This is a genomic window from Capnocytophaga sp. G1920, assembly GCF_051417515.1.
The window spans coordinates 1-48746 of record NZ_JBPRKH010000022.1 but is presented as its reverse complement, the minus strand read 5'-3'; the positions used below and the strand labels follow the sequence as shown (position 1 = coordinate 48746).

The window sequence follows — 48746 nt, the reverse complement described above, 5'->3', positions numbered from 1 at the left end:
AATAAAATGTAAAAGTCTATGACACTGATAGAAATGTTATCTAGTATAGAGGATACTAGAAAAAGACGCGGTATCCGCCATAAAATGCCTAACTTCCTGATTATGTGCCTAACAGCAATAATGTCAGGTTATACTGGTTATCGAGAAATAGGCCGTTTCCTCAAAGAAAACCAATGGGAGTTTAAAAAGTATCTAACTTTCTGTAAAGTACCTACATATGGCTCTATTAGAAGGATATTTATGGAAATTGATTTTGATGATTTTGCCCAAAAATTCAATCAGTGGACTGCCCAATTTTTACCAATGTGTCAAGGTGAAACACTTGCTGTTGATGGAAAGGCTATTGCAGGAACTATTAAAGACACTCAAAATAACTATCAGAATTTTGTTTCATTGATAAGTGTTTTTGCTTCACAAAGAGGCATTGTATTAGCTTGTGATAAATTAGAGAACAAAAAAGAATCTGAAATTTATACCGTTCAAAGACTCTTACAAGCCTTAGACATTCAAGGTGAAATAATCACTTTAGATGCCTTACATTGTCAAAAAAACTCTTGAAACTATTATAAAGTCAAAAAATGACTACATAGTACAAGTAAAAGGTAATCAAAAAAAGCTTTTTGAGCAAATAAAAGCAAATGTTGCTACAAAAAAGTATTTAATGCACACTTACCAAGAGTGTTCTTTGCTAAGAGGTCGTGATGAATTGCGTATTACCAAAGTTTATAAAAATTTAGAGGGTATTTCTCCTGAATGGTTTGGTATAAAGCGAATTATAGAAACAACACGTTATGTCAAAACAAAGAAAGGTCAGACAATAGAGATAGTTTACCATATTAGCAGTGTAGCTAAGAATAAGGCTGATTTCTTTGCTAATCACATACGTTCTCATTGGGGTATAGAAAATCGTTTGCACTGGGTGAAAGATGTACAAATGAAAGAGGACAAGAGTAAGACTAAATCAGGTAATGCTCCTGAGAATCTTTCAATAATGAGAAATATATCAATTAACCTATTTCGTCTTAATGGAAAAGACTCTATCAAGTCAGCTATGGAATGGAGTATCATTAATTTCAAAGAACTTATGAATTTAATATATTATAAATCAAACATTTGTAACTCTATGTAACAGCCCTGCTTCCGAAGGGAAGGGGGCAAGCCACAAAGACTACTTTTTTATGAGAAAACATCTAATATTTTCTACTATTGTGAAGTTTATTCTCAAGATATATAGGTTGTTGTTTTTAAATGTGAATGTCGTGACAGAGCAACTTAGTATTGATACCTATTAGCTTGATGGACAAAGCTTATTTGAAGGGAGAGCGAAGTTAAAGCGAACCTAAGACGAAGGTAAGACGAACAATGAATGTACAAAAGATAGAGATAGCCTGAAGCTAAGAAGAAACTTTTATGTGGCAAAAGAAGTTATTTGAGATCAGAAATTGATAAATGACCTTTCATTTAAATTTGTTAATTTACTGAGTTATTTTTATTTTTGTCGTCTTAAATAGGTGCGTTTCTTGGGGCTCGTGCCTAAAAATGCAATGCTTAAAGAAATACAAGCTCTAAAAAAAACGGCTTTCCATACCGCTACAAGAAGCCTCAGCTTTGTTCAAGCAAACTGAAGACAATCTTAAAGGGGCTAATGGCGTAGGGAAATATATAAGATGCTGAAAAATGAACCTGAATAAACTCATAAATTCGCGACTCTTGAACGTTACTATTGATAAAGTGATCAAAGTCAAAGAATATAACCTATTCTTAGGTTTTGTCGTAATAACAATAGCACTTTTTGTTTTCTTTATAGTGGCTATCGTTGTAATGGTAGTAGGGATACCTATTCTTTGGTTAGTGAATTTGTTTAAGAAATAAAATATGTATTGCAAAAGAATCGTAAATTACCAAGGAGAGAAATCTTCTTTGCAAACGATTTTCAAACAAGTAGCTAAAAAATGTTTAATTTGTTGTAATTTGTTCAATTGCTGAGGTGGTTGTCTCATTCATTTTTTACTCAAAAAACAAAGAGCCCGAAACGGGACGCTTCGGGCTCTTCTATATATTATACTATTCTTCTAATCAAGTAGATACGACACGAAGCATTACCTTGCAAAAAGGTAAAACTGATACAATATGTAACTTGACATAGGTCATTTTTCTTCGTGTATATCTTTATTTAGTTAAACAAATGTTTTTGAAATCGGGGGCAAAGGTGTGACTATTTTTTGAATATGCAAGAAATAGACTATTATTTTACCTAAATGAATTCATCGGCTTCTTTATTGGCGACCAAACGGAAGCCTTCGCCGTGAATGTTTAGGATTTCCACTTTGTCGTCCTTTTTCAAGAGTTTACGCAGTTTTGCGATATATACGTCCATACTGCGAGAGGTGAAATAGTTGTCGTCTTTCCATATTTTGGAAAGGGCTAACTCACGTGACATAAAATCATCGGTGTGTAAGGCGAGCAAACGCAAAAGTTCATTTTCCTTAGGGGAGAGTTTTACAGGTTCTTCGTCCTTATATTTGAGAATACGCAATTTGGTATTGAGGAAGAATCTTCCTATTTCGAACTCAAACTTATTGTCGTCTACCATTGTTTCGATGTTTTTACGTTGCAAAATTGAACGTATTTTCATCAATAGGATTTCGGAGTCGAAGGGTTTGTTTAGGTAGTCATCAGCTCCTGAGCGATAGCCTTTTATCACGTCTTCACGCATTGTACGAGCTGTAAGGAAGATAATAGGTATTTTCTCATCTTTCTCACGAATTTCTTTGGCTAAAGTAAAACCGTCTTTATAAGGCATCATCACGTCTAAGATACACATATCGTATGTTGTTTCTTTCTTAAACTTTTCGAAGCCTTCCATACCGTTTTTAGCTAAGGTAACGTCGAAGCCACTCATTACCAAATAGTCTTTTAGTACAGTGCCGAAGTTGGGGTCATCTTCTACTAAGAGAATATGTTTATTGTCCGTAGAAGCATTTGAACTGTAATAGTTTCCGTCTGTATTCATTTTTTTATTGTTTTAGGCAATTATGAATTGAATTGTTAATTTCTTAAATTATATTACCGGCAATTTGATAAAGAAGGTACTACCTTTTCCTTTGTCGCTTTCTACATTGATGCTTCCTTGATGGTATTCTACGATACTTTTCACGTAAGCAAGCCCTAACCCGTGTCCTTTTACGTTGTGTAAATCGCCAGTGTGTTCTCTATAAAACTTGGTAAATACGTGTTTCATAGCCTGTCTGCTCATTCCTTGTCCTCTGTCTTTTACACGTATTAGTATTTTATTCTTTATATTTTCAGTATAAATGTCTATTTCGGGGGCATTAGGTGAGTATTTGATAGCATTTTCAATCACATTCACAAATACATTAGTAAGGTGTGATTTGTTTGCTGATACATCGCCGTTTTCTGCTAAAAAGTGAGTGCGCAGTACGCCTCCACGTTCGTCGAGCATTACTTGTAGGTGCCCTATGGCATTACTTATAAGTTCGTGCACGTCCAAGGGCTCCCGCTCTAAATGCAAGTTTCCTTTTTCGAGACGTGATATTTGTAAAATGTTTTCTACCTGAGCCAGCATTCGCTTGTTTTCCTGTTTGAGTATTTTTACATACCCTTTTATTTTCTCGGGGTCGTGCAGGGCAACAGGTGTTTTGAGACTGTCGAGCACTAAGTTCATAGTGGCAATAGGTGTTTTGAACTCGTGCGTCATATTATTGATGAAATCAGTTTTGATTTCGGAAATACGACGCTGAGTGATGAGCTGGTGGAAGGTAACCACAAACACACCTATAACTATTAGTAAAAAGACTACCGATAGGGTTGCGACCCCTATTACTGATGATAGTACATAGCGCTCTCGCTGAGGGAATACTACTGCTAATTCATATACTGAATCATCGGAGCTATTGCCTCCAAAAAGCAAGGTGCGGTATTCCTTAGTTTCATTAGGGTCAAAGTACTTAGAGTGTATCTTCGATAAGATATTGCGGTTATACACGGCAAACTCGAAAGGTAAATTCAAGCCTCTTTTTTTGAGTTTCTGCTCTAAGAGTGTGTTTATTTGGCTTACAGACACTCGTTCGCTAAGGGTTTGTTGTCTTATGATACTCTTAAAAGATTCTTCTATCATTAAGCGCTCAATCTCGGGTAATTCACTTAGCTTTTCGTAGGCTTTTATGATAGGCAACTGTTTGTTATCTATATTATTACCTCTGTTGATATGCTGAAAACTTTCTCTGTTTGTATAGTTCTTTAAGGTAAAAGAATCGGAGAGTTTCAAATCATCAATGAGTACAGGGTTGCGCAGATTGGTAGCTAAAGCGTAATCTTCCTCTAAAATACCGTGTTTATAAATAAAGGTCTCTTTGCTTAGTTTGTTTTCTTGCACATAGATAAACTCTCGCAGATGACTGTCTTTGAGTTTTAAGGTGCTATCGTTCTCGCGCAAATAGATAATTTGAGCTACGTATTTATCGACTTCATCTTGCTCTATTTGTTTAGCTACATTATTGAGTACCTGCTGAATAGAATAAGTAAAAGCTTCTTCTTTATTGTCGATAGCTGATTTAATCCAATACCCTTGTATGACAATAATTCCTACAAGAGAAAGGCTTATGAGCACTACTGCGAGTATGTATAATCGCTTATTCATCGGGCAAAGTTAAAACAAATATTTTATATAAAAAACAAATTCTCTTAAAAATTTAACAAAAGATTAAGGAGTACCCTTTTTAAGAAGGCTAAAATACTGTGGTTTTTCTTTTATAAATCCTTGTTTTTACTAAGGAAGAGAAGCGACAATGTTAATATAATACCAAAAATGTCAAAAATGCCAAAAATACCGATGAGAAAATTAGGAAATAAGAAAATTAGGAAATAAGAAAATTAGGAAATAAGAAAATTAGGAAATGAGAAAATTAGGAAATTAGCAAATGGGTAGTGATAAAAAAGGTTTTTTGACGGGTCTGACTTGTCGGACAAATCGGACTAGTCTGAGTTATCGGAGAAAAACGAAAAATATAAAAAGTGAGTTAGGAGAGTTTTTGTTGAAAAAAGGGTGTAAGAAGGGTGGGGTTAGCTTATAGGGAGCTTATAGGAAGCTTATACGAATCTTGGACGATTGGTATAGAAAAGGTGTATAAGTGATTGACTCATAGCGTAATACAGCGACATGAAAAATGTTAAAAATAGGGTTTCGAGGCGAAAGAAAAAGAATCCTCTCCCCGACCCTCTCCCAAGGAGAGGGGGAAGGTAGTGACGGAAAAGTGTGAGCTACACAGGCAGGTGCGAACCGTACGGGCAGGTGCAAGTCGCACGGTCAATGAAGAATGAACGAAGAATGAACGAAGAATGAACGAAGAATGAACGAAGATAAGGTAGAGATAAGACGAAGACAAGATAAAGATAAGAATGTTTGAGAAGAGAGGATTGCTCAATGAAAGATGGGGTTTTTGAGGGGATATGATGTGATTATGATAAAAAAGTGAGGTAAAAAGTTTGTATATAAAAATAAAGTTGTATCTTTGCACCTTGAAAAATGAACAATTGATTACTAAACTTGTAGAAAATGAGAAAGTTAAAAGAATACGATATTTCTTTTGCAGGCTTAAAACAGGGGAGACATCAATTTGTTTATGAGATTGACAAAGCGTTTTTGCAACTGTTTAATTTTGACGAGGTGAATGATATTCATCAGCAAGTAATCGTTGATTTAGACAAGAAGAGCAACTTGTTGGAACTGCATTTTCACAACAGGGGTACTGTGAATGTGAATTGTGATGTTTCTAATGAGCCTTTTGACTTGGCAGTAGAAGGAACACTTTTTTTGGTGGTGAAGTTTGGTGAAGAGTATAATGATGACGATGAAGAAATCTTGATACTTCCTCACGGAGAATACCAACTGAATGTGGCACAATATATATATGAACTTATTGTGTTGTCAATCCCTGCTAAGCGTGTACACCCTGATGTTTTGAATGGGACGATGCACTCGGCGGTATTAGATAAATTGGAAGCACTTGCTCCAAGAGAGAACCACAATGCAGTGACTATAGACCCGCGTTGGGAAAGTTTAAAGAATTTAATAACAGATAAATAATATAAAGATTTAAGTAATGGCACATCCTAAGAGACGACAATCAAAAACAAGAAGAGATAAGAGAAGAACCCACGACGTAGCGGTAGTTCCTCAAATAGCAAAAGATCCAACAACTGGTGAAAACCATTTGTATCACCGCGCACACTGGCACGAAGGTAAATTGTACTATCGTGGGCAGGTGCTTGTGGATAGTACAGAAGAAGCAAAATAGCTTTGCTTCATTTGATTTTATAAGATTATAAAAAAAGAGAACAATATTAATATTGTTCTCTTTTTTGTTTTATTTACTAAAAACTTTGACAAAGGTCGTAGCATAACCGTAGCACGACAAGCGATTAAAATTTTGGCAAAGTAATACTGATTGTAAAATGATTGTACTGTGAATTAGCTTTTTTGGGTGTCTTCTTGAGCGTCTTCTTCTAAGAAACCTTTGGCTAATAGAAGGTTGTACCATTGGATTATTTTCTTAATATCGCTGGCATACACACGGTCGCGGTCGTAATTAGGGAGCACTTGAGAGAAATACTCTTCGAGAGTAGCTCCATCGGATTTTGGAGAGATACGCGCTTCTTTTCCTTCTTCAAAGTTCTTCATATTAGTAAAAACTTCGGTGAGAGGCACTTCTTTTTCGAATGTATAAATTGCGATTTCAGATAATAGGCTCACGTTGTTGCGAATGCCTACTGATATACGCTTACCATCGGCTAACGAAGTGGCTAAGAAGCCAGAACGCGTTTGAGTTTCTAAGTGATATAAACCAGGTTTGCCAGAAATGGCTAATACTTTTGTTAGATTCATTGTATTTATTTAAGAGTTAAAAAGTTAAGAGTTAAAAGTTATGAGTGTCACTAATTATAATTGTAAATTAGTGTACTATCTTTTGTTTTTGGCATCAAAGAATTTCATTCGGTAGTCTACTTTTACCTTTCCTTTACTGATATTAGCCAGCTTGCTTTTGATGAGTTGGCGTTTAAAAGAAGAGAGTTTATCGGTGAACAGAATGCCTTCGATATGGTCGTATTCGTGCTGAATGATACGAGCAGCGAGTCCGCCAATGGTAAGTGTTTGCTTATTAAAGTCTTCATCAAAGTACTCGATGGTGATTTGCTTGTGCCTGCTAACATCTTCTCGTACGCCAGGAATACTGAGGCACCCTTCGTTGAAGTTCCAAGTATCGCCTGTTTCTTCTACTATTTTGGCATTGATAAAAGTTTTTTTGAAGCCTTTTAAGAAAGTTTGCTCGTCTTCTGAAAGCTCATCGTCATCGGCGAAAGGAGATGCATCTACTACGAACAAGCGTATAGAGAGACCTACCTGAGGAGCAGCGAGCCCCACGCCATAAGCGGCATTCATAGTGTCGTACATATTAGCAATCAGTGTTTTGAGTTGAGGATAATCGGGGGGGATTTCAGTTCCTACCTTTCTGAGCACTGGGTCGCCATAAGCAATAATAGGTAAAACCATTGTGTTTTAATTTGTTTATCGGGCGCAAAGGTAAGAATAATTTGGAAATTAGCAAATGAGGAAATGAGAGAATGAGAAAATGTGGAAATGAGAAAAGTTTGTTGTATCTTTGCACCAGAAAGAAAAGCTACACAGTTATACCGTGTAGTGTTTTTCCTTTTTTAGGGGAGAATGGAGAGAAAAACTCTTAATAAAACGCTTTTTTATTTAACAGAATACAAAATGCACAACAAGAGAGTGTAAAAGACGCTATCTGTTGATTTGCAATATATTTAATGTGTAAAAAGGTAATTTGTATTGTGTAGCACTATGTTAAATAATGTTAAATATTTGTGTAGTGTGTATTATATAAAATAAATATCTTACTTTTGCGTTTGAAGAGAGAGGTGTAACTATTATACAAAAAGATATATGAGACACCTTTATATATTATATAAAAATAAATTAAGGTTGGGAGAAACCTCCCCCTTGCCCCCTCACAGAGGGGGCAATTGTAGCGGTGGTTACTATGCACGAGCAGTAGGAGGTTTACTTTTTGACATTTGATTTACATATTTAGGATTTCAAGCAACAATATTAATAATTTCACTATTGCTATACTGCAATAGCATAAATACAAACATAACTTCCATATGAAAAAGTTATTACTATTACAATGTTTCTTTTGGGCGACCCTCTCAGTTGCCTTTGGGCAGAATTATATTCCTTTTGGTATTCGTTACCAAGGTACCGTAAAAGGGGATATGATTGTGGTGGGAAATACTATTCTTAGTCCACAGGGCAATCAAGACTATACAGGTACGCACGGTGATAATTCACGCATTGATATGAAGTATATCAATGTGGTGCCTGAGTCGGGGGTGTTTAACTCGAGTTCGGCAACTGTGCTCGACCCTAATCCTGCATCTACCTGTAAAAAGGTAGTGAGAGCTTATTTGTATTGGGCAGCCACTTATACCAAAGAACGACTCAATAATCAAATGAGTCCTCGCTTAGAGAGAAGTAAGTTCAAGAATGTAAAATTTAAAGTAGGTTCGGGGGCTTATCACGATTTGGTGGGAGAACAAGTATATGATGGTTATGATATAGTTAGTACTATTGATAATAATGATTCCAATGCACAACGCGCTTATGTATACCGTTCTGAAGTGACCAATTACCTCAATGGTACTATTGCTAATACCTATACTGTAGGGAATATACAAGCGCCCAAAGGTAATGAAAAAACAGGGGTAGGTTATGCCGCTGGTTGGACGCTTGTAATAGTATATGAGGATTTGACTCGTGAAGCGCGTAATATAACTGTGTTTGACGGTTTTTCAGTAGTGAATAAATATAATAATCCTACTATTGACATTTCAGGGTTTAAAACGGTACCTACAGGACCTGTAAAAGCTAAGATAGGCTTTGCTGCTTTGGAAGGTGAGTTAGGAATTAAAGGAGACCAGCTCACAATGATAAGAAGAGATGGCGTTTATGAAGCTCTTACAGCACCCGGTCGACCTTCTGATAACTTCTTTAATAGTACTCTTACAAATGAAAGTGGCATTAATCCTCATCGTAGACCTGCTTCTACCAACTTATTAGGATTTGATGCAGGGATTTTTGAGTTAGCCAATAGTGGCAAAACTTTTTTAGATAATAATAGTACTTCCACATCTTTTAGACCCTATTCAAACCAAGACGCATACTATCCTTTTATGTTTGCTTTTAACGTGGAAGTGATAGCGCCCCATATTGTAATGGAGAAACGCGTGCTCAGCAGCGCAGGAGCCGATATTACAGGGCAAAATGTGCAAATGGGTCAGTCGTTACGTTATAAAATACGTTTCCGAAACATAGGTAATGACGATGCAAAAGATGTAGAGATTACTGATATACTTCCTGTAAACTTACAAGATTTTGATGCTACAACTGCGAATATCTCTGTACCTTCAGGGGTAACCTATACCTATGTAGCTGCTTCTCGTAAACTTACTTTTAGAATACCTGAAAATTTGGTAAAGAAAGGAAGTGTTGTACAAGAGCTTTCTTTTGGTGTAAAAGTAGTGAACGATTGTAACAAATGGCGTGATGCGTGTTCTAATGTAGTAGAGAATAGAGCCTCAGCAAGTTATAAAGGAGTGTCTAACTCAACATCTACTCCGTTGAAAGCAGGTAGCTTCAATACACAATTTACGGCTTGTAACGGTGGGGTAGAAGGTCCTTCCAATTTTATTGTAAAGCTTGATTTTACTAATTGTATGTTTAAAGCCACTACGGTATTGTGTGAGCGCACAGTTACCTTGGAGGCAGGAGCTAACTTTGACTCTTACAAATGGGAAAAAGTAGGTGGAGGTACTATAGGAGGTAACTCACGCACCTTAGTAGTAACTGAGCCAGGAGTTTACAAAGTAACGAAGACTAAAGCAGGTTGTGCTACAATGTACGAAGAGCATACTGTGAACCCTAATGCTTATGCTAATGCAGTACACCCTATTAAAGATTTGCTTTCGAAAGGGAAACTAAATGGTGAGGTGTACATCTGTGCAGATACAGGGGGTACTGAGTATCCACAAGTGTATTTGTGCGGGGGTAGTACTACAGTGCCTGTAAGTCTTAGAATTACGGGGGCTACTGCTTATCAGTGGCAAAAATTAGGCTCTTGTGGAGCTTTACCACCTACCCTAAGCAAAGAGTGTCCGCCTTCTAACGACAACTACAACTGTAACTGGACAGATATAGGGAATAGTGGAGACATTACTTTGCGAGATGAAGGAGTATACCGTTTGGTAGTTACTTATGGCAACTGTGTGTCGCCTTATTACTATTTCCGTATTACCAAAAACAATGTAGACCCACAATTGGTAGGTCGAGACCTTATTTGTAATAAAAACGGTAGTATTACTGTAAATGGGGTGCCAGCAGGATATGAATACGGTTTGAAGAAAACAGGTTCTACTAGCTGGGTGAAAGACTATCAAAGCAGTAATGTATTTGATATAGCAACTCCAGACAACTATACCGTGTACGTACGCCAAGTGCTTACCACTACCATTACTACAAAACCTTGTATTTTTGAAAAATCAATACAAATAAACAAACGAACTCCTGCGATGACTGCCAGCGTTACACCTATGGCTTGTAGCACTAATAAAGGCGGTATACGCGTACAACTTAGTGGTAACCCTTATCCACCTTTTACTTATACTATTCGCAATAACAACGCTACAGGTGGAGTGGCTTATACTACGGTTACCAATACTACCGACTTAAATATTACTAACCATTTTACTGCTGGTAATTACTATATAGAGGTAACGAGCCCAGATGGTTGTAAATTTACTACTAGTGTGCGCATTGATAAAGTGCCAGACCTTAAAGCTACGGCTTCGGTGTTGCGACACTTGAGTTGTGGTACTGCTATAGTGCGTGTAACTGCGACGGGCGGTAAAACTAACAGACCTAATGGCTATGGCTATAGTAACGATGGAGGAGCTTCCTACCAAAATAACTTTGCAAATAGTTATTACGACTTTACCTTTACCACTGCAGGGGTGAAAAACTTCAAGGTGATAGACGATAATGGCTGTATTGCTGAGGCTTCGGCTACTGTAAATACCTTGCCTACACCTGCTATTACAGCCAGCTATACCGTACAAAACTGTGGAGATAAAGCAAAGATAACTATTAATGAACCTACTAATGCTTCCAGCTATAACGTATTACAATACAGTATAGACGGAGTGAACTTCCAATCAGGGCGTGAGTTTCCGAACTTACAAACAGGCAAGAGCTATACTCCTGTATTGCGCTATGGTAACGGAGGAGCAGGAGCTTTGTGTACAGTTACAGGAGCCACTATTACTATTCCTACTTTTGTGGGAGGTAACCTTATCGCCTCAGCAGGGGTAGAAGAATTGGTAGGTTGTGACACAGGAGTTAATGCCGGTAAAGCCCTTGTTCGTTTCTCGAACGTACAAGGTGGGAAACAACCTTATGAATTTAACTTTGGTGATGGTAACTGGACTACCGATAAGAAAAAATGGATGTCACCAGGCACCTATAATATGGCAGTACGCGATGCAATAGGTTGTACTCGTGAAAACATAAAGGTAACTGTAGCCCCAAGAATTCCAGAACCTACCTTTACTCCTTCGCAAATTACTTACGACTGCCAAGGACGCGGTTCTCTTACGATTACTAATAACAAAAATAATTACAAATATAAATATTACGTAGACGGTCAGCCTACCACTGATAATAACTTTAAGAATCTTACACCAGGCGTACATACTATTACTATTGAGTATGCTGATACGAACCCTCTTACCAAAAACGTACTCTTTTTTGAGGACTTCGGTACAGGACGCAATGGTGGTAATGAATATATTAACAAGAAATACTATCTTGAATTGCAAGATGGTTCAATGCCTAAGAATGGTTATGGACAAACATGGGCTGATGGAACGAACCACGAAGGCTTACGTCTTGCTGATGGTGAGTATATTGTTACTCAAAAGCAAAATCCTAATAATCCTGCTTGGTGGCAACCTAATGACCACACAGGGTTAGCCAATGGTCGTATGTTCTTTGTGAACATCGGTAATGTATTAGGGACTGAGGGAGCTATTTTGTATCAACGTCCTATTAGAGACTTGATAGCAGGTAAAGAAGTAAAATTCTCGGTAGCCTTGATGAATTTATTAGGCTTTAATGACACTCGCTACCCAGGAGGAGCTCCAGATTTGGCCATAGAACTTTATACTGACCAAGCTGCTGTAGATGCCAAGAGCCCTCTTGTTTCAGTGCGTATTGACCCCCGTATTCGTGGTTCTAAAGGTCCTAATATTAATGATTGGACAGTTTTTGAGCGTGCTCTAAACCCGGGAAATCATACTGAGCTTATTGCGGTAATACGTTCTTTCAGTTTGGTAACCGACGGTAACGACTTGGCAATGGACGACATTTACCTTTACCAAGAGCCAAAGGCTTGTGGCTTTACCTATACTACTACTGTAACGATTGCTAACGACAAGGCTTTCGGTTCTGACCCAGCCTCTCAAAAAATTACACAACCTAACTGTAACAATGGTACAGGTAGTTATCAAATAGGCTTGAAAAATGCACCTACTACCTATTACGTACAAAAGGATAACACAGGTAGTTTTGTAGCTACTACAGGTAATCCTTTTAAATGGGATAATATACCTGCTGGTACTCATACTGTAAAAATACGTGCAGAACAAAACAATCCTAATTGTGAGGTAAGCCACACCTTTACAATTAACAATCCTACGGCTCTTACTCTTGCTTATACAGGAGATACCGTATTGGGTTGTAGCCCTGCTGTGGCTACTGCCAAAGTAATCGCCTCAGGAGGTACAGGAACTTATAAGTATACCTTATATAAAGGCGCTACCGTAATTACTACCCAAGTAGCACCACAGTTTAGTATTACCAGCGTGGGAGCTTATCGTATAGAGGTAGAAGACGCTAACGGTTGTAAAAAAGACGTAAACTTTACTATTACAGCTGCCAATGCTATTACCCTTACAGGCACTACCAATCCTGCTAATAATAACTACTGTACAACAGGAGGTATGCCTGCCAAAGTGGAAGTACAAGTGAATGTAGCAGGAGGAGGCAACAATGCTCCTTATACTTTCCAACTCGATGGGGTAACCAAGGCAACCCAAAATACTAATACTTATATCTTTAATAATCTGAGTATAGGAACTCATATTTTTACTGTAATTGATAAATATGGTTGTAAGGCTACATATAGCGTAGAAATTAAAAACCCTATTACTATTATTACTCCTGCTGCTTCAATGGTAACCAAAGATATTTCTTGTCACCCAGGGGCGGCTGCCAATGCCAAAGTAGAGATAAAAGTAAAAGATGGTTATGCGCCTTATACCTTTGTAGTGAAAAAAGCAGGAGGTATTGTACAAAATACTACCTCAATGGCAGGTAATACAGCTACCTATGAAACCGCTACTCCGGGCACTTATACTATTGAAATAAGTGACGCCAAAGGATGCAAGGTGAGTGCTAATGTTACCATAGCTGCCAAAACAAATCCTACGCTTAACGCAGTAGCTACTGCTATAAGTTGTTATGGCACTAACAATGGTACTATTTCGGTAACAGTAACAGGTGGCAAAGCTCCTTACATTATTTTCTTAGATGGTGTAAACAAAGGTACGGGGGCTCAAAAAGTATTTAATAATCTTCCTGCCAAAGCTAACTACGTAGTAAAAGTAGTAGATGCTAATAACTGTGAGGCTACTCAAACCGTAGCCGTTACACAGCCTGATGCCTTAAAAGGTTTCGCTTCGGTAACTCAGTTGATAGGTTGTGAAAACACAGGAACTAATAAAGACAAAGCCCAAGTGCGTATCACCAACGTAACAGGAGGTACACAACCTTATCAATACAAATTTGAAGGTAATTATCAAGGAAATTCAATAGGTTATTTACCTGCTGGTACTCATACTGTATATGTAAAAGATGCTAAAGGTTGTGAATTGGGATTAACTGTAAATGTACCTACAAAAATATCAGAGCCAACATCAGTATATACTATTACCGGCTATGACTGTAACGGTAATGCTACTGTGCGTATTACAAGTACACCCACTACCTATGATTATGAATATGTAATTAATGGTAGAACACTTACAGGTACTACGGCTACTATTACAGGTTTAGCCCCAGGTACTTATACACTTACTGTTAGGTATAAGGATAAAAACTCACCTGCATCAGTAATATTAATGCAAGAAGATTTTGGATTTGGAGATCCAGAACCTTATGAGGGGGTTAATTCAGTATTGTTTACGTTCCACGATCCAAGAACGAGTGTAGTAGGACAACCTACACAATATACAAGAGCTGCTTATAAAGATTTTATTGCTCCTAATACATTCGGAACATCGAGAATGCCATACTATCCTACTAACCCAAATTCAGATTGGAGAGAGCCTGTTCAAGGGACTACTACTGGAGCAAATAACGACCGATTCTTGTATGTAGATATGGCGCTGAATACTTATGGAAAAGTATTCTTAGAAAAGGAAGTAGAGATAGCCCCAGATAATCTTATAGAATTTAACTATCAGATAAGGAGTCACAACGCTCCTGTATCCAATTACGCAGGAGCATTAGTAAAACCTAATATGAGAATCCAAGTAGTGGATATGTCAAACAATGTATTAGGATTTATAGATTCAGGAGCAATTCCTCACGATGGAGCTTGGCATTTAGTTTCTTCTAAAAACTTAGGAACTATTAACCCGGGCGGTGCTGTAACAAGAGTGAAAATTCAATTCTTGAATTCTGAACCAAGTTCTAATGGTAATGACTTTACTATTGATGATATCAATGTATACCAAGTGCCAAAAAGTTGTTATATAGAAATGGCACCTAAACAAGTACTTGTACCACAAGGCAAAGAATTTAGAGCCAGTGTAGTAAGCCAAACCAATGTAGCTTGTCAAGGAGGCAATACTGGTAAAGCTACCTTTAAGATAGAAAACTTGAATGGTGGTACTTATCACGTGCGGTTGAATGGAAGCCCTCACGGTTCTGGTGCAGGTTGGACAACTGATACTAATGCGACTACCTTTGAGATAACCGGCTTGACCGCACGCACACACCTTGTAGAATTTTTCCATAATGGTAATTGTAAAGCTACTCAAACAGTAACTATTACAGAACCTAATAAACTCACTCTTACGGCTACTATCACACAGCCTGCTATGTGTTCTAATAATAGTAAGGCACGTGTGACACTTACAGCAAATGGTGGAGTAGCTCCTTACACTTATGAGTATCTCATAGGCGGTACAGTGAAGGCAGGACCTCAAAGTAGTAATGTGTTTAATAGTGTAGAGACAGGAGCAGCTACTTTCAGAGTAACTGATAAAAATGGTTGTGTTACCAATTTAGGAAGCAACTTGAATATACCTACCCCACAAACCGTAAGCTTTACTCTTTCGGCTACTGATTGCTACGAAGGAGGTAATACTGGTGAGATAACCGTGAAAATAAATGCGGGTAATAGTGGTTATAAAGTGAAATTGAATAACGGTACTCCTGTAACTTTAGCAGCAGGAGTTACTGCTCACACCTTTACAGGACTTACTCAAGGAAACTATAGAGTAACCGTTACTGACCAATACGGTTGTAGTGCGGTACAGAATATTATAATTCGTCCTACTTTGAACACCAGTGTGAAGGTAACTAACGAAAGTTGTGTGCCAGGTAAGATAGAAGTAACTGCAACAGGAGGTGACGGTAATTATACCTATGCTTTTGCAAAAGGTTCAGTAACTACTGTTACAGCAGGAACTTTTGGAACTACCAATACTTACAATGTACCTACTATTACAGGTTCAGTACAGACTTATACCGTGTTTGTGAAGTCTGATCGTTGTGTGAAACGTCACGAAGTAGGGGTACGCAAAGCTCCAGCTATTACCTTCGATACCGAAACAATCACACCTACTTGTCAGGGTTCAGGTAACGGTAAGATAGTAGTGAAGCATATTACTGGTGATGCTAACTTTACCGTACGTTACGGTAATACAGGTACCCCAGTAATTGCTACTTTCACAGGTATTGCAACTAATACTTATACAATTGACAACTTGGTAGCAGGAGCTTACTCTATTACTGTAACCGACCGTTATGGTTGTAGTGCAAGCAAAAATGTTACCTTACAAGATATGCCAGCGCTTACTGCTAGCATCAGCTTAGCAAGTACGGCTACTTGTACAACAGGAAGTAATAAAGCCTTGCCACTTACCATCACCATACCACCAAACGTATGGAATGCTTATACCGCAGGTGGTAACAAAATATATTTCAGCTATGATAATGGTGCTAATTGGCACCCAATGACAACAAATCCATTTGATTTAGCGCCTATTAATGGTGTTACTGAACCTGGTAAGATATTTAACTTGCGTTTGGCTAATCGTCCAGCATTAGGTGGAGCTAATATATGTAGTACGAATGCTACGGCTCACGTAGTACCAAGTCCATTAGGAGGAGTGAGTGTAACTACTGATATCGGTGACTTCCATTTAGGTTGTACTGCCGCAGGTAAGACTTACTTTACTGCTACAGTGACTATTGCTAATGGAACTGGTAAAGCTCCGTTTAAGTTCAGAGTAAATGAGGGAGCTTGGGAAACCCCCACACCTGCTACATCAAGAACTCACGTCTTTACTAATTTGATAGTAGGTAGAACTTATAAGTTTGAGGTAGAGGATGATAATGGCTGTATTGCTGCCTTTACTGGTGATATCTACGGCAATGTAGCTACTCCTGCAATGACGATTACTGTATTACCCAAACCAGCTTGTAATGGTGGTCAGGGTCAAGTAACATTCAGGATTCATCGAGAACCACAATATACTACTGCAGGTACATCACTTACTTGGGTATTATATAAAAGAACACCAGGTGCAGGTTTAGGTACACCAATTGTGAATGGTACTGCTGTAATGCCAGCACCAGGTAATGATGCTACGATTACCCCAGCAGGTCCTTATAACTTAGCACCTAACGAAACTTACTATGTAGTAGTAACCGAAGGTAGTTGTAAGTGGGGTAGTCGTGATGCTCATATTAAAGAGTTAGGCACTCTTACTGCTACCGTATCAGCAAGTACACAAATTACTTGTGATAAGAACGGTATCTTAGAAGTGTTGAACCCATCAGGAGGTGGAGGTACCTATACTTATAAAGTGACTCCTGTAACACCAGGGGTTACCTTTGGAGCACCAATACAAACTGGTAACTCACGTGTTCAAATTATAAGAGATAATATTACAGCACCTGCATTGCCTGTTAATCCAGCTACACCATATTCATTCACTGTGAATTTGACAATGGAAGACCAATATGGTTGTAGTGCAAATCTTGGTAACTATACCTTTACAGTGCCACCAGCACCTAAGATTAACAAAGCTAGCTTAATGGGTTGTGTGAATGGTTCTATCAGTTTGACTATTGAACCACAAGCGAAAGCACCAGCAGGCTCTGGTACTTCGGCTACAGGAACAGAACTCAACGGTTATGAATACTCAATAGATGGTGGTTTGGATTACCAAGCAAGTCCTACTTTTGGCAACTTGGTAGCAGGTAGTTACGACTTGCAAATCCGCGATAAGGCGACAGGCTGTATAGCAACACTTACCTATACCGTTACTGCCAACTTAGAAGCTGAAGCATCACTTACTAAAGCCTTAGGTTGTGGTGCGACAGGAAATGCTGAAATTACTATAAAAGTAGACAGAGGAACCGGTAACTACACTTATGCTATTACAGGTCCTGCAGGTTATACAGTACCTTCTACAGCTATCCCACAAGTGAGTGGTAAATATGAGGCTAAAGTAAATAATATCACTACAGCAGGTGTTTATACCGTAACAGTAACTGATGTTAATGCCTCAGCAGGTTGCAACACCTTTACTAAGACTATAACCGTGTTGCCAGCAGAGTTACCACAAATAGAAACTGCAGTGAAATCAGTAACTTGTAGTGGAGGTAATGATGGTGAGATTTACATCACTGAGAAGAACGCTACTATAGGAACATTTAACTATACGAATGTACCTATTGTAGGTCCTGCTGGTTCTACACCTCTTTGGACAGCTACTACAAGAACTTACAGTAATTTGAAAGCAGGCGTGTACACAATTACAGTAGACGCTAATGGCTGTCAAGCAGTTTATACAGTAACAGTTGCAGAACCTAAACCAGTAACTATTAGCAGTACACAAATTGTGACACAACAGTTTGCTTGTACAGCGAGTGGTACAGCACAGCAAGCTACTATTAGTGTACCTAATGGAGCTATCAGTGGAGGTACCTCACCATATACAGTAGAATTTGTATATACAAGTCCTGCAGGTACTATCACTAGTACAGGCAATACTTTCACGGTGGGAGACATTCGCGGTGGAATAGTAACCATTACGGCTACCGATATGAATGGCTGTGCTACTACTACTACCCAAATGATTAAACCTTTTGAGGCATTAGACCCAGAACAAGTGAGTGTAACCGTACAAGGAACACCAACTTGTAACGCTCCAATACAAGTGAAAGTGGATATAGTAGCTGCACCAGGTATGCCTCCACTTACACAAAGTGAATTGCGTTACTATATGGGAGTTAATCAGCCTACTGTACCACCAAGTGCAGGAGCACCTTGGACAACAAATAATGTGTTCTCTGTAAATCCTAAGCAAACTTATACGTTCTGGATAGGTCACGCAGGTACAGATTGTGTAGTGAAAGCATTGTATGTAGCACCAGATCCAAATACGTTCCGCATTGTGAATCCACAAATCAAGAACGTTACTTGTAAAGGCAATAACGATGGTATAGCTACCTTCACATTGAGTAATACAGTAAGCACACATAACTATACTGTGAACTTAATAGCTTCAGGAGGAGTAACACCACCTACAGTACCAGCTGTATCAGGAGCTAATCCTACCTTTACAATTACAGGTTTGAAATCAGCTACTTATACAATGACAGTAACAAGTAGTGGTACAGGTTGCGTACAGACTTATACCTTTAATATATCAGAAGCTGACGTTGCTCTTACAGCAAGTATTAGTGTTCAGTCTATCACTTGTTTAAGTGCACCAAATTATGATAATGGTGAGATAGAGATTACCAATGCTACAGGCGGTTGGGGTGGATATCAGTACTATGTAAGTACTACACCACCTACTCCAACAAGTGCTGTATGGTCAGACACTAATGTGTTTACAGGCTTAACAGCGGGCACTTATCACGTAGCTATACGCGATAGAGGAGGTTGTATGGTAACGCTTAGCTCGACAGTGGTACTTGCTAATCCTAATAACATTACAGGTACTCTATCTATTACAGCACAAAACTGTACACCTAACTCAGGAGAAATAACTGTACAGAATGTAACAGGTGGTGAAGGACGCAATTATACTTTCCAACTCATTAGAAATGGAGTGTTACAAGGAGATACACAAACAAGTACTGTATTTACAGGCTTAGGAGCAGGTACTTACCAAGTAGCTATCAGTGATACTTGGGGTTGTACCGCTACCCTTACTCAATCGGTGACTTTGTATGACCCAATTGATAGTGCAAGTATAGGAGTAGTATTTATCAAGCAAATTACTTGTAATCCTGCAACAGGAGCTACTTTATCAGTAACTCACCAAGGAGGTTCAACAAACTTGCGTTATACTTTAACTAATAATGCTGGAGGTACTCCACAAGTAAATAATACAGGTATATTTACAAATGTAGGTGCAGGTGTTTATAAAGTATCAATTGCTGACCTTACTACAGGTTGTGCTACCGTAACAGGTGCTGATATAGACGTAACAGACGCTATGCCTGTGAACTTTACTTATACCACTACGGCGGTAACTTGTCACGGTGCAAGCAACGGACGACTTGTGATTACCATACCAGGTACACAAATACAAACCGATTACCAAATTAATATTGCAGGAGCAGGAGGAACTCTCCGCAGTGAAACGGTGAACGTAACACCTAAAGATATTGAATTTGATGCAATGCCAGCAGGTGTATACACAGTAACGCTTACCTCTTCACGTAACTGTACTGCAACTCAGGTAATCACTATTGGTAAACCAGATGAATTGGTAGTAAGCAGTACAACGGTGACTACACACTTCAAATGTGACGCCAATAATAATGCACAACAAGCTATCATTCAAGCAACAGGTCGCGGTGGAACAGGTACTTATACTTTCAACTTTGAAGTGTTTGACGGTACCTCTACTACTACCTCAGGTTGGGTGAACCATACAGGAGTATACAGTGTAACTAGCAATGGTACTCACACTCAAACAGTAATAGTGTATATACGCGATGCGAATGGTTGTCAAGCTGATAACAGTGCGAACCCATTAGTAATACCGCCATTAAAACGCATTACTAGTATTGATGTGAACCGAACAAGCCAAATAAGCTGTAATGCTACCGAAAGTATTACCTTAACTATTAATGGAGGTAATAACAAAGGATATCGTATAGAAGTAACCTCTACAGGAGCTGGAGTGGCTATCCCAAGTACACAAACGCTTACCGCAGGAGTGAACACAGCTAATATAGGCTTTAATACACCTGGTTACTATGAAATGAAAGTAATAGACCTTGAAACAGGTTGTTATGCTACTGCATCGCATACGGTTATAGATTTCAGCGATATAGAAGTAACTGCTGCACAAACCAAACCAGTATCGTGCGTAGGAGGCAATGATGGTGAGATTACCCTTACTGTAAAAGGCTATCAAGGTATTTATAACTATCAAGTGCTTGATGCGACTACCTTAGCTCCAACAGGAATAACAGGAACTGTACAAGCAAATGCGGCTACTGAGAGAAGAGAGGTAATTGCAGGTTTATCGGCAGGAACATATGTGATAAGAGTAGTGGAAACACAATCACCATACTGTACAGTAACCACTACTTCGGTGATGGTATCGGCTCCTACACAAGCTTTGACAGTGAGTCCTACTATTACAAATCGCATCACTTGTGAACCTAATGATAATAAAGGTGCCTTCAGTATAGATGTAACAGGAGGTTGGGGTGATTATCAATACCGCTTGTTAGTGGGAGGAGCTCCTCACGCTACTTATGGTACCTATACCACCACTACCTTATTTGAAGGATTGACTGCCAATACCTATACGGTAGAAGTAACTGACCGCGGAGGTTGTTCAACTACTACTAATGTAGTAATGGCACCACCAGCACCTATTTCGGCAAGCATATCATCAGCAACTACTGTTTTGAATTGCTTCAACGATAGAACAGGGGTAATAACAGTGGTGAGCCCAACAGGAGGAAGTGGTAATTACGCTTACGAATTGTGGAATGTGGGAGGTGCACAAATAGGAGGTGCACAAACTAGCACTACTTTCACTAACCTATATGCAGGTTCATATAACGTGAAGATTATAGATGGTTGGGGTTGTGATGTTACTATTCCAGTAACCATCGATGAACCTCGTGAAATGAAGGTAACTGCCTCAATTGCTAAACCGCTTACTTGCTTGCAACAAGCTACTATTTCAATTACTGTAACAGGTGGTACTCCAGGTTATACTTACTATATGGTAGCCAACGGTACAACTACTACAACACTAGGAAATAGCACTCAAGCAGGAGTAGGAGAGTACGAGTTCTATGTGATAGATAGTCACGGTTGTCAATCGAAGTTGTCTAACAAGATAACGATAGAAGCATTACAACCATTACAATTACACGTAGATACTTCTGAGGCATATGTAAAATGTAATGGAGATAGTACAGCTAAGATTACTTTCTCAGCCACTGGCGCTTTGGGTAATTACCAATACAAATTGTATAAAGGAGGTGTAGCACAAACAGCTACTGCCACCCAAGAAAATGCTACTGATTGGGCATTTGGAGGTTTGTCTTCTGGTACTTACCAAGTGGAAGTAATTAGTGTAGACTGTGTACAAACCAGTACAGTTATAAATATTGGAGAGGCAGGACCACTTTCAGTAGCTACTGCAAGTACTGATATTAGCTGTAATGGTGAAGCCGATGGTACTATTTCGGTAACCGTAACAGGAGGTACAGGAAGAATCCTCTACGCTATTAGTCCACGATTAGACCGATTTGTAGATAGTGGTTACTTCACTAAATTAGCAAGAGGTAACTATATTGTAAGAGCTCAAGATGAAAATGGTTGCTATACTGATACTACCTTTGAAATCAAAGAACCTACTTTATTAGAGGCTTCAATAGACAAGATAACTGATGAGGTATGTAAAGGTGGTAATGATGGTACAGTATCTATCACTATCAAAGGAGGAACTGCTTCTTACAGTACTTCAATAGATAATGTAACTTGGACAGTAGGCAAGACCCTCTATACGGGATTAGCTTCTGGTACTTACACTATCTACGTGAAAGACGCTCGAAGCTGTACTACCGAAGTATCGGTAACAATCAAGGAAGGAGTAGACTTACAAGCTACTGCTACCGTAGAGTACAGTTGTGGTAATAATACCGTAGTGAATACTATTGTAGCTTCTTCTAATTCAAAATATGCAGGATATGTATCATATAGTATAGATGGAGGAGCACCACAAGCTTCAGGACGCTTTATAGTAACACCAGGTACTCACACTGTTACCATAGCACATAATAACGGTTGTACACGTACTATAACGGTAGATGTAGAAGCTTATACAAACCTTACAGTATCGTCTACTAAAACTGATATGAGTTGTTATGGTGTGAATGATGGTACGATTACTTATGCAACCACAGGTGGTACAGGAAGCTATACATTTACTATCTCACCAGAGGCAGGAACTTTTGATGGAACTAATAAGTTCACTAACTTGCCAAAAGGACAGTATATTGTGAAGGTGAAAGACAATGTGATAGGCTGTGAAGTAGAACGCACCTTTACCATTGTAGAACCTGAACAGTTGATAGCTCACGCAAGCACCGTAACAGAAACTTGCTACGGCACTAATGATGGAGCTCTAAGCTTCCGATTCACAGGTGGACGTGCACCATACAACTATACGTTGAAAGACCCATCAGGTAATGTGATAGGAACTTCAAGCAGTGTAGCAACAGGTACAGTAGTATCTAGAACAGGAATAGCACCAGGTAGATACCAATTAGAATATGGTGACTCTGGTATCTGTTCACAAACCTTAGAAATAACAGTAGCTGCTGCACCAAGCATCAATGCTACTTTTGAAAAAGGCTTTAACTGTTCTACTGTTTCTACTACTTGGACGACAGGCTACTTGATGCTAACGTTCAACAATTTGGACGGCGCACTCACACGAAGCAATACAAGCTATGCTATCAATAGTACTGATGCGCGTGATGCGAGACCATTTGAATCGTTTGACGGTAATAGAGCTAAGACAGCACCTATTGAACCAGGAACGAACCAATATATAACTGTATTCTATCGCGGAGCAGGTGTAGCATCTACTTGTCAGGAAACTATTGCACAACGTTTTGATATAGAACGTTACCCAGGATTGGAATTGAAAGACAAGAGCGACCCACGTGAATTGAACCTTATAAAAGTAGAAGCAAGAGGAGGTAATCCTCCATACACTTACTACTTTAACGGAAGTTACGAAAATGGAAGCAATGAGTATACTCTTAAACCTACTGACCCAACCAGCCGTATAGTAAACGGAAGAGTATACAAAGTGGTAACCGCTACTGTACAAGATGCAAATGGTTGTGAAGCCGACTTGCGCATCGAGAAAGAGTTTATGAAGTCAGTACCACCTAACTTCTTTACACCGAATGATGATGGTAGCAACGATGGTTGGGATCCTGATAGATTCCGCAGTTATCCAAACTTGACTGTAGATATCTACGACCGCTACGGACGTTATATCACAACGTTGCGTTCAGGACAAAAATGGGACGGACGTTATGACGGTAAAGAATTACCAGCGGGTGACTACTGGTACATCTTGAAGACTCACGAAGACGGTGAAGATGCACGAGAATATATGGGCCACTTCACATTGTATAGATAGTAAGTAATATCTATAATAAATAAAACCCCTGCGAAGGAAACTTCGCAGGGGTTTTTTATTAAAAGTAATAAATAGTTTAAATTCGTTCAGCAATCCAGCGAGATATGAACGCAGGTTTAGGAGCACCTATTTTTTGTGCGTACAGATAAGTTTCTACCAAGTTATGGGTATCGTCGATGTATTTACCTTTGCTTTTAAATCCTTGCATTTCGTCTCCCATAAAAGTTTCGGATAAGAAATTGATATCATATTCTTTAATAACAAACTCGCGATGGTTGCGCTCTGTCATCATATCGAGTGCCCACTGAGTGTATTTTACATTATTTACGTGTGAATTGACATCTAAATCGCTTACACGCACTTTAAAATCGTTGACCTGATACATACCTTCGGGGAGATTGATACGGTCGGTATGGAAAGAGAGTCCGCCTTCGGTACGAGGAGAGAAGATTTCTTGGCGGTCAGTAAGCTCAATGGGGCGACGTGTTTGAATATCTAAGGTAATCCAAGTACTAGCACATTCACCTATTTTTTGGTCGTTGCAAAAAAGTTCGAATTCGCGAAAAGCATACACTCCTTTTACAGGGAGAGACCACGTTTTGACGGTGATACGTTCATTCCATTGAGGCCAATAGTGCATTTTTAGTTTTTGCTGTATGAGTGCCCAAAAGAATCCTTTTTTTACTAACTCTTCATAGCCGAACCCTAAAAGTGAAGCGTGTTCGGCAGCGATATCTTGCAACATACCTAATACGCCATATAACCCGAGTTGATTGTTAAGGTTTACTTGTGTGCTACGCACTTTATAAGTTTCGGTGAAAATTGTTTTATCTTCCATAATATATTTTTTAATGATAATTTATTTTTGAATATGCAAAGATATAAAACTATTTTCTATTTACTTACTTTTTATGAGACAGAATAGACCAAACGCACAATTTTTTCTTTAAAAAAGAAGTGTACCTGACGGTACAGAAATTAAAATAAAATAGGTGTGTAAGCTATATGAGCGGGAAAAAAAATTGGAAATGAGGAAATGAGAAAATGAGGAAATGAGGAAATGAGTAGTGATAAAAATCGTTTTTGACAGGTCAGACTTGTCGGACAAATCGGACAGATTAGAGAGAGCGGAAGAAAACGAATAAGTTCGGAAGAGGGGAGGGAGGGTTTTTGGTGAAAAAAGGGTGTAATGAGGGTGGGGATAGCTTATAGAGAGCTTATAGGAAGCTTATACGAATCTTGGACGATTGGTATAGAAAAGGTATATAAATAGTTGATTTATAATATAATACAACAGTGCTAAAAATGTTAAAAACAGGGTTTCGAGACGAAAGTAAAAGAAAGAGAAGGCGATTCTCTTTAACTCTTAATTCGTATTAATAATTAACCTGAATTCGAGGTAAGAAAAGTGTAGCTTACGCCACAAAAAAAACCACAAATCTTTACAAATCAAAGAAAAAGGCAACAAGTTGCCTGAAAGTCTCGCACAGATTACACGGATTGCACGGATAACCCAATTGACAATTGATAATTGACAAATGTGATGGGCACGGATTGGCAACTGCGTAGCTGGATTTCACAGATTACAATGTAAACACAGCTGTAAATCAGTATTATATATATCGAACTGACATTTACTAATAGATGGTTACTGATGCAATTCTACTGGGGGACGATAATTAATGCCTTTGTGTAGCAAATATTGTAATTGGAGGTCTAACTTTTGGGTGAATTGTTGCCAATCACGCTTAGGTATCTCTGTCCACCCAGCTTCGGATAAGGCTAAAGCGCGGGGATAGGTCATATAAAAAGCGCGGAATATATCTTTCACACTTTCGCCCCACAAAGTAGCTTCAACCCCTAAAATATATTGCTTTTCTTCTTCGGATGTGAGCGAAAAGGCGGGGTTAAATTCATATACGCGTTGTAGGGTGAGGGTAGGCATCCAATCTACATTAGGCAAATCGTTTTTGGCTTGTGGATAATCGAAGTAGGCGTATTCGCCGGGGGAACAAATCAGTTTGAAATTATCTTTTTTAGCGCGCTCCAATACTTGCGGAGTAGTACGCATTCGCCATAGATACATCACACTATTTTGGGGATAGGAGGGGACTTCTAACTCTAACCAAATAAGAGGGCGCTTGTGGTTTTTCTCTAATGATTGATTTACTCTTTTGAAAAACTCACTCATCAGTTGTTGGTTATTGGTAGTGTGAAGATTCTGTTTGAGTTTGAGGGTAGGGGAGTGCTCAAGCCACTTGTCCATAGGTGCTTCATCACCCCCAATATGAAAATAAGGGCAGGGGAAAATAGCTGATAGTTCGGTAATGACATCATCGATGAAAGTAAAGACTTCTTCTTTGCCTACACACAACAAATTCTTAGAAACACCTGCGGTAGTGCGTACCCCAATGAGGGTATCGTTGCAACTGAGGAAAGGATAAGCAGCTATGGCAGCATCGCTATGACCTGGTACATCGAACTCAGGCACTAACTGTACATTGCGCTGAAGAGCGTATAGTACGAGATCTTTTATCTGCTCTTGGGTATAAAAGCCTTCGTTATTGCGTTTAGAGCCTTCGAAATCGGAACGTTTGCTCCCTATTTCGGTGAGTTTAGGATATTTCTTGATTTCTATACGCCACCCTTGGTCGTCGGTGAGATGCAAATGTAAGTAATTGAACTTGTAATGAGCCATTACATCAATGTATTTTTTAATATCGTCTATCTTCCAGTAATGCCGAGCGGGGTCAATCATTAAGGCACGATAAGCAAAACGAGGCGCATCGGTAATGGTAAGACAAGGCAAAGATTTTTTGTGTGTTACCTCTGCCCCAAAAACAAGTTGGTTGAAGGTTTGTTCGGCATAGAACTTTCCTGCTTCGGTAGCAAACTTGATGATAATTTGGTTAGGTTTGATGATAAGCTGATAGCCTTCGGGATTATTAATGGACTTATCCTGTATATAGCTAATTTTGGTACTTATCGGACAAGTACCCTTATGATAAGTTATCTCATTAGGCTGTGGTACCACATTGATTTGTGCGGAAAGTGGTAAGGCTAAAAATAGTAAGATGTAAAATAGTTTAGACATAATATAAGAAAATGAATGATTATAAAAGTATAAAAGCCTCCCTCTCTCCCCTTAAAGAGGGGGAACTGTAGCGATGCAAAAGAGGCTTTGGTAATATTCTATTAGGGTGCATTAATCAATCTTTACATTCTTGGTGCGTTCTAACTTAAAACGTTCTTTATTCCAATGAAAAGGTTTGAACTCTTGATTTTTGATAATTTTATTATTGCGGTAAATGAGATTTTCTACTGATTTGGCATAGAGAATAGGCTCATCAAAAGTTTCAAACACATTGTTTTCAATAGTAATATTAGAATGGAAATACTTTTGTTGAGCTTCTAAGTTAGGGATTTCGGGATAGATGGAAATGATAGCGTTCGTAAATTGATAATTAGCGGTAAGTGCATTGATGAAGTGGTTGTTTTTGATGATAACATTGTGGCAAGCACCTGTTTCATACCAGCCATTACAATCGCCACAGAGTAAGATAGCAGTGCCGTGAGTATGGTCGAAGGTGTTATTTTCACAGACGACCTTTTTAGGAGTGCTAAACAGTGCTCCACGAGCCCGATTGTTACGCACTATATTGTTTTTGAAAATCACCTCAGGTGTCCAAGTAAGGTTTTCTACCCCACAAGGTGTATCGGGGTTTATTTCGGTAGGTAGTATTTCATCAAAAGTGATTTTGAATATTTTAGCGCCTACTTCGGTAGGTTTATCAACGGCTTTAATGGCTTGAATGCGATAGGTTTTATCACCGATAACGTCCATTGTCTTGGAGGCAATGAACTGCACTTTATCACCTACATTGCCCCAAAGGAATCCCCACGATTGGGGGTGCATATACTGCGCTTTGATAGTGTGATTGTCTTCACGAGCTATTACTTTTAGGTAAGTGCCGTGTACGTTAATAGCATCATCAGCCATACCTTCATAGACTCCGTTTTCAGAGCGTATGAGCCCTTTGCAGGCTGAAAAATGAGTTGCATCGGCTTGGGTAGTGAAATAGCGTTCGGTGCCTTCTTTTAAAGCTACGCGAAAGCGGTTGAGGGTTATATTTTCGGTGAGTTGGGCTAAGAGTCCCATACCTTGGGTGTTATGCACAGTTATATTTTCTAACTTCACGTTTTTGCTTTCAGTAACGAAAATGGCAGGTGTAGGACGTGTGTAGGTGCGCAATACAAAACGCTCTCCTTTTTCCAAATAAGGTTTAGCACCTATGCCTTCGATGCGGAACTCATTAGGGGCTATTTCGGTAATTTTAGTAGGATTAAAATTTACGTCAGCCCGCTTATAAGCCAAACGTTTGTCAGCTCTGAATATCATACCTCCAAAGGGAGTTTCTTCATAATCTTCTCCAGTGAAGAAGAGTTTCCCGTCCTTGATTTTATAGTTTCCTTCGGGGTAGAGTTGGGCTTTTACGGTGTTATTTTTTGCATCTACTTCGGTAATTTGCAACTGACGCAAATGAGGGGTTGCAAAGTCTATCGAAAAGTTTTTAAGAGTGATATTGGTACAGTTTTTCACTACAATAGGCAAGATAGTGCCGTGAAAGAGCCATTCGCTGTTACTGCCGTCAATCACTACATTGTTTAAGTTTTCGAGATAAAGTCCTACTTTTTTGGGATTGGTTTGATCGTGGTTGGAGATGTAGAGTTCTTTATCGGTAGTTTGGTTGAGATAAAAATGATAGGTATCTTTGTTAAGGACGATATGTTTATGGCTACCTACTTCCATTTGAGCGGGTGTAGCAGGGGTAGTAACGGCTGTTTTGCAAGCAACTAAAAGTAGTATCGTAAAGAGTAATATAAAGTTAAAATTTTTCATTGTTTTTGGTAAGTAAATTTATAACAAACTTTGTCAAAGCCCTAAGGCTTTGACAAAGTTTTTGATGTAAAAGAGAGTTTTTAAATGCCCTCTTGTATTATAAAAAATGTACAAATTACCAACCAGGGTTTTGTGTGTATTTTACTAATTGTATCTGGTCGATAGGCAATGGATATAGATATAGTTTATCGTTCCAAGTGTGGTGTCCTGCCGTAATAGAAGGGTAGATAATGAGGTAATTATCACTGTCTACAGGTAAATTACTAACGCCTGAGTTCGCAGGATATTGTGCTTTTAAGGCAGCATTGAGCTTCATTCCACGTATGATTTTAGGATTTTCAATCAGCTTTCCAGCTTTCCAGCGTTTGATATCATCGATACGAAAACCTTCACCAATGAGTTCAACACGGCGTTCACGGCGTATTTCGTATAACAAAGGGGTGACGGTATAACCGTAGTTTATAGCGTGAGTATCAGCTGTTACAGCAGTGGTAAGATGTGGCATTGCTACACGATCGCGCAGTTTGTTGATAGTTTTATCTAAGTCAGCTTGAGAGAGAGAACCTAATTCATATTTAGCTTCGGCAAAATTAAGTAATATTTCGGCATAGCGGAATATAAAAAGGTCTAAATCACTTTGATTAGCAATCCACTGTTCAGGGTCACTAGAACGTCCTTTGATAAGCCAATAACCAGTGCTTGTTTGCCCTGTACCTACAGCAGGTAATGTTACTACTTGGCGTTTAGCAGGGTCAGGGTTTTCAGTCCATACAAAACCTGGAGTAGCGACTGTTTGAGCATAACGAGGATCTCGGTTGGCGGCTTCGCCTGCTGGGGTACTATCGTCATAAGTGAAGGTAGTAGTGCCAATAGGCAATCCATCAGTAAAGAGGTAAGATTCCATAAAATCCTTACTACAACCAGTGCTATTTTCACCTGCTGTACGGGTATAACCGTGAGTACCTGTTCCTTTGATATAGGTACGGTAGAAAATAGCTTCGGAGTTGCGAGATAAATCTTGCTGAATAAACAAATTACGGTAATCTTTATCAGGGTTACCTGTAGTATAAACACTATATCTACCTGAATTAATAAGGCTTTCTGAGGCTTCGACAGCTGCTTGCAACCAAGAACTTTCATCACCCAATGTATGGTATTTGCGATAAGTACCTTCCCATAAGGCAACACGTGATTTTAAAGCTAAAGCAGCATCTTTGTGTAAGCGTCCTGCTTCGGCTTGGGCTTTTTCAGGTAAGTTTTGGATAGCAAAATTCATATCTTCCATAACTTTGTCCATTACTTGTTTGTGAGCTACACGAGGTCCGAAAATAATAGGAGAGGCATCGTTTACTTTGGTAAGAATCAAAGGAACATCGCCAAAAGTCTTTACCTTATTCCAATAGTACAAAGCGCGGAAAAAGCGTACCTCGGCAGCATATTGTTCTTTTTTTGAACCAGTAGAGCGGTTGTAATTATCCAAGAAGAAATTGCAATTGTAAATACCGTTCCAATCGTTAATACTCCAGCCACCTCCTGTAGCAGGTATGGTGTAAGTTCCTGCCAAGAAACTATTCATATTCTTAGGAGCCATATTATCAGAGTCGTTATCATTATAGAAGAACTGTACAGGCAAACCACCATAAAAACGGTTAGCAAAGATCTTTAAGTCTTCATCGCTATTAAAATATCCTTTTTCATTAAAAGCATCAGGAGGATATTTATCTAAGAAGTCATCATTTTTACAGCTTATTTGACTTAGCAAAGCACCTAAAAGGCCTATAAATGTGATATGTTTATATATTCTTTTCATTGTATTACTATTTAAATTATCAATTAGAAACGAGCTTGAACTCCAATCGTAATCACGCGGTTGATAGGATAATTCTGGCTAAGTAGCTCGGGGTCGTATGATTTGATGAGTTTTGTCCATTCGCAGAGGTTTTGCCCTGTGATGAACAAACGCAAGTTTTGCAAACCTATATTACTTAAAACTTCTTTAGGTAAAGTGTAACCTAAGGTTATTTGTTTTAGACGTATGTAAGAAGCATCTTGCATATAGCGAGTTTGAGTTCGTGTATTTCCCCAACCACCGAAGCGCAAACGTGGATAGTAAGCGTTAGGATTTTCGGGTGTCCAGTGGTCTAATTGGTTAGTTGCAGGTACAGACCATTCGTCGGCATTACTAAATCCCCAGAAATACACATCGTTTAACATATAATCGCGTTTGCCAACTCCCTGGAAGAAAACAGTAAAATCAAAGCCTTTATATTCGGCATTTAAGTTCAAACCAAAGGTATAGCGCGCTTGGTTATTACCAATAACTGATAAGTCGCCGTGGTCATCTAAAGTATTTTTACCGTAGTCGATTTTTCCATCGTTGTTTAGGTCTTTATACTTCACATCACCTGCCAACCACTTGTAGCCTGCTAATTTGGTTTTGTCAAGTTTAGCAGCATCTTCATCAGTTTGATAGAGACCTTCTGTAGTATATCCCCAAATTTCACCTATTTCTCTACCTACATAGTAATCTCCTAAGCTACCTGTAGGGTTCAAATCGTATTTAGTAATGAAAGAGCGACTATCCGCTAAGTTAAACGATACGCCATATTTAAAATCTTCACCTATAGCATCGTGCCATCCGAGAGTGAGTTCAAAGCCTTTGGTTTCAAGGTCCGCAGCATTGCGTTGTGGAGCCCCTACGCCTAAAACAGCAGGTAGTGCTAATCCATTTACAAGCATACCCGTAGTGTTGCGGATGTAGTAATCAAAAGAACCAGTTAAGCGATTGTTCAAGAAGCCAAAGTCGACACCAAAGTTACGAGTAGCTACTTCTTCCCAAGTAAAATTATTGCTTACTAAACCAGGAGCTGATACATAAGGCAACTGTTGGGTACCGAAGATATAACCTGTTTGGTTACCATAAGGCATAGTAGGTAAATAAGGATAAAGAGCATTCACTTGTTGGTTAGGCAATTTACCGTATGAGACACGGAATTTCAAATCACTTACTACACTGTTGATAGGCTCAAAGAACTTCTCTTTGGAGATACGCCAACCTAAAGAAGCTGACGGACTAAATACATATCGATTTTCACGACTGAAACGTGAAGAACCATCATATCTACCATTTACTTCTACCAAGTATTTTTGATTGTATACATAGTTTAAGCGGAAGAAAGATCCTATCAGTGCCCAATCGGAAATACCACTACCTACACTTGGTTTATCATCATTATTAAGTTTGAGGAAAGGATAGTCTTGATTCACTAAGTTTTTCACTTGTACACTGAAAGATTCATTATGTTTAGACTCTTGGTTATAACCTACCATTGCTTTAAAGTAGTGTTTTTCAGCAAAAGTATTTTCGTATTGTGCATAAATATTAGCAGCCTTATAGAGGTCGTGGCTATTAGCTTCATACACAGTAGCAGGGTTGTTATGAGGGTAATAACCCAAATCAGTAGCCTTATCGGGGTCATAAATACTTTTACCATCAGTGGGGGCGCCGTATTCTTTGAACATCTTTACGTTGTTTTTGCTATTCATATGATAAGGATTCCAAGTGTAATCACCAACTATTTTAACGTTTTTTATAGGGGTGAGAGTGAAACCAGAGGTTATCCATATATCATCTGATTTATAAGTATCACGTGCGCCAGTAGCAATTACAGCAAAAGGGTTCGTAAAGTTACCTTGCCCAGAGAAGTGTCCGTCAGGGTGATATACAGGCATTAATGGTTTTACATCAGTAGCGAAACGCTCAGCTGAAAATCCACGACCTACATTAGCAGGCTGGTCGTTATCTTTGTGATTGACTGTTGATTTCAAATGGAGAGATAACCACTTTGTAATATCGGTATTGATGTTTAGCGTAATGTTATAACGTTCAAATTTTTGTTTGGCTTTTTTGAACAAGCCATCTTCAGAAAACATACCCACTGAAGCCAAATAAGTAGTTTTATTTGTACCTCCCGAAAGCGATATATTATTCTGAGTTTGAGAAGCCCAACCAGGATACATTTCTTTTATCCAGTTGGTATTACCTACATATCGGTATTTTCGAGCATCGTTAGGGTCGATATATACTGAATTGGCAGGCGTAGGATTGGCTAAGTACTCTTTCGCTTTTTGAAGGTCAGTATCAGTGAAGTTTTGTGAACCAACCCCACTGCCGGTAGCACGACCAGTACGGTCAGCTTCCATATACATTTGCAAGTATTCTACTGAATTTACCAAATCGGGCAAACGAGTAGGACGTGTAATAGAGTAGTCGGAGGAGATGTTTATTTGCATAGGAGTTTCTTTCTTACCTTTTTTGGTAGTAATCAAAACTACCCCAAATGCAGCACGACCTCCATATATAGCTGCTGAAGCGGCATCTTTTAACACAGTAACGTTCTCTACATCGTTAGGATTGATTTGGTTAGGGTCCATTTGAACGCCATCGACAAGTACTAATGGAGAGCCACCGTTGAGAGAAGTATACCCGCGGATGTTAAAAGAAGAACCAGAACCAGGACGACCGTTGCTAGTAGAGATGTTGAGGTTAGGGATAACACCTTGCAAGCCTTGTCCGATAGTAGTAAGGGGGCGACTTTCTAACACCTTAGCATCGACAGTAGCGATAGCTCCCGTAAGGTTTTCTTTCTTTTGAGAACCATAGCCTACAACTACTACTTCACCTAATTCTTGGGCGTCTTCTTTTAGTTTTACATTGATAATCAAGCTATTACCCCCCCCTTTGCCAATGGTTTTTTCTTGGGAGGCATAGCCCATAGAACTGAACAATAGCACGTTGCCTGGAGAGGCTTCAATGCTATATTTACCATCAAAATCAGTAGCTACCCCACGGGTAGTTGATTTGATTTGCACACTCACTCCGGGAAGAGGAGTGCCTTTCTCATCGGTAACAGTACCGGAAATTTGTTTGTTTTGTGCCCATAGCAGAGAGGTAGTACTCCATAGAGCTATGAGTAATAAGAAGATTTTTCGTTTCATACTTCCAAAACTTTTTATTGGTTATTTAATGGCGCAAATATATTAATAAAAAGTTATATAAAGCAAATATTTTCGCAACTTTTTAATTATTTTTTATTACGATGTAAAATATATAAGGAAAAATAAGAAAATAATAATAATGCCAGAAATGAGAAAATGAGAGAATTAGAAAATTAGTAAATGAGTAGTGATAAAAATTGTTTATTGATAGGTGAGACTTGTCGGACAAATCGGATAGGTTAGAGAGGACGAAAGGAAACGGAGGGGTTCGGAAGAGGAGAGAGAGGGTTTTTGATGAAAAAAGGCTGTAAGATGGGTATGGTTAGCTTATAGAGAGCTTATAGGAAGCTTATACGAATCTTGGAAGATTGGTATAGGAAGGGTGTATAAATGGTTGATTAATAATATGATACAACAAGGATAAAAATGTTAAAAAAGGGGTTTCGAGACGAAAGAAAAAGGAAGAATTGACGAATGGTGAATAACGAATAACAGAAGAGGCTGGCTCTTTAAGAGCCAGCCTCCCCTCAATTAAATTTAATTTAACTTACAATGACAACAAATTAAATTTCTATTCTAATATCACCATAAACTCAGCACCTGTGGCGAAATCTTCGCCATAGAAATCACTTAGGGCAGTGAAACGCACATAGCGTGCTTTTGTAACTTTGTCGAGCAACACTTGTTGGGCGCTACTCGCATCTTTAAAAGCTCCTACTTTCACGGGGTCGCCCCAGTTCTTACCGTCGTTGCTCAGTTGTATTTGGTAATCTTTTACCTTTCCGCTCCAGCTATCAGTGCGCTGGGTAAAGCTAAAGCCTTTTACATTAACAACCTTGCCCATATCGAAATCTACCCAATGTGGGTGTTTGGCTACAGTAACTGAATAGGCGGAGTGCCAAATGGTATTGGGGTCGCCATCTACTAAATGTTTGGCGTCACCTACACCCGCTTCTTCACTGCTGGCGAAAATTACTTCCATTGCCGTGCTTTCGGCTTTACCGAAAGTAAGGGTGTACTTTTGAGTTTCATTACCTGCAAACCACGCTTTTACAGTACCTCCGTTAGGCAAATCGAAAGGAAGGGTGTATTTCTGTGCTTTGCTATTATTGATGCTGTAATAGATAGTTGCAAGGGCATTGGCTGTACTGATAGATACTTTCCCTACTTTACTACGAGTAATAGAAAGAGGTTGCTCACCGCTTGCACTTATATTGGTTATGGTTTGCAAATCTTCTTTGGCTGGACGAATGATGAAACCGAAATTATGAGGGGTTGCTAACAAACGGTCACGCAACAATGGACGAGGACCGCAACTATGTCCGCCCAAACCCGTGTTGCCTATGTTCAGTTGCAAGTACACGCCGTCAGATTCTGGTAATTGGTAGGGGTGTCCTGCCAAAGTCATATCGATAGCTTTATAAGGCAAAGCTGCTACCGATAGCGGTTCAGCCCCTACAAATACTGCGCCGGCGCCCTGAGCATTGGTAAGAGCTGCCCAGCGGGTTTCTTGGTGTTGCCCCATATCTTGTGGTTTAGGGAAAGGCACAAATTCATCGGCTACCTTACCGCTGTAGAGACCTACAAAAGCCCCCGATTTGCGGTCGGGATAATTATCTTGTTTACCGCGACCGTAATAGGTGAAATTTTCGTATTGCTTAGGCAGTTTGAGTAAATAGCCCAATTGTGGCAATACCAAAGAGGCATCGTTAGACACCACGCTAGCTTGTAGTTCGATAGAGCCGTCGGGATAGACGGTAAAAATTTGGTTGCTAGTGAACTTAAAGTCGTTTGCACCAAATTTCTGGTGGGTAAGTTCCTCTATCTTATTGCGCCCTGAGCTCGCACCACCTGTTATTTTAGCTGCATTAGGTGCTTGTGATTCCACCGTGAAATAGAAGGTATAACCACCTTTTTTATTAGGTTTCACTGAGGAAGCAATGGCTTTATGACGCAGGTTATGCAATCCTTTTTCAAACCATTGTTCGTATATCCAGTTGTCGTTATTGGTGAAGGCGCGGAAAGCGTTGAGACTTAGGTCGCTGTTGGCAATAATAGTATGCTCACCATAGCGTAGTGTGCCTATCGTACCTTTATCGAAATCAAAAGTTACTGAAAAGTCTTTTCCGGTAATGGTCTTTTTGTCTTTACTAAGAGTGAGTTTTTCTCCTTTGGCTACAGAGGAAAGAGAAGGCTTTTGGGTAGCAGGTTGCATTAAGAATTGTTCGCGAGCTTGCACAAATCCTTTTTTAGCCCAAGGGGTATCTGCTTTAAGGCGGAATTCTACAATACTGTAATATTCTTCATTGCTATCTAAAGTTACAAAGGTAATGGTCACACTTGATTTTTGCTGTGGCATCACAGAAGGCACTTCAAAAGGACGCTCTTCTACAAGTACACCGTTCTTATAGAGTTTCCATATACCCTCATAGTTTGAAAGATCGGTAAAATAGCCTTTATTGAAGATTTCAAAAGTAAAACTATTGAGTTTTTTCACGCCTATATTCTGATACACTTTCTGCACTTCGTAGTACTGTGGTTTTACTGTTCTATCGGCAAAGATAATACCGTTCATCACAAACTGACCATCGTTAGGGAAATCGCCAAAATCACCTCCATAGGCTTGGTAGCGGATGCCGTCTTTGGTATAGTTGTACATCGCTTGGTCTACCCAATCCCAGATAGCACCTCCGCAGATAAAGTTGGAGCTTTCGATAGCCTCCCAATAGTCGGCGAGATTTCCTACGGCATTGCCCATAGAATGCGCGTATTCCGAGATGTGAAACGGATATTTGATGTCGTACTTACCTGTAGCAGCACCCTGTACCCACGCTACGGAAGGATATTGGTTAGAGCCCATATCTACGATGTCGTTATTGCGCTCGTATTGTACAGGGCGAGAAGTATCGAGTGTTTTGAGGTGATTATAAGCCGTTACAAAGTTCTGACCAGGACCTGCTTCATTACCAAGTGACCATATCACAATGGCAGGCGAATTATAGGTAGCCTCTACCATTTCGGTTACGCGGGCTGTGTGAGCCTTTTCCCATTCTTTAGGGTGAGAAAGTGATTCTTTGCCGTAGTAATACTCGTGAGACTCTATATTAGCTTCGTTCTCTAAATAAATGCCATACTTATCGCAGAGGTAAAACCAATAAGGGTCGGGTGGATAGTGAGAGTTGCGCACGTGGTTGATATTGGCTCGCTTCATCATCATCACCTCTTCTTCCATTTGTTGATGTGTGAGCACGTGCCCTTGTGCGGGGTGACTTTCGTGACGGTTTACGCCTTTAAATTTGATAGTCTTACCATTGAGATAATAATACCTTCCTGCCTTTCCGAAAGCATCGTCTTCAGCCTTAGTATCTTTGATTTCTATTTTTCTAAAACCAAAGTAAGACGATACTGTTTCTACCACCTTCCCTTTTTTATCCAAAAGTTGAGCTACGAGCACATAACGATGAGGCTCCTCAGCCGACCATAGTTTAGGATTCTTTACGGCTATTGTACCGCTCACTTTATCGATAGCGTTAGGGGCTACTGTTTTTAGGGGAATGCTTCCTTTGGTAGCAGAGGAGGTAACGTCGTCTTTATACAATGAGACTTCGTATACGTTATAGCGCACTTGATAATCTTTGACTGCTTTTGGGCTGAGGTTGCGCACTTCGGCATTGACTTTTAACTGCCAATCGGTGAGGTTTTGGGTATCTGTAAGAATGTTGAGGTTAAAGATTTGCACCTTAGGAGTACTGCGCAAGGCTACTGTTCTGAATATCCCAGGTAGGCGGAACATATCTTGTGATTCGAGAAAAGAACCATCGGAATTGCGGTATACTTCTACGGCTACTTTATTCTTGCCTTTGTGTAGATATTTGGTAATATCAAAAGAAGCTACATTGCGTGAGTTTTTAGAAAAGCCTACATACTGCCCATTAATCCAAAGGTAGAAGAAAGAGTCTACTCCATCGAAATCGATGAAGATTTCACAACCGTCCCAATCAGTAGGTACTTCAAAATCGCGGATATAAGAGCCCACCTCATTGCGGTACTCATAGGTTGTCCACGTTTTAGGAGGGGTACGCATTACCCCTTTACGCCAATCGTCTACCTTGCGCTCGTGATAGAAAATCACGGGTTGGTTTACATAGATAGGTACTCCATATTTGAGCGTACCGTTTTTCTGTATACCGTAGATATTCCAATTGGAAGGCACAGGAATCAACTCCCAAGCAGAAGCGTTGAAATCGGGTTTATAGAAATCTTTGGGACGCTCTTCAGGAGTTTTGCACCAGTGGAATTGCCATTGTCCATTGAGAGATTTCCAATAGGGAGAATGTTCAGGCAATACTTGGGTAGCCGTCTTTTCGTCTTTAAACGAGAAGAAATAAGCACGAGGATACTCTTTGTTAAGCGAGAGTTCCTCTACTGACTCCCATTCTTTACCAGTAGGGGCTGAGAGAGTGCCATAAGCAAAACCACCCAAAGGCTTGTGTTGGGCTAATAAATAAGGAGAGAGTAGTAAACTTAGCAGGGTACTTACTGTTCTAAAATAGTGTTTCATAAATTATTAGTATTAGTTTCGTCTTTTTGAAGATTGGATAATAAGGGTTCTACCTTGGTGTAATCTTTTACAACTTTGATGCATAAAAAAAAGGAAATGATTAACAAAAGGGTACCAATCACATTTATAATTGAAGTTGTATATGACATCTCGATAGTAGGGTCATCAAGCATAGAGGCTCTAAAAACAAAGTAATTTACTACAGAAGAAATAATTGAAAACGTCCACCAAATGGTTACAAAATTAGTAGGTAGTTTGGGTTGTATGTCTCCCCTTTGTATGAAAAGATTGCGAGTACTATCGTATATTTCTTTCATTATGCGATATGGGAGTACCCAGTTAGCAAAAGGAATGAACCAACTCCCTACTGCCCAACCATCGGTATATGAGAGGTTATTTTTCAGTTGGTGCAAGTTGTAATAAGCGCGCCTGAACCACATCAAAAAAAGAATACTCATTATAATGAATATCACAAGCCACAAAATACCTACTATACCTGAGAAAACATCACTCAGTTCAGCTCTTGCAAACAATTCGTCATCTATTTCACCTACAAGGAACTCTCTAATAACATATAGTTCAAAAATATCTGAAATCAGAAATATGAATAAAAAAGCAAAGGATATCCACAACATTATTATGGCATTCTTAGCACGGGTAGTATTATCTCTTAACATTTTTGTTGGTTTTTATAAGAAAAGGCGTAACCGAAAGTTGATATTAAAAAAGGTTACGCCTTTTCTTGTTGAATATTGAAATCTCTAAATTTATAAATTATTAAACGCCCAACATATTTTTGGGGTCTAAAATCTCATCGAGCTTATCCTTAGAAAGCAAGCCGTGTTCTAATACTAAATTGTACACTGACTTACCTGTTTCAAGGGCTTCTTTGGCTATCTTGGTGCTGTTCTTATACCCTATATGTGGGTTGAGCGCTGTAACGATACCGATACTGTGTTTTACCATATTGAGGCATACTTCGCGATTGGCGGTAATACCTTCGATACACTTGGTGCGCAAGGTGTCGATAGCGCGTTCTAAGAATACGATAGACTCGATAATGCACTGGCAGAGCACCGGTTCCATTACGTTGAGTTGCAACTGACCTGCCTCAGCGGCGAAGGTAACGGTAAGGTCATTACCAATCACTTTGAAGCACACTTGGTTCACTACTTCGGGGATAACAGGGTTTACTTTGCCGGGCATAATAGACGAACCAGGTTGCATTTTAGGCAGGTTGATTTCGTTGAGTCCTGCACGAGGTCCTGAAGAGAGCAAACGCAGGTCGTTACAAATCTTAGAGAGTTTTACAGCCATACGTTTTAATGCAGAGGAATAAATTACATATGAACCGGTATCAGGGGTAGCTTCCACCAAGTTAGAAGCAGTAACGAAGGCTTCGCCTGTGAGCTTAGCTAAGTTTTCGGCACATAGTTTGGCATATCCCTTAGGAGCGTTGAGCCCTGTACCAATGGCGGTACCTCCCATATTGATTTCTAAGAAGAGCTTGGCGTTGCTTTGCAAGCGAGCGATTTCTTCTTCGAGGTTGGCTGCAAAAGCTTCAAATTCTTGACCAAGCGTCATAGGTACAGCATCTTGCAACTGGGTACGACCCATTTTTATCACATCAGCGAACTCTTTACCTTTCTTACGAAAAGCCTCAATGAGCAATGATAGGCGCTTGATGAGCGTTTCGTTCATCTTGATAACAGCTAGCTTTACAGTAGTAGGGTAAGCGTCGTTTGTAGACTGTGATTGATTCACGTGGTCGTTAGGAGAGCAGTGTTGGTAATCACCACGAGGATACCCCATAATTTCCAAGGCGCGATTGGCTATTACTTCATTAGCGTTCATATTCACCGAAGTACCAGCCCCTCCTTGAATCATATCTACAAGGAACTGATGGTTAAACTTCCCTTCGATTACTTCTTTGCAAGCCTCAGAAATAGGTTTGAGCAGTTCGTCGGGGAGTAATCCCAAAGCGTGGTTTGTTTGAGCTGCGGCGAGTTTTACATAACCAATAGCTTTTACAAACTCAGGGTAATCACCCATTTTAGTTCCTGTAATGCGGAAGTTTTCGATGGCGCGTTGTGTTTGTACGCCATAATAAGCATCGGCGGGCACTTGCAAGTCGCCGATAAGGTCGGATTCTGTTCTAAATTTTGTCATAATTTTAAATTTTATATTTTTAGTAACTTTATATATGATACTTACGTTATGCAACGAAAATGTATTGGTTTAAAAAATTTCGGTAAAAGTACGGAAGTTTTTTTTAATAGAAAAGAAAAAAGGAAAATATTTTTTAAGACAACGTAACTTCGATTTAAAGAGGTGAGGTTATGCCTTAGAAATTAAACAAAAATTGGTAGATTAGTAAATTTAGAAATTAGCAAATTGGTAAAAGGAAGAGATGAAAATAGTTATTTGGCAGGTCGAACTTGTAGGACAGACCGGACGTCATACATTTGAGAATTGTCGAAAAAACTCCGAAAAACTCTGAGTTTTCGGGAAGGGTTGGAGAGGAAACAGAGATACTAAGGAGGTATCGGAAAAAAATGAAGGAAATCGGAAGAGGGTTGAGAGAAAAATTGGTGCAAAAAGGCTGTAAGGAGGGTGGGGTTAGCTTATAGAGAGCTTATAGGAAGCTTATACGAATCTTGGACGATTGGTATAGAAAGGGTATATAAATAGTTGATAAATAGCATAATACAGCGATGCAAAAAGTGGTGAAAACGGGGTTTCGAGGCGAAAGAAAGAGAATCCTCACCCCTGCCCTCTCCCAAGGAGAGGGGGAATGTGGTGACGGAAAAAGGGAAGAAAAATTAGAGAATTAGCAAATTAGAAAATTAGTAAAAGGGGAGGTGTGGGGTCTTAGGGCATAGGTATTAGGGTTATGACGGAAAGTGGATAGTCGGATTGGGAAATTAGAGAATTAGCAGATTTGGAAATTAGCAAATGAGGACGGGAGGGACGAGGTAAGATGGATGGGATAGAAGAGACGGGAGATTAAATTAGCAAATTAGTTGGAGTTATATTGAATAAGCGTTGATAATCATTTAATTGCTTAGAAGAATTGCCGGACAAAAAAGGGAGCTAAACTTATAAACAAAAAATATTAGTTCGTAATTCAAAATTATTTTATATCTTTGCATTCTAAAAAATCAAATAACGCTTAGTTTATGGAATATTTAGATTTTGAACAACCTATTAAAGAGCTTGAAGAACAGATGGAAAAGTGTCAGGTCATCGGTAATGAAAGTGATGTGGATATGACTGATGCTTGCAAGAAGATAGAAAAGAAACTCAACCAAGTAAAGAAGGAAGTTTATGGTAATCTTACGGCGTGGCAACGAGTGCAAATCTCTCGCCACTTGGAGAGACCTTATACTCTTGACTATATCAACTCACTTGCAGGAAACACTTTCTTGGAACTTCACGGCGACCGTACAGTGAAAGACGATAAGGCGATGATAGGAGGTTTTGGAAAGATAGATGACCAAAGTTTTTTGTTTATTGGTCAGCAAAAAGGAGTAAATACTAAGATGCGACAATATCGCAATTTTGGTATGGCAAACCCCGAAGGGTATCGCAAAGCCTTGCGATTGATGAAACAAGCTGAAAAGTTTAACATTCCTATAGTGAGTTTTGTAGACACGCCAGGAGCTTTCCCTGGTATTGAAGCTGAAGAACGCGGACAAGGAGAAGCTATTGCTCGCAATATATTGGAGATGTCACGTTTAAAAGTGCCTGTAATAGTGTTTATCATAGGCGAAGGAGCTTCGGGAGGAGCGCTAGGTATCGGTGTAGGTGATAAAGTGTATATGCTTGAAAATACTTGGTATTCGGTAATATCGCCAGAGTCTTGTTCCTCTATATTATGGCGTAGCTGGGAGTACAAAAAAGAAGCTGCTGAAGCACTAAAACTCACCGCTCCTGATATGAAGAAGTTAAAACTGATAGATGAGATTATTAAAGAACCACTCGGGGGGGCACATCGCGATCGCGAAATGATGTTTGCTACTGTTCGCAAAGTGATATTGGACACTTATAAGGATTTGAAGAAGCTTCCCACCGATAAATTGGTTGAAAAACGAATGAACAAGTACCTCGCGATGGGGGTGTTCAGTGAGAAGTAAGAAAATGATAATATCAACAACTTATAAAGGCGCTATTTAAGCGCTTTTTTTATAAAATGAAGATAGTAAACGGTTGCTAAATAGAAGAGTAAAGAAAACTTTTCAGAAGTTATCAACAGACTATTAACAGTGTTTGTGGGTAAAATCATCTACCCCCAATTAAACTATTTCGTATCTTTGCCGTATGAACGAAACAGAAAACACATCAGTACCAGAAATTGTTCCTGCAATACAACCATTCTCGCGAACACAAGTGAGTTTAGAGCGAGGAAAGCTCCCTCCACAAGACCTCAATCTTGAAGAAGCTATCTTGGGAGCTATGCTCATTGACAAGAAAGGCGTTGATGATGTGATAGACATACTCAACCCTGAAGTTTTTTATAAAAAACAACATCAACTTATCTATCAAGCCATCTTTGAACTTTTCAACGAATCGGAAGCTATCGACCTGCTTACGGTGGCAGAACAACTTCGCAAAAATGGCAATTTGGAGGCGGTGGGAGGAGAGTTTTACCTTATTAATCTCACCCAACGAGTATCATCATCTGCTAACGTGGAATTTCACGCACGTATTATTTTACAGAAGTTCATCAAGCGCAAGCTCATTGAAATTTCTTCGGAAATTATAGAAGACGCTTACGACGATACTCGTGATGTGTTTGATTCGTTGGACAGTGCTGAGCAGAAACTCTATGAAGTAACACAAGGTAACCTAAAACGTTCTAGTGAAGCAGCAGGAGATTTGGTGATAAAAGCACTCAAGAAAATACAAGACCTCTCTAATAAAAAAGACGGTTTTAGTGGAGTTCCTTCGGGCTTTACTAAACTCGACCAACTCACCTCAGGTTGGCAAGCGAGCGACCTTATTATCGTAGCGGCACGCCCAGGTATGGGGAAAACAGCCCTCACGCTTTCTATGGCAAGAAATATAGCAGTAGGGCAGGGGATACCAGTAGCGTTTTTCTCGTTGGAAATGTCGTCGGTACAGCTTATTACGCGTTTGATTTCTTCAGAAACAGGTCTGTCGTCAGAGAAATTGCGTACAGGGAAGTTGGAAGAGCACGAGTGGTATGTGTTAAATACTAAGGTGAAAGACCTAGAAAAGGCTCCTCTTTTTATAGATGATACGCCTTCTATATCAATTTTTGACCTCCGAGCTAAAGCGCGCCGACTCTCTACACAGCACGGCATTCAGCTAATTATCATTGATTACTTACAGTTGATGACGGCAGGAGGTAGCAAAGGAGTGGGTAACCGCGAGCAAGAGATTTCTACAATTTCTCGTAACTTAAAAGCTCTCGCTAAGGAGTTGAACATACCCGTAATAGCGCTTTCACAGCTTTCGCGTAATGTGGAATCACGTCCTGGACAGCAAAAGCGTCCGCAGTTATCCGACTTACGTGAATCAGGAGCGATTGAGCAAGATGCCGATATTGTATCGTTTATCTATCGTCCTGAATACTATAAAATTACAGAATGGGACGACGAATCAGGAACACCTACCGCTGGACAAGCTGAGTTTATTGTGGCTAAACACCGCAATGGAGGTTTGGATAGTATCCGATTGAAGTTTGAAGGGCATTTGGGAAGGTTTGCTAACTTAGAGGAATACGATAGTGGAGGCTATTTACCTATGGGGGTACAAGAATTTGTTTCGAAGATGAATGAAAATGTAGCTTTTGAAACTGTGCCTACTGCGAATCCGGAGCAGGCTTTTGGAGCTCCTTCCTCCACCTCAACCGACGACGATATACCTTACTAAAAATACTCTTGGAGTGTGTGAATATCCAAGAATCCTTTTTTGCCATTCTTCTCAATAGCGTAAAACGATGCCGAGAGAGGAATGGCTTTGTTATAAAATTAATACTTATCGTATTGCAAATTAAAAAAAGTAGTATCTTTGCGGAGTCAAACAGACTTCATTATGATTAAATCATATATATCCAAAATATTTGCCTCTATCGTTAAAAAAAAGATAGACCGCTGGGCTAAAGCTCCAATAGACACACAACAAAAAGTATTCCAGTCGCTTATAGCACAAGCTAAAAATACGGCTTTTGGGCGTGACCATCATTTTGAGGAAATCAAAACGTATGAAGATTTTGTTGCTCGCGTACCTATACGCGATTATGAAGCCTTGCGTCCTTATATCGATAGGGTAGTGGAGGGTGAAAAAGATGTGCTATGGAAAGGCAAACCACTTTATTTTGCTAAGACTTCAGGGACTACCAGCGGGGCGAAGTATATCCCTATTACCAAAGCCTCGATGCCCTTCCATATTCAGGCAGCACGTGATGCGATTTTATGTTATATACACGAGACTAAAAAAGCCGATTTTGTAGAAGGAAAGATGATTTTCTTGCAAGGAAGTCCTATTTTAGGGGAAAAAAACGGCATCAAAACAGGGCGACTTTCGGGCATCGTGGCACACTATGTACCTGCTTATTTGCAGCGCAATCGTATGCCTTCGTACAAAACTAATTGTATAGAAGATTGGGAAACCAAAGTAGAAGCAATTGTTACCGAAACTTTCTCTAAAAATATGACTTTGATTAGTGGGATACCTTCGTGGGTGCTGATGTACTTCGAACGGTTGTACACGCGCTCAGGTATCAAGATAGGAAAACTGTTTCCTAACTTTAATCTGTTTATTTATGGAGGGGTGAATTACGAGCCCTATCGCCAACAATTTGAGCACCTCATCGGGCGCAAAGTGGATAGCATAGAACTCTATCCTGCCAGCGAGGGATTCTTTGCCTATCAAGATAGTCAAACGGAGAAAGGAATGCTCTTACTGCTTAATTCGGGTATTTTTTACGAGTTTGTAGAAGCTGATACTTTCTTCAGTGATGCTCCCAAACGAGTGGCTTTGCAGGACGTACAATTGGGGGTGAATTATGTACTCATTATTTCTACCAATGCCGGGCTTTGGGGTTACAACATAGGCGACACTGTCCAATTTACTTCGCTTGCGCCTTACCGCATAGTAGTTACGGGGCGCATCAAGCATTTTATTTCGGCTTTTGGCGAACACGTGATTGGTAAAGAAGTGGAAGAGGCAATGCGCGAGGGGTTAGAGGCTACAGGAGCGCGTATCACAGAATTTACGGTCGCTCCTCAGGTAAATCCGGTAGGGGGTTTGCCTTATCACGAGTGGTTTGTAGAATTTGAGCAAAAACCTACTGATATGAAACGCTTTGCCCAAGTGATAGATGAGGCGTTACAAAAACAGAATATGTACTACTACGACCTCATACAAGGGAAAGTACTCCAACCGCTCAAAATAACCGAAGTCCCCGAAGGCGGTTTTGCCTCTTATATGAAGTCGCAAGGAAAGCTCGGCGGACAGAACAAAATACAGCGATTGGCGAATGATAGAAGTGTTGTGGAGCGATTAGTTAAAAGTTAAGATTAAGACTGATTACTTAAGAAGCGTAAATTATCTCGCATATTCAGTTCTTGAGGACTTTGACTCTACAAATATTTGCAAATCATTTTTGCTTAACAATAATGTAGAATTATTAAATAACGTGAGTTTGACGTAAGAAAAGCGTAGCTTACGCTACAGAAATCTTACAAATCTATACAAATCAAACAAATAGACAACAAGTAGCCTGAAAGTCTCGCACAGATTACACAGATTGCACGGATTTAAACACAAATAGATTTTAATATTATGGAACAAAAATCCACGGATGACTATCTTCGTTATTAGATTTCACAGATTACAGTATAAAAGCTGTAAATCAGTATTATATATATCGAACTGACGTTAAATAAAAAAGCCAATAGTAAAATGCTATTGGCTTTTGTTTTTTAGTTGTTTTGTAATTTGTAGTTGATAGGGTAAGCAAAGGTAACCGGTGTAGGTTTACCACGTTGTTTACCAGGGATAAGTCTAGGAAGTTTCATAATAAGTTTCTTAGCATCATCTTCCAAAATTTTATCGGGACCACGCACTCCTAAAACGGTAATAGTACCATCGGTATTGATGCGGAAGTTTACAAATACTTTTCCTTGAATACCCATTTCGGCGGCAGCTTGTGGATAGCTAAAGTTCTTTACTACGTGTTTGTTCAAGTTTTCTTGAAAACATTTCATTTGTTGATCTTTAGGAACGTTTTTACAAGCTTCGAACATAGGTTTATCTTCGATAATAGTAAAAGGCACATCTACATCAGGAGCTTCTTCTACTACAGTTTGTTTAATTTCTTCTACTTTAGCTATTTGCTCATTTTTAGTAGTTTCAGTAGTACCAATTACTTGTTCTTCGATTTTAGTATCGTTTTCCACTACTTTTACTTCCTCTACCACTGTAGGGGCTGGAGGTGGTGGAGGTGGTGGAGTTTCAGGAGGGGTCTCCATTGTGTAGTTCTCTTGATTTTCGTCAAGAGCCTTATCCACATCTGACGTACGGTTGTCTTGAACGCTTTTGTCATACACTTTTGCTTCGAACCCCCATAAGGTAAGGGCTGATACAAGAGCGAATCCTATGGCAAAGAACAATCCGCTACTTTTTGCCAAATCGGCTTTCGGATTTTTTTTAGGTTGCATAATGATTTTCTTTTAAAAGGTTATTAAATATACTTTTTATCTGAAAAGCTTTTCATACTTTCTCATAAACAGTAGAGCAACAACTGTGCCAAATGTATTGAAGAGCATATCAATATAGTCGGCAGAGCGAGTAGTGGTGAGTAAGCCTTGTAATATTTCCATCGTTGCGCCTAAAAACAAGGCGGTGATTACTGCCCATAATTTACTTCTAAATGCTAATATAAACAGTGCTGTGTAACCGAAATAGAAGCTGAAATGAGCAACTTTGTCTAAATAGGGAATGCGAGGTGCTTTGGGCATTTCGCTGGATGAGATAAGACTTAGAGTGATAATAGCTATCGTCCATATACCCCATAACAAAGTGTATTTGTGTTTTTTAAGCATTTATTAGGGTTTTATAAGCTTCGGCTGAGAGTAGATTATCTAACTGGGTAATATCGCTTATTTTCAGTTGTATTATCCACCCTTTACCATATGGGTCGGTATTTACTTTCTCAGGTTTTTGGTTTAGCGGTTCATTAAACGCGATTACTTCGCCCGTGAGTGGCATAAATAAATCGGATACTGTTTTTACGGCTTCGATACTGCCAAATATTTCATCTTCATTAAGGGTATCGCCTATGGTTTCTACTTCCACATACACAATGTCGCCTAATTGGTGTTGAGCAAAATCGGTAATGCCTGCTGTGGCTATATCACCTTCGATGCGCACCCATATGTGTTCTTTAGTGTATTTTAAATCAGATGGAAAGTTCATTGCCCAATAAATGTCTTAAAAAGCGAGCCAAAGGTACTCTCTTTTTTTGTAACTACCAAATTTTTATTAGAAAAATTTTAACATTTTATTTGAGTTGTGGGATAATGGTCGGTAAATTAGTAGATTAGGTGTGTGCTAAACGAGTGGTTAATGGTTAATGGCTAATGGTGAAATTGGGAGAGGATTATACGAAGCTTATAGGATAATCGGATAATGAGTGGAGTTACAGTGGGTCTACAGTGGGTCTACAGTGGGTCTACAGTGGGTCTACAGTGGGTCTACAGTGGGTCTACAGTGGGTCTACAGTGGGTGTCATATCCTGAAATAGGTTTACACTAAAAACCATAAAAAGATATGACAAAAGGGAGGAAAGAAACAGTTCGGTACAGTGATTGCTTTAAGTTGAGTATCGTAGAAGAGATTGAGAGAAACGGATTGAGTATTGAAAACTGCCGACGCAAGTACGGCATTGGAGGAAGTACAACGATTCAAAAATGGCTCAAAAAGTATGGCAAAGATCACTTATTAAATAAAATAGTACGCGTGGAAACAATTGATGAAATCGGGGAGCTTCAAGCTCTTAAAAAGGAGTTAAAAGCCCTTAAAGAGGCTTTTGCTGAAACGACTTTAGAGAATAAAGTTTATAAGACTTATTTTCAAATTCTTGGTCAGGAAACAGGAATG

General features: G+C 39.3%; 25 protein-coding genes and 1 pseudogene. 11 read left to right on the top strand and 15 right to left on the bottom strand.

Going from position 1 to position 48746, the window contains the following annotated elements:
- The first annotated feature begins 18 nt into the window (after positions 1–18).
- Together ACSQ7D_RS11105 and ACSQ7D_RS11100 are read left to right on the top strand one after the other, a co-directional pair.
- Positions 19–1129: pseudogene (locus ACSQ7D_RS11105) on the top strand (ISAs1 family transposase).
- 548 nt (positions 1130–1677) lie between these two features.
- Positions 1678–1872, top strand: a complete 195-nt coding sequence (locus ACSQ7D_RS11100; protein WP_111972684.1) for a hypothetical protein — start codon at positions 1678–1680, stop codon at positions 1870–1872.
- Between the two features lie 382 nt (positions 1873–2254).
- On the opposite strand, the gene ACSQ7D_RS11095 is transcribed toward ACSQ7D_RS11100, so the two are convergent.
- Together ACSQ7D_RS11095 and ACSQ7D_RS11090 are read right to left on the bottom strand one after the other, a co-directional pair.
- The gene (locus tag ACSQ7D_RS11095) at positions 2255–3013 is read right to left on the bottom strand and encodes a response regulator transcription factor (RefSeq protein WP_437136277.1); all 759 of its coding nucleotides are present in this window, start codon (positions 3011–3013) and stop codon (positions 2255–2257) included.
- A gap of 48 nt (positions 3014–3061) precedes the next feature.
- Complete coding sequence (locus ACSQ7D_RS11090; RefSeq protein ID WP_437136276.1) at positions 3062–4660, bottom strand: sensor histidine kinase; 1599 nt, start codon at positions 4658–4660, stop codon at positions 3062–3064.
- 280 nt (positions 4661–4940) lie between these two features.
- Here ACSQ7D_RS11090 and ACSQ7D_RS11085 point away from each other — a divergent pair, with 280 nt between their 5' ends.
- From ACSQ7D_RS11085 to rpmF, 3 genes are all read left to right on the top strand, one after another.
- The gene (locus ACSQ7D_RS11085; RefSeq protein WP_437136275.1) at positions 4941–5093 is read left to right on the top strand and encodes a glycine cleavage system protein T; all 153 of its coding nucleotides are present in this window, start codon (positions 4941–4943) and stop codon (positions 5091–5093) included.
- Between the two features lie 482 nt (positions 5094–5575).
- On the top strand, positions 5576–6106 hold the full coding sequence (locus ACSQ7D_RS11080) for a YceD family protein (protein WP_437136274.1): 531 nt from the start codon (positions 5576–5578) through the stop codon (positions 6104–6106).
- Positions 6107–6122: 16 nt separating this feature from the next.
- Positions 6123–6317: a 50S ribosomal protein L32 gene (rpmF, locus tag ACSQ7D_RS11075; protein WP_002673108.1), complete on the top strand. Its 195-nt coding sequence runs from the start codon at positions 6123–6125 to the stop codon at positions 6315–6317.
- A gap of 173 nt (positions 6318–6490) precedes the next feature.
- Here the strand turns inward: rpmF and ACSQ7D_RS11070 are convergent, their stop codons facing one another.
- On the bottom strand, positions 6491–6904 hold the full coding sequence (locus ACSQ7D_RS11070) for a DUF5606 family protein (RefSeq protein ID WP_437136273.1): 414 nt from the start codon (positions 6902–6904) through the stop codon (positions 6491–6493).
- A 75-nt stretch (positions 6905–6979) separates the two neighbouring features.
- Positions 6980–7570, bottom strand: a complete 591-nt coding sequence (gene def / locus ACSQ7D_RS11065) for a peptide deformylase (protein ID WP_002673105.1) — start codon at positions 7568–7570, stop codon at positions 6980–6982.
- A gap of 632 nt (positions 7571–8202) precedes the next feature.
- On the opposite strand from def, the gene ACSQ7D_RS11060 reads away from it, so the two are divergent.
- The gene (locus tag ACSQ7D_RS11060) at positions 8203–24156 is read left to right on the top strand and encodes a T9SS type B sorting domain-containing protein (protein ID WP_437136272.1); all 15954 of its coding nucleotides are present in this window, start codon (positions 8203–8205) and stop codon (positions 24154–24156) included.
- Between the two features lie 76 nt (positions 24157–24232).
- Here ACSQ7D_RS11060 and ACSQ7D_RS11055 read toward each other — a convergent pair whose 3' ends face one another.
- From ACSQ7D_RS11055 to aspA, 8 genes are all read right to left on the bottom strand, one after another.
- Positions 24233–24994 (bottom strand): acyl-[acyl-carrier-protein] thioesterase, encoded by a 762-nt coding sequence (locus tag ACSQ7D_RS11055; protein WP_437136271.1) that lies wholly within the window; start codon positions 24992–24994, stop codon positions 24233–24235.
- 810 nt (positions 24995–25804) lie between these two features.
- Entirely contained in the window at positions 25805–27250 is a 1446-nt protein-coding gene (locus ACSQ7D_RS11050) for a beta-N-acetylhexosaminidase (protein WP_437136270.1), read from the bottom strand.
- Positions 27251–27361: 111 nt separating this feature from the next.
- A complete protein-coding gene (locus ACSQ7D_RS11045) occupies positions 27362–29056 on the bottom strand; it encodes a right-handed parallel beta-helix repeat-containing protein (protein ID WP_437136269.1) in 1695 nt (564 codons plus the stop codon).
- Between the two features lie 115 nt (positions 29057–29171).
- On the bottom strand, positions 29172–30866 hold the full coding sequence (locus tag ACSQ7D_RS11040) for a RagB/SusD family nutrient uptake outer membrane protein (protein ID WP_437136268.1): 1695 nt from the start codon (positions 30864–30866) through the stop codon (positions 29172–29174).
- Positions 30867–30889: 23 nt separating this feature from the next.
- On the bottom strand, positions 30890–34054 hold the full coding sequence (locus ACSQ7D_RS11035) for a SusC/RagA family TonB-linked outer membrane protein (RefSeq protein WP_437136267.1): 3165 nt from the start codon (positions 34052–34054) through the stop codon (positions 30890–30892).
- Positions 34055–34625: 571 nt separating this feature from the next.
- On the bottom strand, positions 34626–38615 hold the full coding sequence (locus tag ACSQ7D_RS11030) for a glycoside hydrolase family 2 TIM barrel-domain containing protein (RefSeq protein ID WP_437136266.1): 3990 nt from the start codon (positions 38613–38615) through the stop codon (positions 34626–34628).
- Positions 38612–39292, bottom strand: a complete 681-nt coding sequence (locus ACSQ7D_RS11025; RefSeq protein WP_437136265.1) for a DUF4328 domain-containing protein — start codon at positions 39290–39292, stop codon at positions 38612–38614. Before ACSQ7D_RS11025 ends, ACSQ7D_RS11030 begins: the two co-directional genes overlap by 4 nt.
- Positions 39293–39392: 100 nt before the next feature.
- Entirely contained in the window at positions 39393–40784 is a 1392-nt protein-coding gene (aspA, locus tag ACSQ7D_RS11020; RefSeq protein WP_009410654.1) for an aspartate ammonia-lyase, read from the bottom strand.
- A 1010-nt stretch (positions 40785–41794) separates the two neighbouring features.
- On the opposite strand from aspA, the gene ACSQ7D_RS11015 reads away from it, so the two are divergent.
- From ACSQ7D_RS11015 to ACSQ7D_RS11005, 3 genes are all read left to right on the top strand, one after another.
- Positions 41795–42751: an acetyl-CoA carboxylase carboxyltransferase subunit alpha gene (locus ACSQ7D_RS11015; protein ID WP_002673067.1), complete on the top strand. Its 957-nt coding sequence runs from the start codon at positions 41795–41797 to the stop codon at positions 42749–42751.
- A 184-nt stretch (positions 42752–42935) separates the two neighbouring features.
- Positions 42936–44513 (top strand): replicative DNA helicase, encoded by a 1578-nt coding sequence (gene dnaB / locus ACSQ7D_RS11010; protein WP_437136264.1) that lies wholly within the window; start codon positions 42936–42938, stop codon positions 44511–44513.
- 162 nt (positions 44514–44675) lie between these two features.
- Positions 44676–46160 (top strand): GH3 auxin-responsive promoter family protein, encoded by a 1485-nt coding sequence (locus tag ACSQ7D_RS11005; RefSeq protein WP_437136263.1) that lies wholly within the window; start codon positions 44676–44678, stop codon positions 46158–46160.
- A 407-nt stretch (positions 46161–46567) separates the two neighbouring features.
- Here the strand turns inward: ACSQ7D_RS11005 and ACSQ7D_RS11000 are convergent, their stop codons facing one another.
- The 3 genes from ACSQ7D_RS11000 to gcvH are packed head-to-tail and all read right to left on the bottom strand — an operon-like array spanning position 46568 to position 48062.
- Positions 46568–47305, bottom strand: coding sequence for an energy transducer TonB (locus tag ACSQ7D_RS11000; protein ID WP_437136262.1), 738 nt, complete (start codon positions 47303–47305; stop codon positions 46568–46570).
- A 36-nt stretch (positions 47306–47341) separates the two neighbouring features.
- Complete coding sequence (locus ACSQ7D_RS10995; RefSeq protein ID WP_106095113.1) at positions 47342–47689, bottom strand: VanZ family protein; 348 nt, start codon at positions 47687–47689, stop codon at positions 47342–47344.
- Positions 47682–48062: a glycine cleavage system protein GcvH gene (gene gcvH, locus ACSQ7D_RS10990; RefSeq protein WP_012796958.1), complete on the bottom strand. Its 381-nt coding sequence runs from the start codon at positions 48060–48062 to the stop codon at positions 47682–47684. The genes ACSQ7D_RS10995 and gcvH overlap by 8 nt, the downstream gene beginning before the upstream one ends.
- Positions 48063–48275: 213 nt before the next feature.
- Between gcvH and ACSQ7D_RS10985 the strand changes: the two genes are divergently transcribed.
- Entirely contained in the window at positions 48276–48401 is a 126-nt protein-coding gene (locus ACSQ7D_RS10985; protein ID WP_437136261.1) for a hypothetical protein, read from the top strand.
- Between the two features lie 15 nt (positions 48402–48416).
- Positions 48417–48746 (top strand): transposase (locus ACSQ7D_RS10980; RefSeq protein ID WP_437136260.1); only part of this gene is annotated, 330 nt, incomplete at its 3' end.

Excerpts from the sequence above, each read along its gene's own strand:
- ACSQ7D_RS11100 (WP_111972684.1), top strand. The coding sequence starts at position 1,678 with ATGAACCTGAATAAACTCATAAATTCGCGACTCTTGAACGTTACTATT.
- ACSQ7D_RS11095 (WP_437136277.1), bottom strand. The coding sequence starts at position 3,013 with ATGAATACAGACGGAAACTATTACAGTTCAAATGCTTCTACGGACAAT.
- ACSQ7D_RS11090 (WP_437136276.1), bottom strand. The coding sequence starts at position 4,660 with ATGAATAAGCGATTATACATACTCGCAGTAGTGCTCATAAGCCTTTCT.
- ACSQ7D_RS11085 (WP_437136275.1), top strand. The coding sequence starts at position 4,941 with ATGGGTAGTGATAAAAAAGGTTTTTTGACGGGTCTGACTTGTCGGACA.
- ACSQ7D_RS11080 (WP_437136274.1), top strand. The coding sequence starts at position 5,576 with ATGAGAAAGTTAAAAGAATACGATATTTCTTTTGCAGGCTTAAAACAG.
- rpmF (WP_002673108.1), top strand. The coding sequence starts at position 6,123 with ATGGCACATCCTAAGAGACGACAATCAAAAACAAGAAGAGATAAGAGA.
- ACSQ7D_RS11070 (WP_437136273.1), bottom strand. The coding sequence starts at position 6,904 with ATGAATCTAACAAAAGTATTAGCCATTTCTGGCAAACCTGGTTTATAT.
- def (WP_002673105.1), bottom strand. The coding sequence starts at position 7,570 with ATGGTTTTACCTATTATTGCTTATGGCGACCCAGTGCTCAGAAAGGTA.
- ACSQ7D_RS11060 (WP_437136272.1), top strand. The coding sequence starts at position 8,203 with ATGAAAAAGTTATTACTATTACAATGTTTCTTTTGGGCGACCCTCTCA.
- ACSQ7D_RS11055 (WP_437136271.1), bottom strand. The coding sequence starts at position 24,994 with ATGGAAGATAAAACAATTTTCACCGAAACTTATAAAGTGCGTAGCACA.
- ACSQ7D_RS11050 (WP_437136270.1), bottom strand. The coding sequence starts at position 27,250 with ATGTCTAAACTATTTTACATCTTACTATTTTTAGCCTTACCACTTTCC.
- ACSQ7D_RS11045 (WP_437136269.1), bottom strand. The coding sequence starts at position 29,056 with ATGAAAAATTTTAACTTTATATTACTCTTTACGATACTACTTTTAGTT.
- ACSQ7D_RS11040 (WP_437136268.1), bottom strand. The coding sequence starts at position 30,866 with ATGAAAAGAATATATAAACATATCACATTTATAGGCCTTTTAGGTGCT.
- ACSQ7D_RS11035 (WP_437136267.1), bottom strand. The coding sequence starts at position 34,054 with ATGAAACGAAAAATCTTCTTATTACTCATAGCTCTATGGAGTACTACC.
- ACSQ7D_RS11030 (WP_437136266.1), bottom strand. The coding sequence starts at position 38,615 with ATGAAACACTATTTTAGAACAGTAAGTACCCTGCTAAGTTTACTACTC.
- ACSQ7D_RS11025 (WP_437136265.1), bottom strand. The coding sequence starts at position 39,292 with ATGTTAAGAGATAATACTACCCGTGCTAAGAATGCCATAATAATGTTG.
- aspA (WP_009410654.1), bottom strand. The coding sequence starts at position 40,784 with ATGACAAAATTTAGAACAGAATCCGACCTTATCGGCGACTTGCAAGTG.
- ACSQ7D_RS11015 (WP_002673067.1), top strand. The coding sequence starts at position 41,795 with ATGGAATATTTAGATTTTGAACAACCTATTAAAGAGCTTGAAGAACAG.
- dnaB (WP_437136264.1), top strand. The coding sequence starts at position 42,936 with ATGAACGAAACAGAAAACACATCAGTACCAGAAATTGTTCCTGCAATA.
- ACSQ7D_RS11005 (WP_437136263.1), top strand. The coding sequence starts at position 44,676 with ATGATTAAATCATATATATCCAAAATATTTGCCTCTATCGTTAAAAAA.
- ACSQ7D_RS11000 (WP_437136262.1), bottom strand. The coding sequence starts at position 47,305 with ATGCAACCTAAAAAAAATCCGAAAGCCGATTTGGCAAAAAGTAGCGGA.
- ACSQ7D_RS10995 (WP_106095113.1), bottom strand. The coding sequence starts at position 47,689 with ATGCTTAAAAAACACAAATACACTTTGTTATGGGGTATATGGACGATA.
- gcvH (WP_012796958.1), bottom strand. The coding sequence starts at position 48,062 with ATGAACTTTCCATCTGATTTAAAATACACTAAAGAACACATATGGGTG.
- ACSQ7D_RS10985 (WP_437136261.1), top strand. The coding sequence starts at position 48,276 with ATGAGTGGAGTTACAGTGGGTCTACAGTGGGTCTACAGTGGGTCTACA.